Genomic DNA, 57,671 nt, shown 5'->3' with positions numbered 1-57,671 from the left:
ACAAACTATATGTAGGTTAATTGTAATGATTTTGTGAACGGCCTATACTGCCGCCAGGTCTCCGGAATACCCTGCAATCCCGAGCCACCCAGCGTTGTAATGTGTCGTTTTAAACTTCTGAAAAGTTGGTTATCCATGACGCGCAGTTATAGAAAAAGGACGCTGTCTGACCCGCACGCAGACCGGAGGAAGGAAACAATAAGAACAGCATGTGGGCGTTATTCATGATAAAAAATGTGAAGAAACAAAGACCTGTCAATCTGGATCTGACAACGATCCGATTCCCTGTAACGGCGATAGCGTCCATTCTCCATCGCGTATCCGGTGTGATTACCTTCGTGGCGGTCGGTATTCTGCTGTGGCTGTTGGGAACCAGTCTCTCTTCGCCTGAAGGCTTCCTGGTGGCGACGTCCATCATGAGTAGCTTCTTTGTGAAATTCATCGTTTGGGGCATCTTGACCGCGCTGGCCTACCACGCCGTTGTCGGTATCCGCCATCTGCTGATGGATTTTGGCTATCTGGAAGAAACCCTCGAAGCAGGGACACGTTCCGCCAAAATTTCTTTTGTTATTACTGTCGTGCTTTCACTTCTCGCAGGAGTCCTCGTATGGTAAGCAACGCCTCGGCATTAGGACGCAACGGCGTACATGACTTCATTCTGGTTCGTGCCACTGCGATCGTTCTGACCCTGTACATCATCTACATGGTTGGCTTTTTCGCGACGACCGGCACCGTGACCTGGGAAGTCTGGACGGGCTTTTTCTCTTCCTCTTTCACCAAAGTTTTCACCCTGCTGGCGCTCTTTTCCATCTTGATTCACGCCTGGATCGGCATGTGGCAGGTGTTGACCGACTACGTTAAACCGCTGGCCGTGCGCCTTGTGCTGCAGCTGGCTATCGTTGTTGCGCTGGTGGTTTACGTCATTTATGGATTTGTTGTGGTGTGGGGTGTGTAATGAAACTGCCAGTCAGAGAATTTGATGCTGTTGTGATCGGCGCAGGCGGCGCAGGTATGCGCGCCGCGCTGCAAATCTCCCAGAGCGGCCAGACCTGTGCGCTGCTCTCCAAAGTCTTCCCGACCCGTTCCCATACCGTTTCCGCGCAGGGTGGCATCACCGTGGCGCTCGGTAATACCCATGAAGATAACTGGGAATGGCATATGTACGACACCGTAAAAGGGTCGGACTATATCGGCGATCAGGACGCTATCGAATATATGTGTAAGACCGGCCCGGAGGCGATTCTGGAGCTGGACCATATGGGACTGCCGTTCTCCCGTCTGGAAAATGGCACCATTTATCAACGTCCGTTCGGCGGCCAGTCGAAAAACTTCGGCGGCGAGCAGGCGGCACGTACCGCAGCGGCGGCTGACCGTACCGGTCACGCGCTGCTGCATACGCTGTATCAGCAGAACCTGAAGAACCACACCACCATTTTCTCCGAGTGGTACGCGCTGGATCTGGTGAAAAACGCCGACGGCGCGATTGTCGGCTGTACCGCGCTGTGTATCGAAACCGGTGAAGTGGTGTACTTCAAAGCCCGCGCCACCGTGCTGGCGACCGGCGGCGCAGGCCGTATTTATCAGTCCACCACTAACGCCCACATCAACACCGGCGACGGCGTCGGTATGGCTATCCGTGCCGGTGTTCCGGTACAGGATATGGAAATGTGGCAGTTCCACCCGACCGGTATCGCCGGAGCGGGCGTGCTGGTGACGGAAGGCTGCCGCGGCGAAGGCGGTTACCTGCTGAACAAACACGGCGAACGCTTTATGGAGCGTTATGCCCCGAATGCGAAGGACCTTGCGGGTCGTGACGTGGTGGCGCGCTCCATCATGATCGAAATCCGTGAAGGCCGCGGCTGCGACGGCCCGTGGGGCCCGCACGCTAAACTGAAGCTCGATCATCTGGGTAAAGAAGTGCTGGAATCCCGTCTGCCGGGCATTCTCGAACTGTCGCGCACCTTTGCCCACGTCGACCCGGTGAAAGAGCCGATTCCGGTTATCCCGACCTGCCACTACATGATGGGCGGTATTCCGACCAAAGTCACCGGCCAGGCGCTGACCGTGAACGAGCAGGGCGAAGACGTAGTGATTCCTGGGCTGTTTGCGGTGGGCGAGATCGCCTGCGTATCGGTCCACGGCGCCAACCGTCTGGGCGGCAACTCGCTGCTGGACCTGGTGGTGTTCGGTCGTGCGGTCGGCCTGCATCTGCAGGAGTCTATCGCCGAGCAGGGCGATTTGCTGGAGGCGACCGAAGATGAAATCAATGCTTCTCTGGCGCGTCTGAACCGCTGGAACGGTAACCGTGACGGCGAAGATCCGGTGGCTATCCGCAAAGCGCTGCAGGAATGTATGCAGCATAACTTCTCGGTATTCCGTGAAGGCGATGCGATGGCGAAAGGTCTTGAAGAGCTGAAAGCGATTCGCGAGCGCCTGAAAAATGCCCGTCTGGACGACACCTCCAGCGAATTCAACACCCAGCGCGTCGAGTGCCTGGAGCTGGATAACCTGATGGAAACGGCTTATGCCACCGCGCAGTCTGCGAACTTCCGTACCGAAAGCCGTGGCGCCCATAGCCGCTTCGACTTCCCGGAAAGGGATGACGAAAACTGGCTGTGCCATTCCCTGTATCTGCCGCAATCGGAAACCATGACGCGTCGTAGCGTCAATATGGAACCGAAGCTGCGTCCGGCGTTCCCGCCGAAGATTCGTACTTACTAATGCGGAGACAGGATAATGAAACTCGAATTCTCAGTTTATCGTTATAACCCGGATGTTGATGATGCTCCGCACATGCAGGATTACACCCTCGAAGCGGAAGAAGGTCGCGACATGATGCTGCTGGATGCCTTAATCCAGCTGAAAGAAAAAGATCCGACGCTGTCGTTTCGTCGTTCCTGCCGTGAAGGGGTGTGTGGCTCTGACGGTCTGAACATGAACGGCAAAAACGGCCTGGCCTGTATCACGCCGATTTCAGCGTTGCAGCGTCCGGGGCAGAAAATTGTTATCCGTCCGCTGCCGGGATTACCGGTGGTTCGCGATTTAGTGGTGGACATGGGGCAATTCTATGCACAGTATGAGAAGATCAAGCCTTACTTGTTGAATAATGGACAAAATCCACCTGCCCGTGAGCATTTACAGTCACCGGAGCAGCGTGAGAAACTCGATGGACTGTACGAGTGTATTCTCTGTGCATGCTGCTCGACGTCTTGCCCATCATTCTGGTGGAACCCGGATAAGTTCATCGGCCCGGCCGGTCTGCTCGCAGCCTACCGCTTCCTGATCGACAGCCGTGATACTGAAACCGATAACCGCCTTGACGGCTTGAGCGATGCTTTTAGCGTATTCCGCTGCCATAGCATCATGAACTGCGTCAGCGTCTGTCCGAAAGGGCTTAACCCGACGCGCGCCATCGGCCATATTAAGTCGATGCTGCTGCAGCGTAGCGCGTAAGTAACAACGCCGGATGGCGCTGCGCTTATCCGGCCTACGAGACAGTAGGCCCGGTAGGCGTAGCGTCACCGGGCAAAAAACAGGAAATCTCTAAAAACTGCCCTGAAGTGTAGACGGTTTTTAAAGGTTCCTTCGCGGGCCAATACCAAAAGAGCTCGCAGGTGAACCCCGGCACGCACACCGGGTGTGCGTGGTAGTTTCCACGGCGAAGTAAGCATTAAAAATGCTTAAGGGATCACGATGCAGAACGGCGCAATGAAAGCCTGGCTGGACTCTTCTTACCTCTCTGGCGCAAACCAGAGCTGGATAGAACAGCTCTATGAAGACTTCTTAACCGATCCTGACTCAGTTGACGCTAACTGGCGTTCAATGTTCCAGCAGTTACCTGGCACCGGAGTCAAACCGGATCAATTTCATTCTAAAACGCGTGATTATTTCCGTCGTCTGGCGAAGGATGCCTCACGTTACTCTTCTTCGATTTCCGACCCTGACACCAATGCGAAGCAGGTTAAAGTCCTGCAGCTCATTAACGCGTATCGTTTCCGTGGTCACCAGCAGGCGAATCTCGATCCGCTGGGACTGTGGCAGCAGGATAAGGTGGCCGATCTTGAGCCAGCTTACCACGATCTGACCGAGGCCGATTTCCAGGAAAGCTATAACGTAGGTTCTTTTGCCATCGGCAAAGACACCATGAAGTTAGGCGACCTGCTGACGGCGCTTAAGCAAACCTACTGCGGCTCTATCGGCGCGGAATACATGCACATCACCTCCACGGAAGAGAAACGCTGGATCCAACAGCGCATTGAGTCCGTGGTGGGTAAAGCCAGCTTCAGCGCAGATGAGAAAAAACGTTTCCTGAGCGAACTGACCGCGGCCGAAGGGCTGGAGCGTTACCTGGGGGCGAAATTCCCGGGCGCGAAGCGCTTCTCGCTGGAGGGCGGCGATGCCCTGGTGCCGATGCTCAAAGAGCTTATCCGCCATGCGGGCAACAGCGGCACCCGCGAAGTGGTGCTGGGTATGGCGCACCGCGGCCGTCTGAACGTGCTGATCAACGTGCTCGGTAAAAAACCGCAGGACCTGTTCGACGAGTTCGCCGGTAAGCATAAAGAGCACCTCGGCACCGGCGACGTGAAGTACCACATGGGCTTCTCATCGGATATCGAAACCGAAGGCGGTCTGGTTCACCTGGCGCTGGCGTTTAACCCGTCGCACCTGGAAATCGTCAGCCCGGTGGTTATCGGCTCCGTACGCGCCCGTCTGGACCGTCTGGATAACCCAAGCAGCAACATGGTGCTGCCGATCACCATCCACGGCGATGCCGCGGTGACCGGGCAGGGCGTGGTTCAGGAAACCCTGAACATGTCGAAAGCGCGTGGTTACGAAGTGGGCGGTACCGTTCGCATCGTTATCAACAACCAGGTGGGCTTCACCACCTCCAACCCGCTGGATGCGCGTTCTACCCCTTATTGCACCGACATCGGCAAAATGGTGCAGGCACCGATTTTCCACGTTAACGCGGATGACCCGGAAGCTGTGGCGTTTGTGACCCGCCTGGCGCTGGATTTCCGTAACACCTTTAAACGCGATGTGTTCATCGACCTGGTGTGCTACCGCCGTCACGGCCATAACGAAGCCGACGAGCCGAGCGCAACCCAGCCGCTGATGTACCAGAAAATCAAAAAGCATCCGACGCCGCGCAAAATCTACGCTGACAAGCTGGAAAGCGACAAAGTGACGACGCTGGAAGACGCCACCGAGATGGTTAACCTTTACCGCGATGCGCTGGATGCTGGCGAGTGCGTGGTGAAAGAGTGGCGTCCGATGAATATGCACTCCTTTACCTGGTCGCCGTACCTCAACCACGAGTGGGATGAGAGCTACCCGAACAAGGTCGAGATGAAGCGTCTGCAGGAGCTGGCGCACCGCATCAGCACCGTGCCGGAAACCGTTGAGATGCAGTCCCGCGTGCAGAAAATCTATGCCGACCGCCAGTCGATGGCGAACGGTGAGAAGCTGTTCGACTGGGGCGGCGCTGAGACGCTGGCCTATGCGACGCTGGTTGATGAAGGCGTTTCCGTCCGTCTGTCCGGCGAAGACTCCGGCCGTGGCACCTTCTTCCACCGCCACGCCGTGATCCACAACCAGACCAATGGCTCCACCTGGACCCCGCTGCAGCACGTGCACAACGGCCAGGGCGAGTTCAAGGTCTGGGACTCCGTGCTGTCTGAAGAAGCGGTGCTGGCGTTCGAATACGGCTACGCCACGGCGGAACCGCGCACGCTGACCATCTGGGAAGCGCAGTTCGGCGACTTCGCCAACGGCGCGCAGGTGGTTATCGACCAGTTCATCAGCTCCGGCGAGCAGAAATGGGGCCGTATGTGCGGTCTGGTGATGCTGCTGCCGCACGGCTACGAAGGCCAGGGGCCGGAGCACTCCTCCGCGCGTCTGGAGCGTTACCTGCAGCTGTGCGCTGAACAAAATATGCAGGTGTGCATCCCGTCCACGCCGGCGCAGGTATACCACATGCTGCGTCGTCAGGCGCTGCGCGGTATGCGCCGTCCGCTGGTGGTGATGTCGCCGAAATCGCTGCTGCGCCATCCGCTGGCGGTCTCCGACCTCGACGAACTGGCCAACGGTACCTTCATGCCGGCTATCGGCGAGGTAGACGAGCTCGACCCGCAGGCGGTAAAACGCGTTGTGATGTGTTCCGGTAAGGTGTATTACGACCTGTTAGAACAGCGTCGTAAGAACGACCAGAAAGATGTGGCGATTGTTCGTATTGAACAGCTTTACCCGTTCCCGCATCAGGCGATGCAGGACGCGCTGAAAGCTTATGCTCACGTACATGATTTTGTCTGGTGTCAGGAAGAGCCGCTCAACCAGGGCGCCTGGTACTGCAGCCAGCATCACCTGCGTGAAGTTATTCCGTTTGGGGCCGCACTGCGCTATGCAGGCCGCCCGGCCTCCGCCTCTCCGGCGGTAGGTTATATGTCCGTTCACCAGAAGCAGCAGCAAGATCTGGTTAATGACGCGCTGAACGTCAATTAATTAAAGGATGCAAAATGAGTAGCGTAGATATTCTTGTTCCCGACCTGCCTGAGTCTGTTGCCGATGCGACGGTGGCAACCTGGCACAAAAAACCGGGTGATAGTGTCCAGCGTGATGAAGTGCTGGTAGAAATCGAAACTGACAAAGTGGTACTGGAAGTACCGGCGTCTGCTGACGGCATTCTGGATGCAGTGCTGGAAGATGAAGGGACTACCGTGACCTCTCGTCAGATTCTGGGCCGCCTGCGTGAAGGCAACAGCGCCGGTAAAGAAACCAGCGCGAAAGCCGATGCGAAAGAGTCTACCCCGGCTCAGCGTCAGCAGGCTTCTCTTGAAGAGCAGAGCAACGATGCGCTCAGCCCGGCGATTCGTCGCCTGCTGGCCGAACACAGCCTCGACGCCAGCGCTATCAAAGGCACCGGCGTGGGCGGTCGTATCACCCGTGAAGATGTTGAGAAGCATCTGGCGAAAGCGCCTGCAAAAGCGGCAGCCGCACCGGCTCCGGTAGCGCCGCTGGCGGGCCGCAGCGAAAAACGCGTGCCGATGACCCGTCTGCGTAAGCGCGTCGCTGAGCGTCTGCTGGAAGCGAAAAACTCCACCGCCATGCTGACGACCTTCAACGAAGTCAACATGAAGCCCATCATGGATCTGCGCAAGCAGTACGGCGACGCGTTTGAAAAACGTCACGGTATCCGCCTGGGCTTTATGTCTTTCTACGTGAAAGCCGTAGTTGAAGCGCTGAAACGCTATCCGGAAGTCAACGCCTCTATCGATGGCGACGACGTGGTGTACCACAACTACTTCGACGTCAGCATGGCGGTCTCTACGCCGCGCGGCTTGGTAACCCCGGTACTGCGTGACGTTGACGCGCTCGGCATGGCCGACATCGAGAAAAACATTAAGGAACTGGCGGTGAAAGGCCGTGACGGTAAGCTGACCGTTGACGATCTGACCGGTGGTAACTTCACCATCACCAACGGTGGTGTTTTTGGTTCCCTGATGTCTACGCCGATCATCAACCCGCCGCAGAGCGCGATCCTCGGCATGCACGCCATCAAAGATCGCCCGATGGCGGTCGACGGCAAAGTCGAAATCCTGCCGATGATGTACCTGGCGCTGTCTTACGACCACCGTCTGATCGACGGCCGCGAGTCCGTGGGCTTCCTGGTAGCGATTAAAGAGCTGCTGGAAGATCCGACTCGTCTGCTGCTGGACGTGTAGTAGTTTAGGCATCACCTGCCCGTAGGCCGGATAAGGTGTTTACACCGCCATCCGGCGTTGATGAGATGCCTGATGGCGACGCTACTGCGTCTTATCAGGCCTACGGTTTAAAGATAACGATTACCTGAAAAGTGGATAGAACGCATGAACTTACATGAATACCAGGCAAAACAGCTGTTTGCCCGCTACGGTTTACCTGCGCCAGTCGGCTATGCCTGCTCCACCCCGCGTGAAGCAGAAGAAGCCGCCTCTAAAATTGGTTCAGGCCCATGGGTAGTTAAGTGCCAGGTGCACGCAGGCGGCCGCGGTAAAGCGGGCGGCGTTAAGGTCGTTAAGAGCAAAGAAGAGATCCGCGCATTCGCTGAGCACTGGCTGGGCAAACGCCTGGTAACCTATCAAACAGATGCTAATGGCCAGCCGGTTAATCAGATCCTGGTAGAAGCGGCGACCGATATCGCCAAAGAGCTGTACCTTGGCGCCGTCGTTGACCGTAGCTCCCGTCGCGTGGTGTTCATGGCCTCGACCGAAGGCGGCGTTGAGATTGAGAAAGTGGCGGAAGAAACGCCGCACCTGATCCATAAAGTCGCTATCGATCCGCTGGCGGGCCCAATGCCTTACCAGGGTCGCGAGCTGGCGTTTAAACTGGGTCTGGAAGGTAAACTGGTTCAGCAGTTCACCAAGATTTTCATGGGCCTGGCGACCATCTTCCTTGAGCGCGACCTGGCGCTGATTGAAATCAACCCGCTGGTTATCACCAAACAGGGCGACCTTATCTGCCTCGACGGCAAACTGGGCGCTGACGGCAACGCGCTGTTCCGCCAGCCGGATCTGCGTGAAATGCGCGATCAGTCTCAGGAAGACCCGCGCGAAGCGCAGGCTGCGCAGTGGGAACTGAACTACGTCGCGCTGGATGGCAACATCGGCTGTATGGTGAACGGCGCGGGCCTGGCGATGGGCACCATGGACATCGTTAAGCTGCACGGCGGCGAACCGGCTAACTTCCTCGACGTGGGCGGCGGCGCGACCAAAGAGCGCGTGACCGAAGCGTTCAAAATCATCCTCTCCGATGACAACGTGAAAGCCGTTCTGGTCAACATCTTCGGCGGTATCGTGCGCTGCGACCTGATTGCAGACGGTATCATCGGCGCGGTTGCTGAAGTCGGCGTTAACGTACCGGTTGTGGTTCGTCTGGAAGGCAACAACGCCGAACTGGGCGCGAAAAAACTGGCTGACAGCGGCCTGAATATTATTGCAGCGAAAAGTCTGACGGATGCAGCTCAGCAGGTTGTTGCCGCAGTGGAGGGGAAATAATGTCCGTTTTAATTAATAAAAATACCAAGGTTATCTGCCAGGGCTTCACCGGTAGCCAGGGGACGTTCCACTCTGAACAGGCGATTGCCTACGGTACGCAAATGGTTGGCGGCGTAACGCCAGGCAAAGGCGGCACCACGCATCTGGGCCTGCCGGTGTTCAACACCGTGCGTGAAGCGGTAGAAGCGACCGGCGCCACCGCCACCGTTATCTACGTTCCGGCGCCGTTCTGCAAAGATTCCATTCTGGAAGCTATCGATGCAGGCATCAAACTGATTATCACCATCACCGAAGGCATCCCGACGCTGGATATGCTGACCGTGAAGGTGAAGCTGGACGAAGCCGGCGTGCGCATGATCGGCCCGAACTGCCCAGGCGTTATCACCCCGGGCGAGTGCAAAATCGGCATCATGCCGGGCCACATTCACAAACCGGGCAAAGTGGGTATTGTTTCCCGCTCCGGTACGCTGACCTATGAAGCGGTTAAGCAGACCACCGATTACGGCTTCGGCCAGTCCACCTGCGTGGGCATCGGCGGCGACCCGATTCCGGGCTCTAACTTCATCGATATCCTGAAGCTGTTCCAGGAAGATCCGCAGACCGAAGCGATCGTGATGATCGGCGAGATCGGCGGTAGCGCGGAAGAAGAAGCGGCGGCGTATATCAAAGCAAACGTGACCAAGCCGGTTGTCGGCTATATCGCGGGCGTTACTGCGCCGAAAGGCAAACGTATGGGCCACGCGGGCGCGATTATCGCAGGCGGTAAAGGAACGGCAGACGAGAAGTTTGCGGCTCTGGAAGCGGCGGGTGTGAAAACCGTTCGCAGCCTGGCGGATATCGGCGAAGCACTGAAATCCATCATTAAGTAAATCCTCTCTGCTCTCCCTGCGGAGAGCTTTAAATGTCCGTTTTCGACATGGTTGGCCGCTGTAAAGCGGCCTTTTTTCATGGCTTATTGCAGGAAATCCTCACGTATCGGCGTGAAGGTATCCAGCAGGGTTCCCGCCTTGAGACACACGCAGCCGTGCATGACATTGGGCTGTTTGTACAGCGTATCTCCCGCTCTGACGATATGCGTTTCGTCGGCAATGGTGAATTCAAACTCACCGGATAATACGTACGTCAACTGCTCGTGGGGATGGCTGTGCATAGGGCCGATAGCGCCCTGGGCAAAATGCACTTCAACCGCCATCATATTGCCGGCATGGGCGAGAATCCGGCGGGTTACGCCATTGCCTGCCTCTTCCAGCTGCGTCAGATTGTGAAAAACAAACATCGTATCACCTTAGTTGCATGTTGAATCAGTGACTTCCGGCCTCGTCATCAGAGGCGGTATTCGTGGTTTAACGTCATGTCAATGACGGTTATCGTGTCGTCGCTCTTCACGATATCGACTTTCCCGGTACCCGTGAAATCCGTGACAAACACGAAGGAAATACGCTTATCACGGCTGCGTAATAGCAGGTAATCGATCATCGATGTCGAGGGGTTATTCGGTCCCTGGGCTTTGATTAACGCCGTATTGTTGGTTGAAAAGCAGGTGACAGAAACCGGGGCGTCAGCCTGGTAGCGAACCTCAACTTTGCCCTTCAGCGGCTGCTCGGTTGCCTGTTTAACGTAGGGGTAGCAGATCCTGACGTCATTCTGTGGCGCCGCCTGCGTTGCTGCGGCGTTGATATGGTAAACCGCATCAACGCACTGGTAGTGAGGATTATCGACGTCCCATTTATCAATTAGCAGGTTCTCCGTCACCACGATGGTGCGGCGAAAAACGATATCCCGGTAGGACTCATCATCCCATTCCACGCGAGTTTTGCTGTCGGGTAGCGCAGCGGCGCTGTGCCAGTCCACTTCGGCAATGAGCCGCGACTCTCCCTCCTGTTGCTGGTAATCGAGAACCCGGGGCAGCGCAGGGGGCTGGTTGAGTCCGTTGACGCACAGCGTGTTGTGCGAAAACGTATTTTTGTAGTAGCCATAGTGCAGCGGAGCGCCATAGCCGGTGGTGCCCAGATCGGGGAACAGCGCGCTGTAGTTATTGAAGACGATGAGGTTGAGCCTGTCGTAGTGATCGTGCTCGCCGCCATAGGGGCCGTGTTTAATGCATACGGCGCGTCCCGGCGCATTGCGGATTATCGTAAATCCGGCGTCAGGATTATGCTTATTGCCCTCCGGGGCGCTTAACGCCTGCGTCGGCAGCGGTTGCCCATAGAAAAGGGCGTCAATATTGTCGCGCGGTCCGGCGGTGTATAACCAGGCTAACAGCTCACCATATTGCGGGGCGCCATAATAGTTGAACGCAAATTCATAGATATCGGCGTGGCCGAGCTTTTCCTGGCCGTTCACGCAGTCGTTTACCTTCGGCAGCGTCATATTCGGCATCAGCAGCGTCAATGGCAGTGACAGCATGTTCGTATACCAGGGCTTATCCAGCAGGCTGAACGGACCATGATGGGCGAATTTCTCAAAGCCCATGAACGCCTCAAGCGCGTAATAGTGGTAATGCAGCGAACCTTCGAACCATAATCCGCCGGGCAGCAGGGCGTGCTCCAGCTGATACAGCAGGCCGTAAGGGCTGTTAACGGCAAACGTCAGATAATGCTCATCGTCGAGAACAGCGCCGATAATGCCGATGGTTGCACCTATCTTCACCTCGTGGTTGTGGATTTGATTGCTCCGGTGCTGCATCAGAAAATCGGCTCCGCTGCGCAGCAGGCGTCGGGAGATATAGTCATACTGTTCCGCCGTCAGCGCGGCGCTGACGATATCGAACCCACGGGCAAAATCGGCATGGCAGTTGGCTTCGCACAGCGTCTGCGCGTTGGCTTTACCGGGACCGTTGTAAGGAATACCGCCGTGCTCTTCGTAGTCAGGATAGTATTTTGCGTACTGCATCAGGATATCGATAATTTTATCGAGATATGTCTTATCGTCCGTTAGCAGCCAGAGAATGCCAAGCTCATAGCACGCTTTGGCATTGAGCCCATTGAGCCAGCGCCACCAGGCGCCGTAGTAGGGTTCACCGGTAAATACGGCTCCATCAACGGGGCAGCGGTGCTTATTGGGCGATTTTCGGTCCCAGAGCAGCCGCACGCTGTGTTCCGGGCAGTAAAAATAGTGGTTCCAGGTGGCGCAGCCCGTTTGTGGAACCAGCGTGTCGTGGTTGAGTACGTCGCGGTTGTTTTCCACCAGGCGGCGAAGGATCTCCGGCGTTACCCGGGCTTTTGCGGCCGCAATCTGGGCTTGTGTAAACTGTTTCATTATCTACCTGTATGCGTTGTCGTGGTGCTTACTTCACCAGCACAGAGCCCGGGGTCAGGATGTTGATATCGGTGTCATTTGCCTTCATCAATACCGCGGCATTTTTGCTGAAATCATCCTCTATCCAGACTCTCGCCGCGGCGAGTAACGGGCCGATAGCCTCTTCAGGGATGTATTTTATTTCCTGATATGGCCAGTCGCTGGCGGGTTTGCCGGTTTGCTGGCTGACGAAGGAGAAGGCCTTTTTCATGGTTCGCCCATCCAGTTCGTAATTCCAGACATCGTCACCGGTTATTTCACCGTAGCGACCCATTCTGGCGTAGGCTGCCAGGGCGAAATTGGTGTAGTGGAATGAGCGAGTTCGTTCAAGCTCGGCCGGTAGTTCACCTTTGACGTTCACCTGCGCGGCAAGGTGGCGATTCTTGAAAATATCGATTTGCCGACGAGCCTGTTTGACGTCACCGGAGAACAAGGAAAAAGCGGTAACCTGCGCGTCATACCAGGCGCCGTGATTGTTATACCAGTTTCCCTCTTCCTGGCCGTTAGCGCTAGTCAACAACCATGCGGCATAGGCTGAATACCAGTTTTTGTAACCCTGGACCTCTTTATCAGACAGGAAGCCCGCATGCTGCAGCAGGACGATGCTGTCGGCGACGTCTATCAGCACGCGCGTATCGATAATGCCAATCCCCCGGCCATTCACTACGCCCGGGATCGCCTGGGCGTAACTGAGGTCAGGATTCATTCTGGTCTGTTTGTTCAAAAACCAGGTGTCCAGCATGATTTCTGCTTTTTGCGCATAGCGGGCGTCTGCGCTATAAAACGCGGCCAGCGAGAGCGCGCGAACGTCGTCAGAGAACTGCACCAGGCGCTTGCTGTCCGTATCGTCTGTCTTTGATGACGGGTTTATCTGGCCGTCTTTCCGAATGTAAGGAAGATGGTCTTTGGTGTCCGGGTTTGGCCACCAGTAGGGGCCAAAGCTGTAATAGTCATGCTTATTCCCGGATGCCGGTAATAATTTTTTATCCGTTACGCTCCAGGGTTTATGTTCCAGCGCCTGGTTTGCTTTCTGCAGCAGATTTTTCCAGGCGGGAGCGTAGGTTTGATCTCCGCGCTGAATGCTTTCTTTGATCTCAAGCATCTGCCTGCAATCGTAGGTCAGGCAGTTGTCATTCGGGCCCTGAGGGGGAATATTCCCGCTCGCCGCTAACGCGGAGGTTGAGAACAGCGCGCTGATGAGCGCAATGTTGCAATAATTCATAGGTGCATTCCTTACGTTCATACCAATCAGTCAGGCGACCGCCGGTGCGACTTTTGCAGAAGGAGCCTTAATCAGCATCCACAGGAACAGTGCGCCAATCAAATCGAAGACGCCCAGACCGATAAAGAAGATGTCGTAACCCACAACAGCGACCATGGCGCCAAGGAAAATACTGAACAGGAAGTTCCCCATGCTGCCGGTGAAGGCGGCGAAACCGGTCGCGGTGGCGACTTTTTGTCTCGGGAACAGGTCGGACGACATGCTGATCACGGTAACGGACAGACACTGATGGGCGAACCCGGCAATACAAAACAGCGCAATGGCCACATAGACATTGCTGACAAAACCGACGCCCGCCATTGACAGCATCAGCAGGGCGGCAAACGTAAAGGTAATGCGTTTGGCGTTAACAATATGCACACCGCGGTTGTTCAGAAACTTCGAAATGTAGCCCGCAGCCAGGCAGCCCAGATCGGCGGTCAGGAAGGGTAGCCAGGCGAACATGGCGATTTCTTTCATGTTCATATGGCGCACCGTCACCAGGTAGAGCGGCATCCAGTAGTGCAGTGTTCCCCATGCCGGATCGGCCATAAAACGCGGTAAGGAGATTGCCCACAGGCTTTTATCCTTGATCATAGATATCAGGGAGGCTTTCTCTTTAACCACCTCTATCTGATCGGCCATGACCTCTTCGTGTTCTTCTTTCAGCAGCGCAGGGTGTGATTCCGGGGAGCGATAGAGCACCGCCCACAGAATGGCCCAAACAACGCCGATCGCACCGGTGACAACAAAAGACATTTCCCAGTTGTAGTTAACAATAGCCCAGACGACCAGCGGCGGGGCCAGCATGGCGCCGACGGAGGTGCCGAGGCTGTAAACGCCGCAGGCTAAGCCTCGCTCCTTTGCCGGGAACCACTCGGCGGTCACCTTCATACCCGCAGGGTTGAAGGCAGCTTCGGTCAGGCCCAGGCCACCGCGCAATGCGGCAATAGGGAACCATGTGCTGAATAATGCCGTCAGCATGTTGCACAAAGACCACAGCGCGGCCAGTACGGCGAAACTGATGCGCAAACCGAATTTATCGATCACAAAACCACAGGCGATCCCGCCGATGGCATAGGTGAAGGGAAAGACCGACACAATCCATGAGTATTGCTCGCTGGAGAGGTTCAGCGTTTTCATCATTTCCGGCGCCGCGACGCCGAGCGTGCTTCTGGCTAAGTAGTTAATAATCGTCCCTAACATGACTAGCGAGATAATGTACCAGCGTAGTTTTTTGATCTTCACGACATTCACCTTGTCCATCAATAATTAATTTAATAAAAAATAAAACCTGGTTTCATTTTATTGTACGGGCTGAAGTTCATAGCGATCATGATCTTGATCTCAGTTTTAAAACAACATTTCATTTTTATTTTTGTTTTGTTTCTGTGCGTGTATTGAAGGGCGTGTTGTTTCTTTTTTGTTATCGCTGGTTGTTTTGAAAAAACTAAAAATTAAATTTATCTAATGAATGCATGCAGCATTTATTGGTGGTTTTTTAACTGTATTCTAATTTTAATGAAATGATGTTCTGATAAATTTTATGATCATGATCTAATTTATGAAACAATGTTCGTGATCTTTGTTTATAGATAAATATGATTCTCGAAAATTGTTGGTCGATGGGTGTTGATTTTATTTGTTTATGGCGAATTGGTTTTCTTTTCTTTAAAGGATGAAGGTCTATCATGCACAAAAATCCATTACGTTTTCTGATTCTCGTCGCCGCTGGACTACCGCTGGCGAGCCATGCGCTTACGTTTGATGTCCGTGGCGGTTATAAAACCGGAAGCCACTCCTATGAGTCGCGCTATAAGATCAGCGAGAGCTGGGTTAACGGCTGGTGGGCCAGCGCAGAGATGGATAATAAAAACAATAAAAATAACGGCGAGGGGCCAAAGGGGGCGGATAAATCTGATAGCGCACACTCTTTTGGCGACAGCACAACGGACTATAACGAGATAGAAACCAATTATACCTGGCGATTTGCCGATAAGTGGAACCTACAGCCGGGGGGGATTTATCACTGGAGCAGTAAAGGTACTCAGCTTCGTCCCTATATCCGGGTAAACTATCTGCCCACCGCAGACTGGAGCCTCGGTTTGCGTTACCGCTACGACTATAATACCTATGAGACGCTTAATGATGACGGGGAATCGCATCGCGACAGCGTCAACCGTCTCGATATTTTTGTTGGCTATAAATTTAATAGCGAATGGAGTTTCCTGTACCAGGGCACGGCATATAAACATGCCAATGAAGATTACACCTACAAAAATAATAAAACCTGGGCCACGGAGAATGCGTTTACCCTTCGCTACAAATGGAACAAATGGTTTAGCCCCTATGTTGAATACGACTATCTGGATCAGCAGGGCTACTATGAAGGTGAAGACAATATCTCCGAGTCACGCTATCGCATCGGTATGACGTTTACGCTTTAAGCGGACGCACCCTCCTGAAAACCCGGTTTTGTACCGGGTTTTTGTACTTCATGTCCGTTTAGTGCCTGCGTTTCGCCACGAGCGTGAATTTGTAGTCATCGCTCTTGAAGGTATTGCAGCTGTATTCAAATACCCGTCCGTCGCTCAGGTAGCCGCGGGATATTTTTTCGAGGACCGGTTTTGTCGCGTCAATCCCCAGAGCATTCACGACGTCGACAGAGGGCATCACGGGAACGAGCTCCTGCTCGCTGCGATCGATAACCATCTTCTTTACCTGCTCGATAAAATGGTACTTCGAGTTTTCCATGACTTCCCATGTGAGGTCGGGAAAGAGCGCGAGCGGCATCCAGGTTTCCTCCAGCGTCACCGGCTTTTGCTTGATGAAGCGCACGCGTTTAACGTGCCAGCTTTTGTCGCCCGGGGGGATCTGCAGCTTTTCGGCAAGCGCCGCATCGGCGGCAATCACTTCGAACACCTGTACGTCGCTGTGTGTTTCAACATGACGGTCCGCCAGCTTTTCATAGAAACTGGTTAACTGGTAGATATCATAATTTACCCGCTCTTCTTTTACATACGAGCCGCTGCCCTGGATGCTCTCAATAATGGACTGTTCCGTCAGCTGCTTCAGCGCCTGGCGCACCGTCACCCGGCTAACGCCAAACTGTTCCTGAAGCGCTGACTCCGTGGGCAGCGCATCACCGGCTTTTAGCGCGCCGCACTGGATTTGCTCGCGTAGCGCATCTGCAATTTGCCGGTACATGGGTTTACTGCTCATCGTCCTTACACTCCTTACACGATACCAATACGACAGTTCATAGCGAGATTATGCGCGCTTTTGTTTTGCTGTAAATAATACAAATTAAATACAAATGTAGCTTTAAAGAGAAAATGATCACATAAATGTATTGTTTTGTCTGGCATGCTGTGCGTCATTCAGCAACCTGAAGCGGTTGTTTTTCTCTGAGCACAGTGAGGATCGTGATGAATGTAATGGCATTAACGCATCCGGATGCCCTCTGCCTGCAGGCGCGGTTTGCCAGCCGTGAAGAGGTTATCCAGGAGCTGGCGCGCCGCCTGGCGGCGCTTGGCAAAATCAGCGATAGCGAACAATTCCTTGCCGACGTTTTTGCCCGTGAGAATGACGGTCCTACGGCGTTAGGAGAGGGACTGGCGGTTCCCCACGGTAAAAGCGATGCCGTGCTGGAGGCGGCCTTCGCCGTTGCAACGCTCAGCGTCCCGCTTAGCTGGCAGGGCGTTGATGGCCCGGAGCGGGTTGATACGGTTGTTCTGCTGGCGATCCCGCCCGCCGAAGCCGGATCGACGCATATGCAGCTGCTGACGGCGCTAACCTCTCGCCTTGCGGATGATGATGTTCGTGAGGCGGTGCGCCGTGCGCTTACCGCAGAACAGCTGCTGGCCGCGCTGACGCCGCCGGAACAGACCCGGACCTTCAATGCGCCAGCGAATGCTCCCGTGGTGGTTTGCGTCACCGCGTGCCCGGCGGGGATTGCCCATACCTATATGGCGGCGGAATACCTGGAGAAAGCGGGCCAGCAGCTGGGCGTGAGCGTGTATGTCGAACGGCAGGGCGCGAACGGGATTGAATCGCGCCTGACGCCGGAGCAGCTGCAGGCGGCGCAGGCCTGCATTTTTGCCGCAGAGGTCGCCATTAAAGAAAGCGAGCGCTTTGCCGGCATCCCGTCGCTGAGCGTTCCGGTCGCCGAACCCATTCGTCATGCGCAGGCGCTTATCCGGCAGGCGTTGGCCCTGAAACCTTCCGCTGAAGCCCGTCAGTCGCCGGGCGCCATACCGCAGAGAGTGAGCGTAAAAACAGAGCTCAAGCAGGCGCTGCTGAGCGGGATATCGTTCGCCGTACCGCTGATTGTGGCGGGCGGCACTGTGCTGGCGGTGGCCGTGCTGCTGGCGCAGATGCTGGGGTTGCAGCATTTGTTCGACCTCGAAAACTCCTGGCTGTGGATGTATCGCAAGCTGGGCGGCGGCATGCTCGGCACGCTGATGGTGCCGGTACTGGCCGCCTACACCGCATATTCCCTCGCGGATAAACCCGCGCTGGCGCCAGGGTTTGCCGCGGGCCTCGCCGCCAATATGATCGGCTCGGGCTTTCTCGGCGCGGTTGCCGGAGGGCTTATCGCCGGTTATCTGATGCGTTGGGTGAAAACGCGCCTTCGCCTGAGCAACCGGTTTAATGGTTTTCTGACCTATTACCTCTACCCGGTGCTGGGGACGCTGGGAGCGGGCAGCCTGATGCTGTTTGTCGTCGGCGAGCCGGTCGCGTGGATCAACAACGGGCTGACGGCGTGGCTCAACGGGCTGTCGGGCGCCAACGCGCTGCTGCTTGGCGCTATCCTCGGCTTTATGTGTTCCTTTGACCTCGGCGGGCCGGTCAACAAAGCCGCCTACGCGTTTTGCCTCGGCGCGATGGCTAACGGCGTTTATGGCCCGTACGCCATCTTTGCCTCGGTCAAAATGGTTTCCGCGTTTACGGTCACGGCATCGACGATGCTGGCACCGCATCTGTTTAAAACCTTTGAAATTGAGACCGGAAAATCGACCTGGCTGCTCGGGCTGGCGGGTATTACCGAAGGCGCGATCCCGATGGCGATTGAAGATCCGCTGCGGGTTATCGGCTCTTTCGTGCTGGGCTCGATGGTCACCGGCGGCATTGTCGGCGCCATGAATATTGGCCTTTCAACCCCGGGCGCGGGCATTTTTTCGCTGTTTCTGCTGCACGACGGCGGGTTTGGCAAGGCGATGGCCGCCGCCGGATGGTTCGCGGCGGCGCTGACCGGCACGCTCATCTCGACGTGCATTTTAATCCTCTGGCGGCGCTACGCCGTCAAAACCGGCAAGTATGTCATCGACAGCGCTATCTCCTGACGCTGCAATAAAAGAAACAGGAAACGAAGATGAAAGCTGTATCTCGTGTTCACATCACGCCGCATATGCACTGGGATCGGGAGTGGTACTTCACCACCGAAGAGTCCCGCATTCTGCTGGTCAATAATATGGAAGAGATCCTGACCCGGCTGGAGCAGGACGCTGAATATAAGTACTACGTGCTCGACGGACAGACCGCCATCCTTGAGGATTACTTTGCCGTTAAGCCGGAAAACCGGCCGCGCGTGAAGGCGCTGGCGGCGGCGGGAAAATTGATTATCGGCCCATGGTATACGCAAACCGATACCACCATCGTCGCCGGAGAGTCGATAGTCCGTAATCTGATGTACGGCATGCGCGACTGCCTGGCGTTCGGCGAACCGATGAGAATCGGCTACCTGCCGGATTCTTTTGGCATGTCCGGGCAGCTGCCGCACATCTATAACGGCTTTGGCATTACCCGCGCCATGTTCTGGCGCGGGTGCTCTGAGCGTCACGGCAGCGATAAAACCGAGTTTCTCTGGCGCAGCGTCGATGGAAGCGAAGTTGTCGCCCAGGTGCTGCCGCTGGGCTACGCGATTGGTAAGTACTTACCGGAGGACGAGGCCGGGCTGCGCAAACGGCTCGACGGCTATTTTGCGGTGCTGGAGAACGCCTCGGTGACGAAAGAAATTCTGTTGCCCAACGGGCACGACCAGATGCCGCTGCAGCAGAATATCTTCGCAGTGATGGAGAAACTGCGGGAAATTTACCCGCAGCGCGAGTTTGTGATGAGCCGCTTTGAAGCGGTTTTTAACCATATTGAGCGCCATCGTGACGCGCTGGCGACGCTGACGGGCGAGTTCAATGACGGTAAGTATATGCGCGTCCACCGTACGATTGGCTCCACGCGTATGGATATCAAACTTGCCCACGCCAGGATTGAGAACAAGATAGTCAATTTGCTGGAACCGCTGGCGACGCTGGCCTGGACGCTGGGTTTTGAGTACCAGCACGGCCTGCTGGAAAAAATGTGGAAGGAGATCCTTAAAAATCACGCCCACGACAGTATCGGCTGTTGCTGCAGCGATAAGGTACATCGCGAAATAATGAGCCGCTTCTGGCTGGCAGAAGATATGGCCGACAACCTGATTCGCTTTTACCTGCGCAAGATTGTCGACAATATGGCGCACTGCGAGGGCGACAAGCTGGTGCTGTTCAACCTGCTGCCCTGGACGCGTGATGAGGTTATCAATACCACGATCCGCCTGCGTGGAAGCCAGTTTCAGCTGCGTGACGCCGGGGGAAACGACGTCGCCTATTACATCCGCGCACGGCGGGAAATCGACCCGGGGCTGGTGGATCGGCAGATTGTCCACTACGGCAACTATGCGCCATTTATGGAGTATGACATTCAGCTGCGCCAGACGCTGGCGCCGATGGGGTACACCACGCTGTACATTCTGGTGGGGGAAAAGGGTGTCCAGCAACCGGCCGGGAAGCCGGAAGACGCGCTGCTGGAAAACGACGACTGGCGCATTACGCTTAACGACGACGGCACGCTGCGTATGGCGGATAAAACGAGCGGGCTGGTCTATGACCGGGTGCTGGAATTTGAAGAGGGTTCTGACGACGGCGACGAGTACGACTATTCGCCTTCTCGCGAAGAGTGGCTGCTCACCTCGGCCTGCGGCGAGCACCGTAGCGACGTCGTGCATGAGGGGTGGCAGAGCAGGGCGGTGATTCAGAGTACGTTTGCCGTCCCGGCCAACCTTGGCGAACGGGCGGCGCGGCAGCGTAGCGGTTCGCTGACTGTGGAAACGACCGTAGTGCTGCATCATGGCAGCCGTCGGGTTGATTTCTCGCTGCGTATGGATAACGAGGCCGACGACCACCGCGTGCGGGTGCGGATCCCGGTACCTTATAAAGCGCAGTCGGTACTTACCGACACCCAGTTCGGGTCGCTGTCTCGTCCGGTCAGCGACCCGGCGATGGAAAACTGGCAGGCGCAGGGGTGGAAAGAAGCGCCGGTTCCGGTGTGGAATTTCCTCAACTATGCCGTTTTGCAGCAGGGGCGGCACGGTCTGGCGTTGTTTACCCAGGGGCTCAGGGAGGTCGAGATTATCGGCGAGGAGCGCAGCGCGTTTGCGCTCACGCTGCTGCGCGGAGTCGGCCTTCTGGGAAAAGAGAACCTGCTGCTGCGCCCGGGGAGGCCATCCGGTATCAAAATGCCGGTACCTGACTCCCAGCTCAGGGGCGAACTGCGCTGCGACTTTAGCCTGTGGTCGTTTAGCGGTTCAGCGCTTGAGGCGGGCGTCGCCCAGCAGGCGCGTGCCTGGCTGACGCCGGTGCAGTGTTATAACAAAATCCCGTGGGACGCGATGAAGATGAACCGCGAGACAATCGTTACGCCCGCAAGCTATTCGCTGTTCAGCATGCCCGCAACGGGCTGTCAGCTCAGCGCCCTGAAAAAAGCGGAGGACGAAGATGCGCTGATTGTCCGCTTATTTAACCCTTCCGACGGTGAGCCTGCACGGACCCGGCTGCGGTTTTCCTTACCGGCGTCCAGCCAGGAAACGGGAATGGACGAGCGGCCGGCGGGGGAGGGGAGCGCAATTACTGACCAGACGGTGAGCTTCCGGCCCGGGCAGTCTCGCACCTGGCGCGTCAAAATCGGTTAATTTACAGACAAATGACACAATGCCACGCCTCGCGTGGCATTGTTGTTTTCAGCCGCTGCTGGGGGTGAATGTTGATTTTTAAATGCAATAAAGTAAACGAAATGTAATAAAAATAAAGGGCGCATCAGCGAATGGCAAAATACTGTGAAGCGACTAACATTATCTAAGATCGCCGGGAAGGTTTTTTCTTTGGCGAATCCCGCGCCCGCCTAATTCCCAGTTTGTTTAATTTTATCTTATTTGATAACCATCACGGCCATGCGAAGAACATGTTATTAACATTGCATTCACTATAAATCATCAACCACATACACAATTAACAGAGTTAAGTAAAATTGATTTAAATCAATATCTAATACTTGGAAAAAAGAGCCAAAAGAGGCTAAATTGTTCGCGATCAAACTGGCCTAAAAGTAGCATCTTAGCTATATATTGATCACCGTCGAAAAACGTAAATCTGGTTCAATAAAAACCTGTTTATTGTAAGGGTTTTACGGCGTAATATATTTAAGGGATCAATTTGGGTTTTTTATTAACGTATTTGTAACCTTTACCCATTGCTGTTTCCGGTTATCGCGGTGCAGCAACGAAGCGGGAAGCAAATAAATTTGTATTGGGGCATGTGTGTGAGCCCTTTCTAACGGGGTTCACTCTCGGAGTCTTCATGCGATGAGCAAGGAGTCATGATGTTAGATATAGTCGAACTGTCGCGCTTACAGTTTGCCTTGACCGCGATGTACCACTTCCTGTTTGTGCCGCTGACGCTCGGTATGGCGTTCCTGCTGGCCATCATGGAAACGGTCTACGTCCTTTCCGGCAAACAGATTTATAAAGATATGACCAAGTTCTGGGGCAAGTTGTTTGGTATCAACTTCGCTCTGGGTGTGGCAACCGGTCTGACCATGGAGTTCCAGTTCGGGACTAACTGGTCTTACTATTCTCACTATGTGGGCGATATTTTCGGTGCGCCGCTGGCCATTGAAGGTCTGATGGCCTTCTTCCTCGAATCCACCTTTGTAGGTCTGTTCTTCTTCGGTTGGGACCGTCTGGGCAAAGTCCAGCATATGGCGGTAACCTGGCTCGTTGCATTAGGCTCTAACCTTTCTGCGCTGTGGATCCTTGTCGCCAACGGCTGGATGCAGAACCCGGTTGCCTCGGACTTCAACTTCGAAACCATGCGTATGGAGATGGTGAGCTTCTCCGAGCTGGTGTTGAACCCGGTTGCACAGGTGAAATTCGTTCACACCGTAGCGTCCGGTTACGTTTGCGGCGCGATGTTCATTCTTGGCATCAGCTCCTACTACATGCTGCGTGGCCGCGATTTCGCTTTTGCGAAACGCTCCTTTGCTATCGCGGCAAGCTTCGGTATGGCGGCGATTCTCTCTGTTATCGTACTGGGTGACGAATCCGGCTACGAAATGGGCGACGTACAGAAAACCAAACTCGCCGCGATTGAAGCCGAGTGGGAAACGCAGCCTGCCCCGGCCGCATTTACGCTGTTCGGCATTCCCGATCAGGATGCGCAGGAAAACCACTTTGCTATCCAGATCCCTTACGCGTTGGGTATTATCGCCACGCGCTCCGTGGACACGCCGGTGATTGGTCTGAAGGACCTGATGGCGCAGCACGAAGAGCGTATCCGCAACGGGATGAAGGCCTACGCGCTGTTGGAGCAGCTGCGCGCCGGTTCAACCGATCAGGCGGTCCGCGACCAGTTCAACAATGTGAAGAAAGACCTGGGCTACGGTCTGCTGCTGAAACGCTATACCCCGAACGTCTCTGACGCGACCGAAGCGCAAATCCAGCAGGCGACCAAGGATTCTATTCCGCGCGTTGCGCCGCTGTACTTCGCTTTCCGTATCATGGTTGGCTGCGGCATCCTGATGCTGCTGATCATTGCCGCCTCCTTCTGGTCGGTGATCCGTAACCGTATCGGCGAGAGGAAATGGCTGCTGCGCACTGCGCTGTATGCGATTCCGCTGCCGTGGATTGCTATCGAATCCGGCTGGTTTGTGGCTGAGTACGGCCGTCAGCCGTGGGCGATTGGTGAAGTGCTGCCAACCGCCGTCGCCAACTCGTCGTTGACGGCAGGCGATCTGATCTTCTCGATGGTGCTGATCTGCGGCCTGTACACGCTGTTCCTGGTTGCTGAACTGTTCCTGATGTTTAAGTTCGCACGCCGTGGCCCAAGCAGCCTGAAAACCGGTCGTTACCACTATGAGCAGTCCACCACGACTACTCAGCCGGCACGCTAAGACAGGAGTCGTCAAATGATCGATTATGAAGTATTGCGTTTTATCTGGTGGCTGCTGGTTGGCATTCTGCTGATCGGTTTTGCGGTCACCGACGGCTTCGACATGGGGGTGGGCATGCTCACCCGTTTCCTCGGTCGTAATGATACCGAGCGTCGAATTATGATTAACTCCATCGCCCCACACTGGGACGGCAACCAGGTGTGGCTCATCACCGCAGGCGGCGCGCTGTTCGCGGCCTGGCCGATGGTCTACGCGGCGGCCTTCTCCGGCTTCTACGTGGCGATGATTCTGGTGCTGGCGTCCTTGTTCTTCCGTCCGGTCGGTTTCGACTACCGTTCGAAGATTGAGGATACCCGCTGGCGTAACATGTGGGACTGGGGCATCTTCATCGGTAGCTTCGTGCCGCCGCTGGTGATCGGCGTGGCGTTCGGCAACCTGCTGCAGGGCGTGCCGTTCCACATCGATGAATATATGCGCCTGTACTACACCGGCAACTTCTTCCAGCTGCTGAATCCGTTTGGCCTGCTGGCGGGCGTGGTGAGCGTGGCGATGATCATCACCCAGGGCGCAACCTATCTGCAGATGCGCACCGTGGGCGAGCTGCACCTGCGCTCCCGTGTGACCTCTCAGGTTGCCGCGCTGGTGACGCTGGTGTGCTTCGCGCTGGCGGGCGTTTGGGTGGTGTACGGTATTGATGGCTACGTGATTACGTCGGCTATCAACCATGCCGCGCCGTCTAACCCGCTGACCAAAGAAGTGACGCGTCAGGCAGGCGCCTGGATGGTGAACTTCAACAATGCGCCGATCCTGTGGGCAATCCCTGCGCTGGGTGTCGTGCTGCCGCTGTTGACCATGCTGACCTCTCGTCTGGAAAAAGGCGCGTTGGCGTTCCTGTTCTCCTCACTGACGCTCGCTTGCATCATCCTGACCGCGGGTATCGCGATGTTCCCGTTCGTGATGCCGTCCAGCACCATGATGAACGCCAGCCTGACGATGTGGGATGCCACATCCAGCCAGATGACGCTGAACCTGATGACCTATGTGGCCTGCGTGTTCGTACCGATTGTTCTGCTGTACACCATCTGGTGTTACTGGAAAATGTTCGGTCGCATCACCAAAGAACACATTGAAAGCAATACCCACTCTATGTACTAAGTAAGGAGCAATATATGTGGTATTTCGCATGGATTTTGGGAACGCTTCTTGCCTGTGCCTTTGGGGTCATCACCGCGCTGGCGCTGGAACATATTGAAGCGTCCAAAGCCGGACAAGAAGAGCACTGATGAATAAGATTATCGCAACGTTGTATGCGGTAATGGATAAGGGCCCGTTAAGGGCCCTTTCCTTACTGATGGCCTTAGTGCTGGCAGGCTGCATTTTCTGGGACCCATCACGTTTTGCGGCCAAAACCAGCGCGCTGGAAATCTGGCACGGCTTCCTTATCATGTGGGCGGTTTGCGCGGGGGTTATCCACGGCGTGGGCTTTCGTCCTCAGGCGATCCACTGGCAGGGGATTTTCTGCCCGCTGCTGGCCGACCTGATTTTGCTGGCCGGGCTGATTTTCTTCTACGCCTGAATAAGAAACATCCGTTAACCGTTATGGGCTTGTATGAGCCCATAAAAATTTACGCTCCGTTTACCTTCCCCCATTCCAAACCACCTTTCCCGCGCGTATAGTAACGAAGTTTAAAAGCTCTAACTTTTTTTGCATTACCGGGATGTAAAGTGAATACAACGCTGTTTCGATGGCCGGTTCGTGTCTATTACGAAGACACCGATGCCGGTGGTGTGGTTTACCACGCCAGCTACGTCGCTTTCTATGAAAGAGCACGCACTGAGATGCTGCGCCACCATCACTTTAGCCAGCAAGTTCTGCTGGCTGAGCGGGTTGCCTTCGTGGTACGCAAAATGACGCTGGAGTATTTTGCACCCGCCAGACTCGACGACATGCTCGAAGTCCAAACGGAAATTACAGCGATGCGTGGCACCTCTCTGGTCTTCACGCAGCGGATCGTCAACGCGGAAAACACGGTACTGAATGAAGCTGAAGTGCTGATTGTCTGTGTTGATCCACTCTTAATGAAGCCTCGTGCGCTTCCCAAGTCTATTGTCGCGGAGTTTAAGCAGTGACTGACATGAATATCCTTGATTTGTTCCTGAAGGCAAGCCTTCTGGTTAAACTTATCATGTTGATTTTGATTGGTTTTTCAATCGCTTCCTGGGCTATCATTATCCAGAGAACGCGCATCCTCAATGCGGCGGCGCGTGAAGCAGAAGCCTTTGAAGATAAGTTCTGGTCCGGTATTGAGCTGTCGCGCCTGTATCAGGAAAGCCAGGGTCGTCGCGAGAGCCTGAACGGCTCTGAGCAAATTTTCTATAGTGGTTTCAAAGAGTTTGCTCGTCTGCATCGTGCGAACAGCCATGCGCCGGAAGCGATTGTCGAGGGGGCGTCCCGTGCGATGCGCATTTCGATGAACCGCGAACTGGAAACGCTTGAAACCCATATTCCGTTCCTTGGCACGGTTGGCTCTATCAGCCCGTATATCGGTCTGTTCGGCACCGTCTGGGGGATTATGCACGCCTTTATCGCGCTGGGCGCGGTGAAACAGGCGACGCTGCAAATGGTGGCGCCGGGTATCGCAGAAGCGCTGATCGCGACCGCTATCGGTCTGTTCGCCGCGATTCCGGCGGTAATGGCGTACAACCGTCTGAACCAGCGCGTGAATAAACTGGAACTGAATTACGACAACTTTATGGAAGAGTTCACCGCGATTCTGCACCGTCAGGCGTTTACCAGCAGCGACAGCAACAAGGGGTAAGCCATGGCCAGAGCACGTGGACGCGGACGTCGCGAACTGAAGTCCGAAATCAACATCGTTCCGCTGCTGGATGTGTTGCTGGTGCTGCTGCTGATTTTTATGGCGACGGCACCGATCATTACGCAGAGCGTGGAAGTCAATCTTCCTGATGCAACCGAATCGCAAGCCGTGAGCACCAACGACGATCCGCCGGTGATCGTAGAAGTTTCTGGCGTAGGGCAGTACAGCGTCAACGTTGGTCAGGATAAGATGCCGCAGCTGCCGCCAGAACAGGTGGTTGCTGAAGCGCAGCGTCGTCTGCAGGCGAATCCGAAAACGGTCTTCTTAATCGGCGGCGCTAAAGATGTGCCTTACGATGAAATTATTAAAGCGCTGAACCTGTTGCACAGCGCAGGTGTTAAATCGGTTGGTTTAATGACCCAGCCAATCTGACCCGGCTAACAGGCTAACAGTTTTTGGGAACCGAGAGTGTCAAAGGCAACCGAACAAAACGACAAGCTAAAACGCGCGATCATCATTTCAGTCGTTCTGCATATCATCTTGATTGCACTGCTGATTTGGAGTTCGTTCGATGAGCATATAGATGCGTCGGCAGGCGGCGGAGGTGGTTCGTCCATTGATGCGGTGATGGTCGACCCAGGCGCGGTAGTGCAGAACTACAACCGCCAGCAGCAGCAGGCGGCCAGCGCGAAGCGCGCGCAGGAACAGCGTGAAAAGCAGGCGCAACAGCAGGCGGAGGAAATGCGTGAGAAGCAGGCCGCCGAGCAGGAGCGTCTGAAGCAGCTGGAGCAGGAAAAACTGCAGGCGCAGGAAGCGGCTAAGCAGGCGCAGGAGCAGCAGAAGCAGGCGCAGGAACAGCAGAAACAGGCTGAACAAGCGGCAGCAAAAGCGGCGGCGGACGCAAAAGCCAAGGCTGAAGCTGACGCGAAGCTCGCCGCCGAGGCGGCGAAGAAAGCCGCTGCGGATGCGCAGAAAAAAGCAGAAGCGGAAGCGGTAAAAGCGGCAGCGGCGGCGCAGAAGAAAGCCGAAGCTGACGCGGCGAAGGCTGCTGCGGACGCTCAGAAGAAAGCCGAGGCGGAAGCCGCGAAGAAAGCGCAGCAGGAAGCAGAGAAGAAAGCTGCCGCCGATGCTGCGAAGAAAGCCGCTGCCGCCGAAAAGGCCGCTGCCGAGAAAGCTGCAGCTGAACAGGCTGCGGCGGAAAAAGCGGCTGCTGATAAAGCGGAAAAAGCAGCGAAAGCCGCTGCTGAGAAGAAGGCCGCGGCTGCAGAAAAAGCGGCGGCGGAGAAGGCCGCTAAGGCAGCTGCTGCGAAGAAAGCGGCGGAGGCGAAAGAGGCTTCCGGCGTTGACGATCTGCTGGGCGATCTTAGCTCCGGTAAGAATGCGCCGAAAACGGGCGGTGGAGCGAAAGGCAAAGGACAGCCAGCGAAGGATAGTGGTACTAGTGGTGCTAACGGCGGAGCTACAGGCGCTGATATAAGTGCGTACGCAGCTCAGATTCGTAGTGCGATCCAGAGTCGTCTCTATGATTCGAGCCTTTATGCCGGCCAGCAATGTGATTTACACATTAGTCTTGCACCAGATGGTACTTTGAAGAGTATTACGTCTGCAGGAGGAGACCCTGCCCTTTGTCAGGCTGCGCTAACAGCGGCTAAAACCGCTACCATTCCTAAACCGCCGAGTCAGGCTGTTTATGAAAAAATTAAGAATGCCACACTAGGTTTTAAACTGTGATTGCTCGCAGCAGATGCCTGGCAGTGAGCTAGGATATGTCACAGGGTTTTGGTAGTTTTGTGTATTTGAGTTTGTTAACATTCTGCTAAATTATCGTGGGCTTTCCGCCTGGATAAGGGAGATATGATGAAGCAGGCATTACGAGTAGCATTTGGTTTTCTGATGCTGTGGGCGGCGGTGCTGCACGCAGAAGTACGTATCGAGATTACCCAAGGGGTGGACTCGGCGCGTCCGATTGGCGTTGTGCCTTTCCAGTGGGCGGGCCCTGGCGCTGCGCCTGAAGATATCGGCGGCATTGTGGCGGCTGACCTGCGCAACAGCGGTAAATTCAACCCGCTGGATCGTTCTCGTCTGCCGCAGCAGCCGGGCACCGCTCAGGAAGTTCAGCCTGCAGCCTGGTCCGCGCTCGGCATTGATGCCGTGGTCGTTGGTCAGGTAACGCCGAACCCGGATGGCTCCTATACCGTTGCCTACCAGCTGGTAGATACCGGTGGCGCGCCGGGCACCGTGCTGGCGCAGAACTCCTACAAAGTGAACAAGCAGTGGCTGCGCTACGCGGGCCACACGGCGAGTGATGAAGTCTTTGAGAAGCTGACCGGTATTAAAGGCGCGTTCCGCACCCGTATCGCGTACGTTGTTCAGACTAACGGCGGCCAGTTCCCGTATGAGCTGCGCGTGTCTGACTACGACGGCTACAACCAGTTCGTGGTTCACCGTTCCTCCCAGCCGCTGATGTCTCCGGCATGGTCTCCGGACGGCGCTAAGCTGGCTTACGTGACCTTTGAAAGCGGCCGCTCCGCGCTGGTTATCCAGACGCTGGCTAACGGCGCGGTACGTCAGGTTGCTTCCTTCCCGCAGCACAACGGCGCGCCGGCGTTCTCGCCGGATGGCTCTAAGCTTGCCTTTGCGCTGTCCAAAACGGGTAGCCTGAATCTGTACGTGATGAACCTGGCCTCCGGTCAGATCACGCAGGTGACCAATGGTCGCAGCAACAACACGGAGCCAAACTGGTTCCCGGACAGCCAGAACCTGGCCTTTACTTCTGACCAGGCCGGTCGTCCGCAGGTGTATAAAGTGAATGTGAACGGCGGCGCGCCGCAGCGTATTACCTGGGAAGGTTCTCAGAACCAGGATGCGGATGTCAGCGCCGACGGTAAGTTTTTAGTGATGGTGAGCTCGGCCAACGGCCAGCAGCACATTGCTAAGCAAGATCTGGCAGCGGGTGGCGTACAGGTTCTGTCGTCAACGTTTCTGGATGAAACGCCAAGTCTGGCACCAAACGGCACTATGGTTATCTACAGCTCTTCTCAGGGGATGGGATCCGTGCTGAATCTGGTTTCTACAGATGGGCGTTTCAAAGCGCGTCTTCCGGCAACTGATGGACAGGTGAAATTCCCTGCCTGGTCGCCGTATCTGTAATAATAATTAATTGAATATTATAGGAATCAAAGAAATGCAACTGAACAAAGTGCTGAAAGGACTGATGATCGCTCTGCCAGTTATGGCAATCGCGGCATGTTCTTCTAACAAGAACGCCAGCAACGACCAGAGCGGCGAAGGCATGATGGGTGCCGGCACTGGTATGGATGCTAACGGTAACGGCAACATGTCTTCCGAAGAGCAGGCTCGTCTGCAGATGCAGCAGCTGCAGCAGAACAACATCGTTTACTTCGATCTGGACAAGTACGATATCCGTTCTGACTTCGCTGCGATGCTGGATGCGCACGCTAACTTCCTGCGTAGCAACCCGTCCTACAAAGTCACCGTAGAAGGTCACGCTGACGAACGTGGTACTCCTGAGTACAACATCGCCCTGGGCGAGCGTCGTGCTAACGCCGTTAAAATGTACCTGCAGGGTAAAGGCGTTTCTGCTGACCAGATCTCCATCGTTTCTTACGGTAAAGAAAAACCTGCAGTACTGGGTCACGACGAAGCGGCTTACTCCAAAAACCGTCGTGCCGTACTGGTTTACTAAGAGAATTGCATGAGCAGTAACTTCAGACATCATCTGTTGAGTCTGTCGTTACTGGTTGGCATAGCGGCCCCCTGGGCCGCTTTTGCGCAGGCGCCAATCAGTAGTGTCGGCTCAGGCTCGGTCGAAGACCGCGTCACCCAACTTGAGCGTATTTCTAACGCTCACAGCCAGCTTTTGACCCAACTCCAGCAGCAAATCCAGGACAACCAGGCCGATATTGACGCCCTGCGTGGTCAGATTCAGGAAAGCCAGTATCAGCTTAACCAGGCCGTTGAGCGTCAAAAGCAGATTCAATCGCAGCTCGATGGTATGAGCAGCGGCGGTAACGCTGCGCAGCCAGCCGCAGGCGCTCAGAGCGGCGCTGCGGCCGCGACGTCGGCTCCTGACGCAGGCGCAGCGGCTTCCACCGGCGCGCCGGCGCAAAGCGGCGATGCGAACACGGATTACAATGCGGCAATCGCGCTGGTGAAGGATGCGTCCCGCCAGGATGATGCGATCGCGGCATTTCAGAGTTTCATCAAGAAGTACCCGGATTCTACGTATCAGCCAAACGCCAACTACTGGCTGGGACAGCTGAACTACAATAAGGGGAAAAAGGATGATGCGGCGTTTTATTTCGCCTCTGTGGTGAAAAATTACCCGAAATCGCCGAAGGCCGCCGATGCGATGTATAAGGTCGGCGTGATCATGCAGGACAAAGGCGATACCGCGAAAGCCAAAGCTGTCTACCAGCAGGTGGTTAGCAAGTATCCCGGCACCGAAGGCGCTAAACAGGCGCAAAAACGCCTTAGTGGTCTCTGATGCCTGAAGCATGACCAGAAATTGCGTTATTTCTGGTCTTGCCGCCTGAATCATAAGCAGTTAAATCACCGTTATCGAAATAGTTGTTGCGCTGAAATCTGAAATCAGTAATATATGCCGCCGTTGCCACGGGATATCACACAAACCGGAAGCGACGCAAAAGTGGGTCGTTAGCTCAGTTGGTAGAGCAGTTGACTTTTAATCAATTGGTCGCAGGTTCGAATCCTGCACGACCCACCAATCGTTCTGGTGGACGCGATAGTAAAACGTGAAGGATAACGTTGCGATAGCAACGGCCCGTAGGGCGAGGCGAAGCCGAGTCATCCTGCACGACCCACCACTAACTTCAGTTAGTAAGTAGTATCCAGCGTAGTATCGGGTGATTAGCTCAGCTGGGAGAGCACCTCCCTTACAAGGAGGGGGTCGGCGGTTCGATCCCGTCATCACCCACCACTCGGGTCGTTAGCTCAGTTGGTAGAGCAGTTGACTTTTAATCAATTGGTCGCAGGTTCGAATCCTGCACGACCCACCAATTTTAACGTCAGACTCAGATGTTAAACGTGAAGGATAACGTTGCGTTAGCAACGGCCCGTAGGGCGAGGCGAAGCCGAGTCATCCTGCACGACCTACCAATTTTATATTGGTTACGAGTAAATCTTTCAGGCGACACCCAAATGGGTCGTTAGCTCAGTTGGTAGAGCAGTTGACTTTTAATCAATTGGTCGCAGGTTCGAATCCTGCACGACCCACCAGCCTGAATGAAAAGCAGTAAATCCCGCAAGGGGTCGTTAGCTCAGTTGGTAGAGCAGTTGACTTTTAATCAATTGGTCGCAGGTTCGAATCCTGCACGACCCACCAATTTTAACATCGAAATCAGGTGTTAAACGTGAAGGATATCGTTGCGTTAGCAACGGCCCGAAGGGCGAGGCGAAGCCGAATCATCCTGCACGACCCACCAATGTAAAAAGGCGCCCTAAAGGCGCCTTTTTGCTTTTTCATTTCCGGTGACTTTTAACCTCACATCCGCTATCTTGTTTAGTATACAAAACACAATTGCCATACGTTTTGCTATGTCATGCAAAAGAAGGGCAATATTGTTAAGCCAGCGAAACGAGAAGCCATAATGAGCGTGATGTTTGATCCAGAAGCAGCAATCTATCCCTTCCCGCCAAAGCCTGTCCCGCTAAGTCCGGATGAAAAGCAGTTCTACCGCGAGAAGATAAAGCGTCTCCTCAAAGAGCGAGATGCGGTGATGGTGGCGCATTACTACACCGATCCTGAAATCCAGCAGCTGGCGGAAGAGACCGGCGGCTGTATTTCCGATTCTCTGGAGATGGCGAGATTTGGCGCAAAACACCCGGCCTCTACGCTGCTGGTGGCCGGCGTGCGTTTTATGGGCGAAACGGCAAAAATCCTCAGCCCGGAAAAAAACATCCTGATGCCGACGCTGGAAGCGGAGTGCTCGCTCGACTTAGGCTGCCCGATTGACGAGTTCAATACGTTCTGCGACGCCCATCCTGACCGGACCGTGGTGGTCTACGCCAATACATCGGCGGCGGTAAAAGCGCGCGCGGACTGGGTCGTTACCTCCAGCATCGCCGTTGAACTGATTGAACATCTCGACAGCCTCGGCGAAAAAATTATCTGGGCGCCGGACAAGCACCTCGGGCGCTACGTGCAGAAACAGACCGGTGCAGACGTGCTGTGCTGGCAGGGCGCCTGCATCGTCCACGATGAATTTAAGACCCAGGCGCTGGCGCGTATGAAGGCGCTCTATCCGCAGGCCGCCGTTCTGGTACACCCGGAGTCGCCGCAGGCGATTGTCGATATGGCGGACGCCGTGGGTTCTACAAGCCAGCTTATCGCCGCAGCGAAGTCGCTGCCGCATCCGCAGCTTATCGTGGCGACCGATCGCGGGATTTTCTACAAGATGCAGCAGGCAGTGCCGGAAAAAGAGCTGCTTGAGGCGCCAACCGCCGGGGAAGGGGCGACCTGCCGCAGCTGCGCCCACTGCCCGTGGATGGCGATGAACGGCCTGCAGGCCATCGCTCAGGCGCTGGAGTCGGGCGGTAGCGCGCATGAGATTCACGTCGACGCCGCGCTGCGTGAGGGCGCGCTGCTGCCGCTAAACCGGATGCTGGAGTTTGCCGCCACCCTGCGTGGCTAAACCGCGCGCGGGAGCCGCAGGGCTCTCACGCGCTTGTTCCTTAGTGGTGATGGTGATGGGCGTGTTCGGCGGCCGTCTCGTTGATGTGGCACTCCGGCACGCTGCAGGGCTGATACTCCATCTGGATGGTGGCGTGCGCAATCTGGTAGTGATGTTCCAGGAAATGCTGAATTCGCGCCAGCAGGCCGTCATGATCGTGCGGGGGGATCACCTGTACGTGCAGCGTCATAATCGGCTTCTCGCCGACCAGCCACACGTGGACGTGATGCACGTCGCGCACCTCCGGGATCTCGCGGCGCAGTCCGCGTTTTAGCGCCGGGATATCGAGCGAACCCGGCGCGCCTTCCAGCAGCTCATTCAGGCTCTCCTTAAGCAAACGCCAGGCGCTGCGCAGCACCAGACAGGAGACCAGAACCGACAGAATCGGGTCGATCGGCGTCCAGTTGGTCAACAGTATCACCAGCGCCGCGGCGATAGCGCCCACCGAACCGAGCAGATCGCCCAGCACATGCAGCGCGGCGGCGCGGACGTTGAGGTTTTTCTCCTCACTGCCGCGGTGCAGGATCCAGAACGCCGCAATATTGGCGAGCAGGCCAGCAACGGCAACCACCATCATCGTCATACCGGCAACAGGCTGCGGATGACGGAAACGCTGGAAAGCCTCCCAGACGATCAGGATGGTAATCACCACCAGCGCGATGGCGTTAACAAAGGCGGCGAGGGTTGTTAAGCGCAACCAGCCGAAGGTGTGCCGGGCGTTCGGCGGACGGCGCGAAAACTGCACCGCCAGCAGGGCGAACAGCAGCGCTGCCGCATCCGTCAGCATATGCCCCGCGTCGGCCAGCAGCGCCAGTGAACCGGATACCAGTCCCCCAATCACCTCAATGACCATAAACCCGGCGGTAATCACGAAGGCCAGCCGCAGGCGACGGGCGTTGCTATCATGTGGCCGCTGGGGCTGCGGTGAGGAATGAGAGTGAGAATGCGCCATAAAATCGTCCTGCATCACGTTTTGAGGTAATTGCATTATATCATTACAGATCTTTTCGCCCGCCGCAGAAAAATGACGGTCGGAGTGTAAAAGTCCGTTTACACTTCCCGATTGTCGAGATAGATTGAAAGGATTGCACTCAATCATATAAGTATGGCAGGACTGGAAAGACCGATGAATTATCAGAATGACGATTTACGCATTAAAGAGATCAACGAGTTATTACCGCCCGTAGCGCTCCTTGAGAAATTCCCCGCCACCGAGAATGCCGCAAACACGGTTTCTCATGCCCGCAAAGCGATCCACAAGATCCTTAACGGGCAGGACGATCGTCTGCTGGTCGTGATTGGCCCATGCTCCATTCATGACCCCGCGGCGGCGAAAGAGTATGCCAAACGCCTGCTTACGCTGCGAGAGTCGCTGAAGGGCGAGCTGGAAATCGTCATGCGCGTCTATTTTGAAAAACCGCGCACTACCGTCGGCTGGAAAGGGCTGATTAACGATCCGCACATGGACAACAGCTTCCGCATCAACGACGGCCTGCGCATCGCGCGTAAGCTGCTGCTGGAAATTAACGACAGCGGCCTGCCGGCGGCGGGCGAGTTTCTGGATATGATCACCCCGCAGTATATGGCGGACCTGATGAGCTGGGGCGCCATCGGCGCGCGTACCACGGAATCTCAGGTGCATCGCGAGCTGGCCTCCGGCCTTTCCTGCCCGGTCGGCTTTAAAAACGGTACCGACGGCACGATTAAAGTGGCTATCGACGCCATTAACGCCGCCGGTGCGCCGCACTGCTTCCTGTCCGTCACCAAGTGGGGCCACTCCGCTATCGTGAATACCAGCGGCAACGGCGACTGCCATATCATCCTGCGCGGCGGCCAGGAGCCGAACTACAGCGCGTACCACGTAGCGGCGGTAAAAGAGGGGCTGGAAAAAGCCGGTCTGCCGGCGCAGGTGATGATCGACTTCAGCCATGCCAACTCGAGCAAGCAGTTCAAAAAGCAGATGGATGTGGCGAAAGACGTGTGCGGGCAGATTGTCGGCGGCGAGAAAGCCATTATCGGCGTGATGATCGAAAGCCATCTGGTGGAAGGCAACCAGAACCCTGAAAGCGGCGAGCCTCTGGTATACGGCAAGAGCATCACCGATGCCTGCATCGGCTGGGAAGATACCGACGCAGTGCTGCATCAGCTGGCGAATGCGGTTAAAGCGCGTCGCGGCTGAACATCCCGTTTCACCCAATAAAAAAGCGTGGATTGCTCCACGCTTTTTTTATGCCGGGCGAAAATTACTTCGCTTTACCCTGGTTCGCGACGGCGGCGGCTTTTGCGGCGATTTCGTCGGCGTTGCCCAGGTAATAGCGTTTAAGCGGTTTGAAGTTCTCGTCGAACTCATAAACCAGCGGCACGCCGGTCGGAATATTCAGTTCGAGGATCTCGTCTTCACCCATGTTGTCCAGGTATTTCACCAGCGCGCGCAGGGAGTTGCCGTGCGCGGCGATGATCACGCGCTCGCCGCTTTTCAGGCGCGGCAGAATGGTTTCGTTCCAGTACGGCACAACGCGATCGATGGTCAGCGCCAGGCTTTCGGTGGTTGGCAGCTCTGCGTCGGTCAGTTTCGCATAGCGCGGGTCGTGTCCCGGGTAGCGTTCGTCGTCTTTCGTCAGCTCCGGCGGGGTTATCGCGAAGCCGCGACGCCACTGTTTCACCTGCTCATCGCCATATTTTTCTGCGGTTTCTGCTTTGTTCAGACCCTGCAGCGCGCCGTAGTGGCGCTCGTTCAGTTTCCAGGATTTCTCCACCGGTAGCCAGGCCTGGTCCAGTTCATCCAGTACGTTCCACAGCGTGTGGATGGCACGTTTCAGCACAGAGGTATAAGCAAAATCGAAGCTGAAGCCTTCGTCTTTCAGCAGTTTGCCCGCCGCTTTCGCTTCGCTAACGCCTTTCTCTGACAGATCAACGTCGTACCAACCGGTGAAACGGTTTTCGTTGTTCCACTGGCTTTCGCCGTGGCGCACCAGAACCAGCTTAGTTACAGCCATGTTTTACTCCTCATAAGCTTTATTGAATGATAACAATTCTCATTATATTGCCGTGACGGGGCCAGCGGCAACGCTTAACCATAACCATAGCGAAAATAGAGACGCAGTGTAAGGTGCTTGTGAATCGGCAGTTATTTTTTTGTCTGAGTCTGGCGTTAATTTCAGCAACATGGACAAAAAAAGCCCTCCATCAAGGAGGGCCGGGGATCACAGTGCGATAAACTGGTATTCGGTGAGGCTGACGTACTCCGCGCCAGGCCGCAAAATGCAGTCAGGCTGGGGCCATTCGGGGTGATTCGGGCTGTCGGGGAGAAACTCGCTTTCCAGCGCCAGCCCCTGCCAGTCGGCATAGGTGCCGCCGCTGCGGGAAGGCGTGCCGCCCAGATAGTTGCCGGAGTAGAACTGCAGCGCGGGGGCGGAGGTCATCACCTTAAGCTGCAGCCTGCCGTCCGCCGAGCAGACGATCGCGGCGGGCTGCTGCACATCGCCTGCGGCGCTGAGCAGAAACGCGTGATCGTAGCCTTTGGTTTTACGCTGATCGGCGTCGCTGAGGAACTCCCGGGCGATGGCTTTGGCATCGCGAAAATCAAAGCTGGTGCCCGCGACATTCTTCAGGCCCGCGCGCGGGATCCCCGTTTCATCGACCGGCAGATACTGCTGCGCAAAAATCTGCAGGCGGTGATTACGTACGTCGGTCTGCTCGCCGTCCAGGTTGAAATAGACGTGGTTGGTCATGTTCACCGGGCAGGGCTTATCGACGGTCGCGCGGTATTCGATGCTGATGCGGTTATCGTCGGTCAGCTGATAGCGGGCCGTAGCGCGCAGATTGCCGGGAAAACCCTGGTCGCCGTCGGAAGACTCCAGCGCGAACAGCACGCTGTTGTCGCTGTGGCTGACGATTTGCCAGCGGCGTTTGTCAAACCCCTCCGGCCCGCCGTGCAGCTGGTTGACGCCCTGGCTAGGCGACAGCGTGACGACCTCGCCCGAAAGCGTGTAGCGGCTGTCGGCGATACGGTTGGCATAGCGGCCGACCGACGCGCCGAGAAACGCCGCCTGCTGCGGATACTGTTCAGGACCGGCGCAGCCAAGCAGCGCCTCGCGAAGACTGCCGTCGTTAAGCGGCACCTGCGCGGACAGCAGGGTCGCGCCCCAGTCCATCAGCGTGACGACCATTCCGGCGCCGTTGCGCAGGGTGAGCAGTCGCCAGGGCTGGCCGTCAGGGGCCAGCGTGGAGTTATCAGTCAGCACTGGCCCGCTCCCTGTGACGGTTTGCACACGTAGAAGGTCTCTTTGATGCCGGTTTTCGCTTCATACTGCGCGGCAACGGCTTCTTTTACGACGGGAACCAGCGCTTCCGGCACCAGAGCCACGATGCAGCCGCCGAAGCCGCCGCCGGTCATGCGCACGCCGCCTTTGTCGCCGATGGTCGCTTTGACAATCTCCACCAGGGTGTCTATCTGCGGCACGGTGATTTCAAAATCATCGCGCATCGAGACGTGAGATTCCGCCATCAGCTCGCCCATCCGCTTCAGGTCGCCTTTTTCCAGCGCCGAGGCGGCTTCAACCGTACGGGCGTTCTCGGTCAGCACGTGGCGAACGCGTTTTGCCACCACCGGGTCGAGCTCGTGGGCAACCTTATTAAATTCGTTCAGGGTCACGTCGCGCAGCGCAGGCTGCTGGAAGAAGCGGGCGCCGGTTTCGCACTGCTGGCGGCGGGTGTTGTATTCGCTGCCGACCAGGGTACGTTTGAAGTTGCTGTTGATAATGATGACCGCTGCGCCCTTCGGCATCGAAACGGCCCTGGTGCCCAGCGTCCGGCAGTCGATCAGCAGCGCGTGGTCTTTTTTCCCCAGCGCGGAAATCAGCTGATCCATAATGCCGCAGTTGCAGCCGACAAACTGGTTTTCCGCTTCCTGGCCGTTGAGCGCAATCTGCGCGCCGTCAAGCGGCAGATGATACAGCTGCTGGAAGACGGTGCCGACCGCCACTTCCAGCGAGGCTGATGAGCTGAGCCCTGCGCCCTGCGGCACATCGCCGCTGATGACCATATCCACGCCGTTGAAGCTGCGGTTGCGCTTTTGCAGGTGTTTAACCACCCCGCGCACGTAGTTTGACCACTGCTGGCTGTCGTGGGTCACGATAGGGGCGTCCAGCGAAAACTCGTCCGTCTGGTTGTCGTAGTCGGCGGCGATAACCCGGACAGTACGATCCTGACGCGGCGCGCAGGCGATCACCGTCTGGTAGTCGATGGCGCAGGGCAGGACAAAACCGTCGTTGTAGTCGGTATGCTCGCCGATCAGGTTGACGCGGCCAGGCGCCTGAATCACGTGGTTGGCAGGGTAGCCGAATTTTTCAGCAAACAGAGATTGTGTTTTTTCTTTCAGACTCATTATTAAACTCCAGATTCGCGAAAATGAACGTCGCTGACCGCGCGCAGGCGCTCAGCGGCTTGTTCTGCCGTCAGGTCACGCTGGGTTTCCGCCAGCATTTCATAGCCCACCATGAACTTACGCACGGTAGCGGAGCGCAGCAGAGGCGGATAGAAATGCGCGTGGAGCTGCCAGTGCTGATTGTCTTCATCGTTAAACGGCGCGCCGTGCCAGCCCATCGAGTAGGGGAAAGAGCACTGAAACAGGTTGTCGTAACGGCTGGTCAGCTTTTTCAGCGCCAGTGCCAGGTCACGGCGCTGGGCGTCGGTCAGATCGGTAATACGCAGCACGTGCGCCTTTGGCAGCAGCAGCGTTTCAAACGGCCAGGCTGCCCAATAGGGCACTACCGCCAGCCAGTGCTCTGTTTCCACCACGGTGCGGCTGCCGTCAGCCAGTTCGCGCTGGACGTAGTCCACCAGCATGGGGGAGCGCTGTCTGCTGAAGTACGCTTTTTGCAGGCGATCCTCACGTTCGACTTCATTCGGCAGGAAGCTGTTCGCCCATACCTGGCCGTGCGGATGCGGGTTCGAGCACCCCATCGCCGCCCCTTTGTTTTCAAAAACCTGCACCCACGGATAGCGTTCGCCGAGCTCGGCGGTCTGCTGTTGCCAGGTGGCGATCACCCCGGCGAGCGCGTCGAGCGTCAGCTCCGGCAGCGTTTTGCTGTGATCCGGCGAGAAGCAGATAACCCGGCTGGTGCCGCGCGCGCTCTGGCAGCGCATCAGCGGGTCGTCGCTTTCCGGCGCGGCAGGGGTATCGGTCATCAGCGCGGCAAAATCGTTGGTGAAAACGTAGGTCCCGGTGTAGGGCGGGTTTTTATCGCCGGTCACGCGGGTGTTGCCCGGACAGAGAAAACAGTCCGGGTCATGGGCGGGCAGCGTCTGCTTAGCCGGCGTTTCTTGCGCCCCCTGCCAGGGGCGCTTTGCGCGGTGCGGAGAGACCAGAATCCACTGGTCTGTCAGCGGGTTATAGCGACGATGCGGATGGTCGACGGGGTTAAATTGCGTCATTACTGTTCCTTAGTCAGGATACCCCTGCGGGTGGCGCGACTGCCAGTGCCAGGTGTCCTGCGCCATCTCATCAAGGTTACGTGTCACGCGCCAGTTCAGCTCGCGGTCAGCTTTGCTCGCATCGGCCCAGTAGGCCGGGAGATCGCCGTCGCGACGAGGCGCAAAATGGTAATTGATCGGTTTGCCGGAGGCTTTGCTGAAGGCGTTAACCACATCCAGTACGCTGCTGCCGATGCCGGCGCCGAGGTTGTAGATATGCACGCCCGGCTTGTCGGCCAGTTTTTCCATCGCGGCGACGTGGCCATCGGCAAGGTCCATGACGTGGATGTAATCCCGCACGCCGGTGCCGTCTTCGGTCGGGTAGTCGTTGCCAAAAATCGCCAGCGAGTCGCGGCGACCAACCGCTACCTGCGCAATGTACGGCATCAGGTTGTTGGGAATGCCCTGAGGGTCTTCGCCCATGTCGCCCGACGGATGTGCGCCGACCGGATTGAAGTAGCGCAGCAGCGCGATGCTCCAGTCCGGCTGCGCTTTTTGCAGGTCGGTGAGGATCTGTTCCACCATCAGTTTGCTTTTGCCGTAGGGGCTTTGCGGCGTGCCGGTCGGGAAGCTTTCGACATACGGGATCTTCGGCTGATCGCCATAGACCGTTGCGGAGGAGCTGAAAATGAAGTTTTTCACGTTGGCGGCGCGCATGGCGGCAATGAGGCGCAGCGTGCCGTTGACGTTGTTGTCATAATACTCAAGCGGTTTGGCGACCGATTCGCCAACGGCCTTCAGTCCGGCGAAGTGGATCACCGCGTCAATCGCGTGATCGTGGAGAAGTTCGGCCATCAGCGCTTCGTTGCGGATATCGCCCTCAACGAAGGTGGCGTGCTTGCCGCCCAGGCGTTCAATAACCGGTAAAACGCTGCGCTTACTGTTACACAGATTATCCAGGATGACGACGTCATGACCCTGTTGCAGCAATTGCACGCAGGTATGACTACCTATGTAACCGCTACCACCTGTAACCAGTACTCTCATTTTTCGCTCCATTAGGCTTATGGTATGTGATAACCATAGCATAACAGAGATGTGAAAAGTGTGACATGCGCTGCGTTAGTGGAATCGTTTACACTTGCGTGTTTTAGAACAACGCCACAAAGATTTTTTATTATAAATCAATGTGAAAGTGAATAAATCCTGCCTTAATCTGAAAAAGCGGGAGGCGATCCTCCCGCGAGGACATTCAGCGTGGACCGACGGCGTATGCGTAGCCGTCGCCTTCGGGAATAAAGGCCAGACGATGGGTAATGCAGGCCGGCGCATCCTCCGCATGGTGGGAAACAAACAGCAACTGGGTATTTCCTTCGCTTATCAGCACGTCGATAAAGCGGCGCACCAGCTGGCGGTTGAGCGGATCAAGCCCCTGTAATGGCTCGTCAAGGATAAGCAGCGTCGGGTGCTTCACCAGCGCGCGGACGATCAGCGCCAGCCGCTGCTGGCCCCATGACAGGCTATGGAACGGGGCGTCGGCGGTACGGCTGTCCATCCCGAGGATATCCAGCCAGCCCTGCGCCAGCTTGCGCTGCTTATCCGACACCGCCTGATAGATGCCGATGGAGTCAAAAAAGCCGGAGAGGATCACGTTACGCACGTTGGTGCTGACGCGGTAGTCGAGATGCAGGCTGCTGCTGACGTAGCCGATGTGTTTTTTGATATCCCAGATGGTTTCCCCGCTGCCGCGGCGGCGGCCGAAGAGGGTCAAATCGTTGCTGTAGCCCTGGGGATGATCGCCGGTGACCAGGCTCAGCAGCGTGGATTTTCCAGCGCCGTTCGGGCCGACGATTTGCCAGTGTTCGCCGGGATTCACCGTCCAGGAGAGGTGGTTGATGATGGGCCGGTCGTTGTAGGAGACCACGCCGTCGCGCAGCACGATCCGCGGCAGCGAATCGGCCAGGGTCAGACGCGCGGGAGGGGCGTCGGGTTCCGGAAGCGTTATGCCGCAGAGCTTTTCGCTGTGCGCCAGCTGGGCGATGAGCGCGTGCTCCAGCAGCGCGTTTTTCTCACCGGTTTCCAGCAGCGTACAGTCAGCCAGCGCGCCCGCGTACTGCACAAAATCCGGAATTTCATCAAAGCGGTTCAGCACCAGCGCCAGGGTATAGCCGTCGTGGTGCAGCGTCGCCAGCAGCTCAGCCAGCGTCTGACGCGACGCGACGTCCAGACCGTCGAAGGGCTCATCGAGGATCAGCAGATCCGGTTCGTTCATTAACGCCTGGCAGAGCAGGGTTTTACGGGTTTCCCCCGTCGAGAGATACTTAAAGCGGCGATCGAGGAGCTTGCTGATGCCGAAACGTTCGGCGAGCGCCGCGCAGCGTGCCGGGTTTTTAACCTCGTCCTGAATGATTTCCGCCGTCGTCCGTCCGGTATCCTCTTCGCCGGGGCTCAGCAGATCGGTGTTATTACGCTGCCACTCTTCGCTGACGAGCCTTTGCAGCTGCTCGAAGGAGAGGCGGGTGATGCGCGAAAAGTCGCCGCGACGGGCGCCTGCCAGCAGGGGAAGCTCGCCGGACAGCGCCCGCGCGAGGGCCGATTTGCCGCTGCCGTTGCTGCCGACAAAAGCCCAGCTTTCGCCAGCGCGCAGGGTCAAATCTTCGATAGAGAGCGTTTTTGTATCGCTAAGACGAAACGTGCCTTGCGAAATTTGCAATGATGACATTGTGTATCCCGTTTTATGCAGCGATTTAAAACAGGGATACGTGTTCCGCCGGTGAAAGTCAAGGCCCTCAGCAGAGGGTGGCGAGGATGACGCGATCGGCGTTGAACCACGCGATGGCCTGCTGACCTTCGCTGAGAGTGCGGGCCTGATCCGCCGGAACGGTGGCGCACAGCGGCTGACCGTCAGGCAGGGTCATTAGCACTTCGCACTGTGCGTCGCCGCGTTCAATATGGCTTATCGTACCGCTAAGCTGGTTATCCGCGCCGGCGGCGACGGCCGGGTCGCCGGTGATCCCGACCCACGGCGCTTTCAGCAGCACCAGCACCTCTTTACCTTCCTCCAGCCCCAGGCGTTCGCCGCTTTGCGCCGTAACGGCGACCTTCAGCCGCGTTTCGCCGTCGGCGAGCGTCACGTCAACGTGTTCCTGCACCTGCTGATGGTCGCGGCGGGTAATGGTGCCAAACCACTGGTTGCGGGCGCTGGTTTGCAGCGAAAAGCGGGAAATCGCCGCCAGCAGACTGTTCAGCGGCAGGGCGTCATCGTCGCTTAATACGTCAAAGGCCTTCTGCTGAATTTGCGCCAGCAGATCGTAAAGCTGAACCAGACGTTCGCCGTAGCGGGTAAGCACCGCGCCGCCGCCGCCTTTGCCGCCGGTGGCGCGATCTACCAGCGGTTGTTCGCTCAGCGTATTCATCTCATTAATGGCATCCCAGGCGCTTTTGTAGCTGATTCCGGCGTCCCTGGCCCCCTGGCTGATGGACCCGGTCAGCGCAATGTGCTTCAGGAGGGCGATACGGCGCGGGTCGGCGAACAGCCGCTGCTGAAGCTTGAGGGTAAGAAGAATTTCGGCCTGCATATCAATGTCCTGCTTATCGGGATAAACCTGTGTAAGAGGGGATTATGGCATAACCCATCGCACAAAAGGGGCGTGTTTTTCCTGATTATCGGGTTACAATGAAGGAATCACAATGTCTGGAGCTAACCATGTTAGAGTTGTTGAAAAGTCTGGTCTTTGCCGTAATCATGGTTCCCGTGGTGATGGCGGTGATCCTGGGGTTGATTTACGGTCTCGGCGAAGTGTTTAACGTCCTTTCCGGTATCGGTCATAAAGACGGCCCGCAAAAAAATCACTGATGCTTTAGCACTGAGCGGAGATTGTCCTGAGACAATCTCCGCTTTTTTTTTGCAAAACGCGTTAGAACGTTTCCCAGTTGGCGTCGCTGCCGCCGGTGGACGCCATCGGACGAGGGGCGGCCGGGGGATTTGGCGCATCGGCCCGTGAGGCCTGCGCCGGTCTGGCATTCAGGCGAAAAGCGGCCACCGCCTGGCGCAGGTGTTCCGCCTGGTCCTCCAGCGCCGTCGCGGCCGCCGCGGATTCCTGCACCAGCGCGGCGTTCTGCTGGGTAACGCTGTCCATCTGCGATACCGCCTGGCTTACCTGCTCAATGCCGCGGCTCTGCTCGTCGGAGGCCGAGGCGATTTCCCCCATAATGTCGGTGACGCGGGTGATGGCGCTGACGATCTCCTTCATCGTATCGCCTGCCTCCGATACCTGTTCAGAACCGGTATTGACGCGGCTAACCGAGTTTTCAATCAGCCCTTTAATCTCTTTCGCCGCCTGCGCGCTGCGGCTGGCGAGCGTGCGAACCTCACCGGCCACGACCGCAAATCCGCGGCCCTGCTCCCCGGCGCGGGCGGCTTCCACGGCGGCGTTAAGCGCCAGGATGTTGGTCTGAAAAGCGATACCGTCGATAACGCCGGTGATATGGGCAATTTGCTGCGAGCTGCTGGCGATATCGTGCATCGTCCGCACGACGTTGTCGACCACGCGGCCGCCGCGCGCCGCCGTTTCGGAGGCGGTTTTCGCCAGCTGCGTCGCCTGACGGGCGTTGTCGGTGTTCTGTCTCACCGTCGCGGTCAGCTCCTCCATGCTGGCGGCGGTTTCCTCCAGCGAAGCGGCCTGCTGCTCGGTGCGTGACGAGAGGTCGTTGCTGCCGGTGGCTATTTCCCCGGCGCCGGTATAGATAGCGTCGGTGCTGTGGCGTACGGCGCCGACGGTGGCGATCAGCGACTGCTGCATGTCGTGCAGACCGGCGGCCAGCTGGCTCATCTCGTTACGCCCCTGAATCGCGATGCGGTGCGTGAGGTCGCCGCGGGCGATAATCCGGATATGCTCCATGACCGACGCCAGCGGTTTCATTAGCAGATGCCGCAGGCCGAGCCAGATAGTCACTATGACGGCGACAACCGCCAGCAGAATAGCGCCCAGCGTCCACAGCATCCGGATAAAGCTGTTCTGGTTTTGCTCTGCGGCCGCCTTCAGCAGAATGTTGTTCTTTTCCCGCCAGTGGCTATAGGCGGCTTCCATATCGTCCTGCGCCTGCTGGGCGTCGAGATTACCGTAAGCCTGATAGTTATCGGCGCGCAGGTAAGCAATGGACTGTTGCAGCACGTCGTGCATCTGGCGCCAGTTTTTTTCCATTTCATCGGCCAGCGCAGGGCTTTGACCTTCGACGGGCGGCAGCTCGCGATAGCTTGCGTAGAGCGTCTGCGCATTATTCAGCGAATCGTCGGCGCTGCTCAGCAGCTTATTGATAGCGTCAAGCGACGCCGGATCGCGCTGATTTTTCAAAAAACGAATGGCGACGCGGGTAACGGTGACGCGCGTTTTGATGAGCGTATGCACGCTATCGCTCAGGTTTTGCTGCTGGGCGTTAAGCACGCCGGAGCTCTGGAAGTTCTGCCGGTCGCTATCGACCGCCGAATAAAACAGCCCACCGGTGACCATTTGCAGAAGGCAAAAAATGGTCAGTGCGATAATAATCCCGGTGATCACGCGAATGTTTTTCAGCATAACGGGTCGTCCATTGGGTTAAAGGGGGGCGCTAATGAATATCGGCGTAAAAACATGAAACTTAAATGCGCCGCATTAACCTTCGCAGGGCGCTAAAGCAATCCGGCATTCGTGCCGATACCTGTTGTGACAGGTCTTTGATTACTCAATAAAGGGTAATAATTAGCGCTGGGAAAACCCTACGGTTGTCGTTATATTTGGGTCTATATAACGACACTCACAGGAGCTACAGATGGAACGTTCGTGGTTACGCCTTTTCGCCGGGGCTGCTTTATCGTTTTCCGTTGCCGGTCACGCATTTGCTGATGAAGGCAAGATAACCGTCTTCGCCGCCGCGTCGCTGACCAACGCGCTGCAGGACATCGCCAAAGAGTATAAAAAAGAGAAAAACGTCGACGTGGTTTCGTCGTTTGCCTCATCGTCGACCCTCGCGCGCCAGATTGAGGCGGGTGCGCCTGCCGATCTCTTTATTTCCGCCGACCAGAAGTGGATGGACTACGCGGTAGAGAAAAAGGCCATTGATACGGCAAGCCGCGAGACGCTGCTTGGCAACAGCCTGGTGGTGGTCGCGCCAACGGCCAGCAAACAGGGCGAAGTCGCCATTAGCGCCAAAACCGACTGGGTTACGCTGCTGAACGGCGGCCGTCTGGCGGTGGGCGACCCGGACCACGTACCGGCGGGCATTTATGCGAAAGAGGCGCTGCAGAAGCTGGGTGCATGGGAAACGCTGTCGCCGAAGCTGGCGCCGGCTGAAGACGTCCGCGGCGCCCTGGCGCTGGTGGAGCGCAGCGAAGCGCCGCTGGGCATCGTCTATGGTTCTGATGCGGTCGCCAGCAAAGGCGTGAAGGTCGTCGGTACCTTCCCTGAAGACTCTCACAAAAAAGTGGAGTATCCGGTAGCTATCGTCGATGGTCATAAAAATGCTACCGTTACGGCGTTTTACGATTACCTGAAAGGGCCGCAGGCGTCGGCTATCTTTAAACGTTACGGATTTACTACGCACTAATGATATTGACGGATCCCGAATGGCAGGCGGTAATGCTGAGCCTGAAAGTCTCATCCCTGGCGGTTATCTGCAGTTTGCCTTTTGGGATCTTCTTTGCCTGGCTGCTGGTACGGCGTCATTTTCCAGGCAAAGCCCTGCTGGATAGTCTGATTCATCTCCCTCTCGTGCTGCCGCCGGTGGTGGTCGGCTATTTATTGCTGATAGCGATGGGGCGGCGCGGGTTTATCGGGGCGTGGCTGTACGACTGGTTCGGCATCAGCTTCTCCTTTAGCTGGCGCGGCGCGGTGCTTGCCGCTGCGGTGATGTCGTTTCCGCTGATGGTGCGGGCCATACGCCTGGCGCTGGAGGGGGTGGACGTCAGGCTTGAACAGGCGGCCCGTACGCTGGGCGCCGGGCGCTGGCGCGTATTCATAACCATCACGCTGCCGCTGATGCTGCCCGGGATCATCGTCGGCACGGTGCTGGCCTTCGCCCGCTCCCTGGGCGAATTCGGCGCGACGATCACCTTTGTCTCCAACATTCCCGGCGAAACGCGCACCATTCCTTCCGCAATGTACACGTTGATTCAAACCCCTGGCGGCGAAGGCGCAGCGGCGCGGCTGTGCGCGATCTCCATCGTGCTGGCGCTGATATCGCTGCTGGTCTCCGAATGGCTGGCGCGTCTTAGCCGTGAACGGACGGGGAAGTAACGGATGCTTGAGCTCAATTTTCGCCAGACCCTGGGCAACCACTGCCTGACCATCAACGAAGCGCTGCCCGCGACCGGAATTACCGCCGTTTTCGGCGTCTCCGGCGCCGGTAAAACCTCGCTTATCAACGCCATCAGCGGCCTGACCAGGCCCCAGCAGGGGCGAATCGCGCTCAATGGCCGTACGCTGAGCGACACCGACAGCGGGCTGTTTTTATCGCCGGATAAGCGTCGTGTCGGCTATGTGTTTCAGGATGCGCGCCTGTTTCCGCACTACAGGGTGCGCGGCAACCTGCGCTACGGGATGGCCAAAAGCATGGCGGGCCAGTTTGATAAGCTGGTAGCGCTGCTCGGCATTGAGCCGCTGCTCGACAGGTTGCCGGGCAGCCTGTCGGGGGGCGAAAAACAGCGGGTGGCGATCGGCCGCGCGCTGCTGACCGCACCGGAGCTGCTGCTGCTGGATGAGCCGCTGGCGTCGCTGGATATTCCGCGTAAGCGCGAACTGCTGCCCTACCTGCAGCGGCTGGCCCGCGAGATTAATATTCCAATGCTGTACGTCAGCCACGCGCTGGATGAAATTTTGCACCTGGCCGATAACGTGCTGGTGCTTGAGGCGGGGAACGTGAAGGCGTTTGGCCCGCTGGAAGAGGTGTGGGGCAGCAGCGTGATGCACCCGTGGCTGCCGCAGGATCAGCAGAGCAGCATTCTGAAAGTCACCGTGCTTGAGCATCATCCGCACTACGCGATGACGGCGCTGGCGCTGGGCGATCAGCATCTCTGGGTAAACAAGCTGGATAAACCGGCGCAGTCGCCGGTGCGGGTGCGTATTCAGGCCTCTGATGTCTCGCTGGTGCTGCAGCCGCCGGTGCAGACCAGCATCCGCAACGTGCTGCGGGTGAAGGTCGCCCAGTGCTATGACGATAACGGCCAGGTGGAAGTGCAGCTGGAGGTCGGCGGCCGTACGCTGTGGGCGCGCATCAGCCCGTGGGCGCGCGACGACCTGGCTATCAAACCAGGCCTGTGGCTGTACGCGCAGGTAAAAAGCGTGTCGATTACCGCCTGATCACAGCAGGCGGGTGGTAATAAAATCGGCGATGCTGGTGGTGGTGTTGTCGCCGATAACGATATCCGCCCGGGCTTTTACCGCCTCATCGGCGTTGCCCATCGCCACGCCGGTGCCGACGGCTTCCAGCATGCTGATGTCATTGAAGTTGTCGCCGAAGGCAATCACGTCCTGCATTGATATGCCCTGCGCCTCGACCCATTTCGCCAGGCGCTTGCCTTTGCTGTTGCCTTTGCGGGCAATATCTACCTGATCGTGCCACGACCATTCGCACTCCAGATCCAGCGTCTGCGCGGCCTGGTCGGCAAAGGTGCGCAATTTGCGCGTATCTTCGTCGGTCAGCGCGAATTTCCAGACGGCTTGCACCTGCCGGGCGGCCTGCGCCAGCGAGGCGACCTGGGTAAACGACGGGCGCTGCTCCTGCGGCAGGCTTTGCGCCCAGCTGCTGGTGCGTATCACGTGGCCGGTCGGGCGCTCGTACATCATCGTATCGTCAACGTACATCAGGCCGTGAATGTCGTGCGCGTTCAGCATGCCGACCAGACTCTCGGCTTTGTCGACCGGCATAGGATCCGCTTCCAGCACTTTTTTTGCATGATAATCATACAAGTAAGTGCCATTACAGCAAATTGCAGGTGTATCCAGCGCCAGTGCCTGATAAAAAGGATGGATGGCAACGTGATGCCGACCGGTCACGATGAGGAGCTGATAGCCCGCCGCCTTTGCACGTTTAAGTGCCTCCAGCGATTCGGGAAGGATAGTCTTCGTGGGCGTCAGCAGCGTACCGTCTAAATCAAGGGCAATCACGCGAGATGTCATAGTGTAATCCAGGTTAATGTTGAACGTTTTGCTGCTGAAGATGGTACACCGCTATGGTCGCAGGGCAAATTTTTCAGCACTAACCTCTAAAACCGTCTACCTTGGTATTTTGTCTCCACGCGCCGTCGTAAGGAAAGGAGTTTTCATGAAACAAACCGTTTATACCGCCAGCCCGGAAAGCCAGCAGATCCACGTCTGGAGCCTGAAAAATGACGGCAGCCTGACGCTGGTGCAGGTGGTTGATGTCGCCGGACAGGTGCAGCCGATGGTTATCAGCCCTGACAAGCGCTACCTTTACGTGGGCGTGCGCCCTGAGTTTCGCGTTATCGCTTACCGTATCGCTCCGGATAACGGCGCGCTGACCTTCGCCGGCGAATCGGCGCTGCCGGGCAGCCCGACCCATATTTCGACCGACCATAAAGGCGACTTCCTGTTCAGCGGCTCCTACAACTCAGGCTGCGTCAGCGTCACGCGCCTTGAAGACGGCCTGCCGGTAGGGCTGGCGGACGTCGTGGAAGGGCTGGAAGGCTGCCACTCGGCGAATATCACCCCGGATAACCGCACCCTGTGGGTACCGGCGCTGAAGCAGGATCGTATCTGCCTGTTTACCCTGAGCGACGACGGCAAGCTGGTGGCGCAGACCCCGGCGGAAGTCACTACCGTTGACGGCGCCGGTCCGCGTCATATGGTCTTCCATCCGAATCAGCAGTACGCCTACTGCGTCAATGAGCTGAACAGCTCGGTAGACGTCTGGGAGCTGCGCGATCCGCACGGCGAAATCGACTGCGTGCAGACGCTGGATATGATGCCGGAAGACTTCACCGGCGTACGCTGGGCGGCGGACATTCATATCACCCCGGACGGGCGTCATCTGTATGCCTGCGACCGTACCTCCAGCCTGATTACCGTTTTCAGCGTCTCCGAAGATGGCAGCGTGCTGGACGTCGAAGGCTTCCAGCCGACCGAGACGCAGCCGCGCGGGTTCAACGTCGATCACAGCGGGAAGTACCTGATTGCCGCCGGTCAGAAATCGCATCACATTGCGGTCTATGAAATTCACGGCGAGCAGGGGCTGTTAAAAGAGAAGGGGCGTTATGCCGTGGGCCAGGGCCCAATGTGGGTGGTGGTTAACGCCCATTAATCCCAACACCGCCGCAGCCGGGCTGCGGCGGCGTTGTTTGTGGCGACCGTCATCAGATGGCCTGCGTTAAGCCGCCATTCGGGACCCCCTGACATTTTTGGTACTTACCGGACTCAACATCACTCTCATCAATGTTATTAGTCGTGGCGTAGTGGCTAACGGCAGCGCTGGTAAAGGCGCCGCTCTCTGCGTGGCTGGGATGCTCATTTTGCTGCTTGCGGTAATAGGTAATGGCCGCATGGAGACCGGAACTCATTTTTTGGGTCATATATAAAGCCATAGTGTTCTCCATTATTGGATAACAGATGATTATTTAGTGAAGATAAAAGGGCTGCTGTGTATAGCCTTAATCAGGCGTCGGGAGTGATTTTATATTTTTGGTTGAGCGTGGTGCCGTAAATTTCAAAGGTGCGGCTACGTACCAGCGGGATGTTTTTCTTATCAAATACCGTGCGCCACCATTCCCAGGCAAGCCCGGTACACTCTTTGGCGAACACGCAAACATTTTCAGCGTTGCCTTGTAGTGATATATTCGTAGAGAAGGGGGCGGTTCTGTCTTTTGAATTACCATCCCATCCGCAGCGCTGGACGGTTTTATTGCCATTGTCATCATAATTTACATCATCCCACTCCACCCGGAATTGCGCCACGTATCCGCCGGTATGTTTTAGCGTAATATCGGCGTTTTGATATTCCGTATAGGTGGTCTGAATATAGTCGGTGCTGCTGTTAACGACCGCAACTTTGTTGTCTTTTAAAAATACCGTGGAATACGATACCGGATAGCCAGGGTTTGACGTATTGCACATCGAGTATTTGGCAATAACCTGGTTGATTTTAGAAATATCCTTTGATGAGATAATTTCGTTTTGCCCATTAACGCCGCCGCCTAATACCACGGCCGTAAACGTGGTGTTATCAAGAATATCCTTATATTTGGCGTTAGCGCTGGCGTTAACATCTTTCATGACGGCTTTAAATGCCGATTCCACCTCGTTGCTGCTGTGGTTAGTTTCAAGTTTCACAAAAATATTGCGGCCATAGGCGACTTTGTAAACCAGCGCGGGCGGCGCGCTGTTGCCCGCTCCCTGGCGTTCAAGGGCATCCCAGTTGACGTCGTCGGCGAAAAGCTCAGAAGGTTTTGCTGGCAGGCCAGACATTGACACGGTGTAGAAAATTTGCCGGAACGAGGCGATAAATACCGAGCTCTTGCGCTCGCGGACCGCGCTAAAATCAATGCTCAGCTCTTTTTCCGCCTGCTTAATGCCAAAGCCGAACTTAACCAGCATCTGCATTTCGCTGGCAATCATACTCTCATTATAAAATGAGCGCGCCACAATGGAGTGCGTGTCTGCGTAAGTTCGGGCCCACATATTGAACTTTTCATCAATAGCAGAGCGAATGTTTCCATATTTGGGATCGGCAATATTGAAAATGGCATCCTGCTCCATTCCGGGGAGATCAATAACAAAATCAACCGCGCTTCGTTTTGCAGAGATAAGCGATGGTCGATTTTCAACCAAATCGGTATCTGCTAACACCACCGCCCCTGGATAGGTAAGGTCGGTCATTGCATCGACAATGCCAATGTCAACATTTTGACTGGAAATATTGATTTTTTCTCGGGTGATAACAATGTATTTTCCATCATTGTTTTTACCTTCTGCTTTTTTAAAGCTTTCAATTTTTTCACCTTTGAAGGCCAGAACTTCAGCCGGGTTATATTTTAATTCGGCAATTTTCTGATCTATATCACTCATTTTCAGGTTTCCTTTTACTGATTGATTTCAGGTTATCTGCAATGGCACAGAATATTCATCAACAGACAGGTGCGCTGACTAGTAATAAAGTATTACCGCAGTGATCAAGGAATACATGCTGTATAGAGAAACATCAAATATAATTGTTGATGGTAACGATCGATTAACCTGGTCCAGGTTTCTGAACCTGATGATTATATTGTCTTTGTGTTTTCGATAACCGGAAAGGAAATTTTTTATTATGTAGAAAATGTTCAGAGGATATATTAAATATCAGCGCCTGGCGCTGATATTTAGATGTACTGAGTATTTTGGCGCAGAAGCTAACCCGGCAGCAGGGCTGCCTGGGGGCATCTTACTGCTTCGGCTCAGCCGCCACGTAGCTTCCTGTACCGCGGTTGTTGTATTCCCACATGCGGTTGAAGTTCGTGTCGTTGAGGTTGCGCTGGATCTCGCCTTTGTCGTCTTTCGCGCCGGTGTTGCCGCTAAACGGACGCCCGGAGATTGCCGCGTTGGCCCACGGTTTTGCCATGTTGAAGCCCTCGTTAATCACGCTGTCGCGAATAACCACCTGGCCGTTGGTGCTGCTGTCCACATCCAGAGAACGGCCAAGCTGAGCGACGCCGTCGCCTGCGGCGTTAAAGCGGCTGTTAGTGGCCAGGAAACCGAAGGTCAGGTTGGACGGGGTGGCTGGCGCGAACACGTAGCCTTCTTTCTGGGTACGCGAATTCACCACGCGGAAGTCAGTGTTATCGAACACTACCGCGCCGCGGCCGGAAACGATATCCACATCCCCTTCAAGGTAGCTGTTGGTGACCAGCGTGCGGGTGATGCGATCGTTTTGCAGACGGTTCTGTACGCCGCTGTTGGTGACGAAGAAGGTGTTCTGACGACCGAGAATATTGACGTTGTTGATCTGCACCTGGTCGCCGTCGCTGCGCAGCGCTACCGCCTGGTGGTTACCGGCGTCAACGCTGTCGCCGAGGTTGTTCTCAATGGTCAGATTCTGCAGCTGCAGGCCGTTGTTCTGCGACCAGACGACGGCTGAGCACATGACGCCGACGGTGGCGCTGCGTTTGCTCTGGCAGCTGTCAAACATGTACCACGCCGGTTTGCCAGGCATATATTTACCGCCCGGGTTCACCAGACGACGCCAGCTGTTCGGATCGATTTCAGAATCGATAGCCAGGCCGATTTTTACATCAGCGGCCTTATCGCCGGTGCCGTAGAGCGTCAGGCTGCCAGGCGCGGCAGGGATATACACGGTGCCTGGGTAGTCGCCTGGCAGAATGGCGATATAAAGACGCTGGTCGCTGTGGCGGGCGATAGCGGCATCAATCGCCGCCTGAATCGTCGTATGCGTCACGCCCTGAGCGCCCGCCGGGCCGACCACAAAGTCGGGTTTCGCAGGCGTCGCGATAGCGGAAGGCGACCACGGCGCGGCATTGGCATCCATGGTGGTGAAATAGCGCGACTGAACGAAGTTTTTCGCTTCAGCAGCAGAAAGGATTGGGCGGGAAGCTGTTCCCGGCGCCGCCTGAGTCGACGGGCGTTGATCCGCGGGGGTAGAGCTGCAGGCGGTCAGTGTCACGCCAAAAGCGAGCGCCAGCGCCAGACGGGAAACCGATGATATGTTCATGATGCTCCAGGCTGATGATAATAAAAAAGATGAGTCCCTAAAACCTGCCTTTTTATACTAAGTTGAGCGAAACGGGAAGCGGTGGTGAGAAAAAGTTCGCTTACCGGGGGAACCGATAGTGGCGAAATGTCACAAATAAACAACATTTGCCTGCAATTTATTGACATCTTTTGGTGTATGCCAATAAATGTCTATACAACCCATGACAAGTGAACGCTTATGACTGAATTAACCGCTGATGATGTGGTCTGGCGCAACGGCCGGTTTGCCACCTTTGATCCTCGCAACCCCCGGCCCTACGGATTGCTTGAGGAGAGCGCGCTGGTGGTGCGCGACGGACGGATCGCGGGGCTGGTTGAGGAGCGCGCCGTCGCCGGGCACGTCGGGCGCACGGTGGATCTGGCCGGGCGGCTGGTGACGCCAGGGCTGATTGACTGCCATACCCATCTGGTGTTTGCCGGTAGCCGGGCGCAGGAGTGGGAGCAGCGGCTGAACGGCGTGTCGTATAAAACCATCAGCGATAACGGCGGCGGGATTAACGCCACGGTACGCGCGACCCGCGAAAGCAGCGAAGATGCGCTGCTGCAGCTGGCGGAAGGGCGGCTGCAGCGCCTGATGGCGGAAGGCGTGACGACGCTGGAGGTGAAGTCCGGCTACGGGCTGGACCTTGAGAACGAGCGTAAAATGCTCAACGTCGCCCGACGGCTTGCCGACAGGCATGCGGTGGAGATTAGCCCGACGCTGCTCGCCGCCCATGCCATTCCGCCGGAATATAAAGGCCGCGCGGATGAGTATATCGACCTGGTGTGCGACGTTATCCTACCGACGCTCTGGCAGACGCAGCGCTTTGACGCGGTCGACGCCTTTTGCGAAAACGTCGGCTTTACGCCAGCGCAGACGGAGCGCGTGTTCCGCAAGGCCCAGGCGCTGGGCGTGGCGGTCAAGGGGCATGTTGAACAGCTTTCCGATCAGGGCGGCGCGCAGCTGGTCAGCCGTTATCAGGGGCTGTCCGCCGATCATATCGAGTATCTTGACGAAGCGGGCGTGGCGGCGATGGCGGCCGCAGGCACCGTGGCGGTTCTGCTGCCCGGCGCATTCTATTTCCTTAATGAAACCCGCAAGCCGCCCGTCAGTCTTCTGCGCCAGTATCAGGTGCCGATGGCGGTGGCGACCGATTTTAATCCCGGCACCAGCCCCTTCGCCAGCCTGCATCTGGCGATGAATATGGCCTGCGTGAAGTTTGGCTTAACCCCCGAAGAGGCCTGGACCGGCGTCACGCGGCATGCCGCCCGCGCGCTGGGCCGTCAGCATACCCACGGCCAGCTGGCGGCGGGCTATGTCGCCGATTTTGCTATCTGGGATGCGCAGCATCCGGTTGAAATGGTCTATGAACCGAGTCGTAACCCGCTCTGGCAGCGGGTGTTTCGTGGAGAGGTACGCGCATGACACTGTGGCATCCAACGGCAAGCGATATCTGGCAGGGGCGTGACGACAGCGCGGAGTCGCCGACCGCCCGACGGCTTTTTCAGACCGTCACGGTCAGCGAAACCTTCGCCCCGGAGCCCGGCGCGGCGCGTATAGCGCTGCTCGGGTTTGCGTGCGATGAAGGCGTCAGACGCAATCAGGGACGGACCGGGTCGCAGCAGGCGCCGGACGTCTTGCGCAAGGCGCTGGCGAATATGGCCAGCCACGAGGGCCACGACCGGCTGGTGGACATGGGCTCTGTTCGCGTGGAGGGCGAGCGGCTGGAGGAGGCGCAGCAGGCGCTGCGGGCGGCGGTCATCGCCTGCCAGCAGGCGAACATGCGTACGCTGGTCTTTGGCGGCGGGCACGAAACGGCCTACGGGCACGGCGCGGGCGTGCTGGATGCGTTCCCCAACGAGCGGGTGGCGATCGTTAACCTCGACGCGCATCTCGATCTGCGCCAGGCGTCGGTTGCGACCTCCGGTACGCCGTTTCGCCAGTTGGCGCTGCACTGTGAGGCGCAGGGCAGGGCGTTTAGCTATACCTGCTACGGCGCGAGCCGGGCGGCGAACACCCAGGCGCTGTGGCAGGAGGCGGCGCGTCGTAACGTGACGGTGCTGGAGGATTTAACGCTGCTGGACTCCCGTGATACCGGGCTTGCGGCGGATCTGCGGCGGGTGATCGAGAGCCATGACCGTATCTACCTGACCATCGATCTGGACGTCATGCCCGCCTGGGAGATGCCCGCCGTATCCGCGCCTGCGGCGCTGGGCGTGCCTTTCGCGACGTTGATGGGTATCATTGCGCCGTTGTGTCGCAGCGGCAAACTTCAGGCGGTCGATCTGGTAGAGTTTAATCCACACTACGATCGCGATGGCCAGGGGGCGCGAACGGCGGCCCGTCTTGCCTGGCAAATCGTCCACGAATGGCGTCAGGATTAACACGAAAGGACCAAACACATGTTTTCATCCCGTTCCGGCGCACCGGCGCCGTTCTATGAGAAGGTCAAACAGGTCATCAGCGACAATATTGCCGCCGGCGTGTGGCGTCCTCACGATCGCATTCCTTCGGAAGCGGGGCTGGTGGCGCAGTTTGGCTTCAGCCGCATGACCGTTAACCGTGCGCTGCGTGAGCTGACGGATGAGGGATTGCTGGTGCGTTTGCAGGGCGTCGGCACCTTTGTCGCCGAGCCGAAGGGCCAGTCAGCGCTGTTTGAAATTCACAGCATTGCCGACGAAATCGCCAGCCGCCAGCATACGCACCGCTGCGAGGTGTTAATGCTGGAGGAGACTCGCGCCGACGCGAACCAGGCGACGGCGCTCGGCGTAGCGGAAGGAACCCGCATCTACCATTCGCTGATGGTGCATTATGAAAACGACATCCCGGTGCAGATAGAGGACCGCTGCGTCAATGCGGAAGTGGTTCCCGCCTATCTGCAGCAGGATTACACCGCCACCACGCCGCACGCCTATCTGTCGCTGATTGCGCCGCTGACGGAAGGGGAGCACATTGTGGAGGCGGTGAAAGCCACCGCCGAGGAGTGCCGGTTGTTGCACATCCATGAGCACGAGCCGTGCCTGCGCATTCTTCGCCGTACCTGGTCCACTTCGCATATTGTTTCCCACGCCCGCCTGCTGTTCCCCGGCGCGCGCTATCGCCTGCAGGGCCACTTCACGTCCTGAGCCCCCTGCGTCAGCAAAAGCGTGATTGCTGACGCAATATAACAAAATTGTATCATTTCTGTTAAATCCTGACTTGCGCATGGTTGTATAGACAAGTATATGTATCTACGTAAACACCGTTAATTGTCAGGAGAAACTCCGATGTCGCAAAGCAAATACCGCAAGCTTGATGTACGCGCGCCGCGTGGCACCACGCTGAACGCGAAAAGCTGGTTAACCGAAGCGCCGCTGCGTATGTTAATGAACAACCTCGATCCGGATGTGGCCGAAAATCCGCATGAGCTGGTGGTGTACGGCGGTATCGGACGCGCGGCGCGCAACTGGGAATGTTATGACGCCATTGTGAACGCGCTGAAAAAGCTGGAAAGCGATGAGACCCTGCTGGTGCAGTCCGGCAAACCGGTCGGCGTGTTCAAAACCCATGAAAACGCCCCGCGCGTGCTGATCGCCAACTCTAACCTGGTGCCGCACTGGGCGACCTGGGAACATTTTAACGAGCTCGACGCCAAAGGGCTGGCGATGTACGGCCAGATGACTGCGGGCAGCTGGATCTACATCGGCAGCCAGGGGATCGTGCAGGGCACCTACGAAACCTTCGTCGAAGCGGGCCGTCAGCACTATGAAGGCAGCCTGCAGGGGCGCTGGGTGCTGACCGCCGGTCTCGGCGGCATGGGCGGCGCGCAGCCGCTGGCGGCGACGCTGGCGGGCGCATGCTCACTGAACATCGAATGCCAGCAGAGCCGTATCGATTTCCGTCTGCGTACCCGCTATGTCGACGAGCAGGCCACGTCGCTGGACGATGCGCTGGCGCGCATTAAGAAATACACCGCCGAAGGCCGCGCGGTGTCTATCGCTCTGTGCGGCAACGCGGCTGACATTGTGCCGGAGCTGGTAAAACGCGGCGTGCGCCCGGATATGGTCACCGACCAGACCAGCGCCCACGATCCGCTGCACGGCTACCTGCCGAAAGGCTGGAGCTGGGAAGAGTATCAGGCGAAAGCCGAATCCGATCCGCAGGGGACGATTCTGGCGGCGAA

The 57,671-nt window shown here is 56.8% G+C and carries 51 protein-coding genes and 5 tRNA genes (1 of these 56 only partly in view); 38 read left to right on the top strand and 18 right to left on the bottom strand.

The window, feature by feature from the left end:
- Positions 1-209 precede the first annotated feature (209 nt).
- From sdhC to sucD, 8 genes are all read left to right on the top strand, one after another.
- A complete protein-coding gene (gene sdhC / locus ENTCL_RS15440; protein WP_013367081.1) occupies positions 210-614 on the top strand; it encodes a succinate dehydrogenase cytochrome b556 subunit in 405 nt (134 codons plus the stop codon).
- A complete protein-coding gene (sdhD, locus tag ENTCL_RS15435) occupies positions 608-955 on the top strand; it encodes a succinate dehydrogenase membrane anchor subunit (RefSeq protein ID WP_013367080.1) in 348 nt (115 codons plus the stop codon). Before sdhC ends, sdhD begins: the two co-directional genes overlap by 7 nt.
- Positions 955-2,721, top strand: coding sequence for a succinate dehydrogenase flavoprotein subunit (sdhA, locus tag ENTCL_RS15430; RefSeq protein ID WP_013367079.1), 1,767 nt, complete (start codon positions 955-957; stop codon positions 2,719-2,721). The genes sdhD and sdhA overlap by 1 nt, the downstream gene beginning before the upstream one ends.
- 15 nt (positions 2,722-2,736) lie before the next feature.
- On the top strand, positions 2,737-3,453 hold the full coding sequence (gene sdhB, locus ENTCL_RS15425; RefSeq protein WP_013367078.1) for a succinate dehydrogenase iron-sulfur subunit SdhB: 717 nt from the start codon (positions 2,737-2,739) through the stop codon (positions 3,451-3,453).
- A 240-nt stretch (positions 3,454-3,693) separates the two neighbouring features.
- Positions 3,694-6,501: a 2-oxoglutarate dehydrogenase E1 component gene (sucA, locus tag ENTCL_RS15420; protein ID WP_013367077.1), complete on the top strand. Its 2,808-nt coding sequence runs from the start codon at positions 3,694-3,696 to the stop codon at positions 6,499-6,501.
- Positions 6,502-6,515: 14 nt separating this feature from the next.
- Positions 6,516-7,721 carry a 2-oxoglutarate dehydrogenase complex dihydrolipoyllysine-residue succinyltransferase gene (gene odhB / locus ENTCL_RS15415; RefSeq protein WP_013367076.1) on the top strand — a complete coding sequence of 402 codons (1,206 nt, stop codon included), beginning with the start codon at positions 6,516-6,518 and terminating at the stop codon, positions 7,719-7,721.
- Between the two features lie 144 nt (positions 7,722-7,865).
- Positions 7,866-9,032 carry an ADP-forming succinate--CoA ligase subunit beta gene (sucC, locus tag ENTCL_RS15410; protein WP_013367075.1) on the top strand — a complete coding sequence of 389 codons (1,167 nt, stop codon included), beginning with the start codon at positions 7,866-7,868 and terminating at the stop codon, positions 9,030-9,032.
- Positions 9,032-9,901: a succinate--CoA ligase subunit alpha gene (sucD, locus tag ENTCL_RS15405; RefSeq protein ID WP_013367074.1), complete on the top strand. Its 870-nt coding sequence runs from the start codon at positions 9,032-9,034 to the stop codon at positions 9,899-9,901. Before sucC ends, sucD begins: the two co-directional genes overlap by 1 nt.
- 83 nt (positions 9,902-9,984) lie before the next feature.
- Here the strand turns inward: sucD and ENTCL_RS15400 are convergent, their stop codons facing one another.
- From ENTCL_RS15400 to ENTCL_RS15385, 4 genes are read right to left on the bottom strand one after another with little or no spacing between them, the layout of a single operon-like run.
- Entirely contained in the window at positions 9,985-10,308 is a 324-nt protein-coding gene (locus tag ENTCL_RS15400) for a cupin domain-containing protein (protein WP_013367073.1), read from the bottom strand.
- A 47-nt stretch (positions 10,309-10,355) separates the two neighbouring features.
- Positions 10,356-12,290 (bottom strand): heparinase II/III domain-containing protein, encoded by a 1,935-nt coding sequence (locus tag ENTCL_RS15395; protein WP_013367072.1) that lies wholly within the window; start codon positions 12,288-12,290, stop codon positions 10,356-10,358.
- A gap of 28 nt (positions 12,291-12,318) precedes the next feature.
- Positions 12,319-13,551, bottom strand: coding sequence for an alginate lyase family protein (locus ENTCL_RS15390; RefSeq protein ID WP_013367071.1), 1,233 nt, complete (start codon positions 13,549-13,551; stop codon positions 12,319-12,321).
- A 30-nt stretch (positions 13,552-13,581) separates the two neighbouring features.
- Entirely contained in the window at positions 13,582-14,838 is a 1,257-nt protein-coding gene (locus ENTCL_RS15385; protein WP_203415267.1) for an MFS transporter, read from the bottom strand.
- A gap of 443 nt (positions 14,839-15,281) precedes the next feature.
- Here ENTCL_RS15385 and ENTCL_RS15380 point away from each other — a divergent pair, with 443 nt between their 5' ends.
- Positions 15,282-16,037, top strand: a complete 756-nt coding sequence (locus ENTCL_RS15380; RefSeq protein WP_013367069.1) for an oligogalacturonate-specific porin KdgM family protein — start codon at positions 15,282-15,284, stop codon at positions 16,035-16,037.
- 58 nt (positions 16,038-16,095) lie between these two features.
- Here the strand turns inward: ENTCL_RS15380 and ENTCL_RS15375 are convergent, their stop codons facing one another.
- Positions 16,096-16,812, bottom strand: a complete 717-nt coding sequence (locus tag ENTCL_RS15375; protein WP_013367068.1) for a GntR family transcriptional regulator — start codon at positions 16,810-16,812, stop codon at positions 16,096-16,098.
- A 206-nt stretch (positions 16,813-17,018) separates the two neighbouring features.
- Between ENTCL_RS15375 and mngA the strand changes: the two genes are divergently transcribed.
- The 19 genes from mngA to nadA all read left to right on the top strand — a co-directional run bounded on the left by mngA (position 17,019) and on the right by nadA (position 33,343).
- Complete coding sequence (gene mngA, locus ENTCL_RS15370; RefSeq protein WP_013367067.1) at positions 17,019-18,935, top strand: PTS 2-O-a-mannosyl-D-glycerate transporter subunit IIABC; 1,917 nt, start codon at positions 17,019-17,021, stop codon at positions 18,933-18,935.
- Between the two features lie 29 nt (positions 18,936-18,964).
- The gene (gene mngB, locus ENTCL_RS15365) at positions 18,965-21,595 is read left to right on the top strand and encodes a mannosylglycerate hydrolase (protein WP_013367066.1); all 2,631 of its coding nucleotides are present in this window, start codon (positions 18,965-18,967) and stop codon (positions 21,593-21,595) included.
- Between the two features lie 686 nt (positions 21,596-22,281).
- Entirely contained in the window at positions 22,282-23,850 is a 1,569-nt protein-coding gene (gene cydA / locus ENTCL_RS15360) for a cytochrome ubiquinol oxidase subunit I (RefSeq protein WP_013367065.1), read from the top strand.
- Positions 23,851-23,865: 15 nt separating this feature from the next.
- Entirely contained in the window at positions 23,866-25,005 is a 1,140-nt protein-coding gene (cydB, locus tag ENTCL_RS15355) for a cytochrome d ubiquinol oxidase subunit II (RefSeq protein ID WP_013367064.1), read from the top strand.
- 14 nt (positions 25,006-25,019) lie between these two features.
- Positions 25,020-25,133 carry a cytochrome bd-I oxidase subunit CydX gene (cydX, locus tag ENTCL_RS23130; RefSeq protein WP_013367063.1) on the top strand — a complete coding sequence of 38 codons (114 nt, stop codon included), beginning with the start codon at positions 25,020-25,022 and terminating at the stop codon, positions 25,131-25,133.
- Positions 25,133-25,426, top strand: a complete 294-nt coding sequence (gene ybgE, locus ENTCL_RS15350) for a cyd operon protein YbgE (RefSeq protein WP_013367062.1) — start codon at positions 25,133-25,135, stop codon at positions 25,424-25,426. The genes cydX and ybgE overlap by 1 nt, the downstream gene beginning before the upstream one ends.
- Positions 25,427-25,575: 149 nt before the next feature.
- A complete protein-coding gene (ybgC, locus tag ENTCL_RS15345) occupies positions 25,576-25,980 on the top strand; it encodes a tol-pal system-associated acyl-CoA thioesterase (protein ID WP_013367061.1) in 405 nt (134 codons plus the stop codon).
- A complete protein-coding gene (gene tolQ, locus ENTCL_RS15340; RefSeq protein WP_013367060.1) occupies positions 25,977-26,669 on the top strand; it encodes a Tol-Pal system protein TolQ in 693 nt (230 codons plus the stop codon). The genes ybgC and tolQ overlap by 4 nt, the downstream gene beginning before the upstream one ends.
- A gap of 3 nt (positions 26,670-26,672) precedes the next feature.
- Complete coding sequence (gene tolR, locus ENTCL_RS15335) at positions 26,673-27,101, top strand: colicin uptake protein TolR (RefSeq protein ID WP_013367059.1); 429 nt, start codon at positions 26,673-26,675, stop codon at positions 27,099-27,101.
- Between the two features lie 36 nt (positions 27,102-27,137).
- Positions 27,138-28,400: a cell envelope integrity protein TolA gene (tolA, locus tag ENTCL_RS15330; protein WP_013367058.1), complete on the top strand. Its 1,263-nt coding sequence runs from the start codon at positions 27,138-27,140 to the stop codon at positions 28,398-28,400.
- Between the two features lie 126 nt (positions 28,401-28,526).
- Positions 28,527-29,819 (top strand): Tol-Pal system beta propeller repeat protein TolB, encoded by a 1,293-nt coding sequence (gene tolB / locus ENTCL_RS15325; protein ID WP_013367057.1) that lies wholly within the window; start codon positions 28,527-28,529, stop codon positions 29,817-29,819.
- A gap of 34 nt (positions 29,820-29,853) precedes the next feature.
- The gene (gene pal / locus ENTCL_RS15320; protein WP_013367056.1) at positions 29,854-30,375 is read left to right on the top strand and encodes a peptidoglycan-associated lipoprotein Pal; all 522 of its coding nucleotides are present in this window, start codon (positions 29,854-29,856) and stop codon (positions 30,373-30,375) included.
- 9 nt (positions 30,376-30,384) lie between these two features.
- Positions 30,385-31,176, top strand: a complete 792-nt coding sequence (gene cpoB / locus ENTCL_RS15315; protein ID WP_013367055.1) for a cell division protein CpoB — start codon at positions 30,385-30,387, stop codon at positions 31,174-31,176.
- Positions 31,177-31,340: 164 nt separating this feature from the next.
- A tRNA-Lys gene (locus ENTCL_RS15310) sits at positions 31,341-31,416 on the top strand.
- Between the two features lie 137 nt (positions 31,417-31,553).
- Positions 31,554-31,629, top strand: a tRNA-Val gene (locus tag ENTCL_RS15305).
- A 3-nt stretch (positions 31,630-31,632) separates the two neighbouring features.
- Positions 31,633-31,708, top strand: a tRNA-Lys gene (locus ENTCL_RS15300).
- A 144-nt stretch (positions 31,709-31,852) separates the two neighbouring features.
- Positions 31,853-31,928, top strand: a tRNA-Lys gene (locus tag ENTCL_RS15295).
- A 30-nt stretch (positions 31,929-31,958) separates the two neighbouring features.
- A tRNA-Lys gene (locus tag ENTCL_RS15290) sits at positions 31,959-32,034 on the top strand.
- Between the two features lie 265 nt (positions 32,035-32,299).
- Positions 32,300-33,343 carry a quinolinate synthase NadA gene (gene nadA, locus ENTCL_RS15285; RefSeq protein WP_013367054.1) on the top strand — a complete coding sequence of 348 codons (1,044 nt, stop codon included), beginning with the start codon at positions 32,300-32,302 and terminating at the stop codon, positions 33,341-33,343.
- 40 nt (positions 33,344-33,383) lie between these two features.
- Here the strand turns inward: nadA and zitB are convergent, their stop codons facing one another.
- Positions 33,384-34,334, bottom strand: coding sequence for a CDF family zinc transporter ZitB (gene zitB, locus ENTCL_RS15280; protein WP_013367053.1), 951 nt, complete (start codon positions 34,332-34,334; stop codon positions 33,384-33,386).
- 174 nt (positions 34,335-34,508) lie between these two features.
- Here zitB and aroG point away from each other — a divergent pair, with 174 nt between their 5' ends.
- Positions 34,509-35,561, top strand: coding sequence for a 3-deoxy-7-phosphoheptulonate synthase AroG (aroG, locus tag ENTCL_RS15275; protein ID WP_013367052.1), 1,053 nt, complete (start codon positions 34,509-34,511; stop codon positions 35,559-35,561).
- A gap of 64 nt (positions 35,562-35,625) precedes the next feature.
- On the opposite strand, the gene gpmA is transcribed toward aroG, so the two are convergent.
- The 7 genes from gpmA to modE form a co-directional block, all read right to left on the bottom strand.
- Positions 35,626-36,378, bottom strand: coding sequence for a 2,3-diphosphoglycerate-dependent phosphoglycerate mutase (gpmA, locus tag ENTCL_RS15270; RefSeq protein ID WP_013367051.1), 753 nt, complete (start codon positions 36,376-36,378; stop codon positions 35,626-35,628).
- Positions 36,379-36,585: 207 nt separating this feature from the next.
- Entirely contained in the window at positions 36,586-37,626 is a 1,041-nt protein-coding gene (gene galM, locus ENTCL_RS15265) for a galactose-1-epimerase (protein WP_013367050.1), read from the bottom strand.
- A complete protein-coding gene (galK, locus tag ENTCL_RS15260; RefSeq protein WP_013367049.1) occupies positions 37,620-38,768 on the bottom strand; it encodes a galactokinase in 1,149 nt (382 codons plus the stop codon). The genes galM and galK overlap by 7 nt, the downstream gene beginning before the upstream one ends.
- 2 nt (positions 38,769-38,770) lie before the next feature.
- A complete protein-coding gene (galT, locus tag ENTCL_RS15255; RefSeq protein WP_013367048.1) occupies positions 38,771-39,817 on the bottom strand; it encodes a galactose-1-phosphate uridylyltransferase in 1,047 nt (348 codons plus the stop codon).
- A 9-nt stretch (positions 39,818-39,826) separates the two neighbouring features.
- A complete protein-coding gene (galE, locus tag ENTCL_RS15250; RefSeq protein ID WP_013367047.1) occupies positions 39,827-40,843 on the bottom strand; it encodes a UDP-glucose 4-epimerase GalE in 1,017 nt (338 codons plus the stop codon).
- Between the two features lie 205 nt (positions 40,844-41,048).
- On the bottom strand, positions 41,049-42,518 hold the full coding sequence (modF, locus tag ENTCL_RS15245; protein ID WP_013367046.1) for a molybdate ABC transporter ATP-binding protein ModF: 1,470 nt from the start codon (positions 42,516-42,518) through the stop codon (positions 41,049-41,051).
- A gap of 67 nt (positions 42,519-42,585) precedes the next feature.
- Positions 42,586-43,374 (bottom strand): molybdenum-dependent transcriptional regulator, encoded by a 789-nt coding sequence (gene modE / locus ENTCL_RS15240; RefSeq protein ID WP_013367045.1) that lies wholly within the window; start codon positions 43,372-43,374, stop codon positions 42,586-42,588.
- Between the two features lie 128 nt (positions 43,375-43,502).
- Here modE and ENTCL_RS23120 point away from each other — a divergent pair, with 128 nt between their 5' ends.
- Entirely contained in the window at positions 43,503-43,652 is a 150-nt protein-coding gene (locus ENTCL_RS23120; RefSeq protein ID WP_013367044.1) for an AcrZ family multidrug efflux pump-associated protein, read from the top strand.
- A 61-nt stretch (positions 43,653-43,713) separates the two neighbouring features.
- Here ENTCL_RS23120 and tcp read toward each other — a convergent pair whose 3' ends face one another.
- Entirely contained in the window at positions 43,714-45,372 is a 1,659-nt protein-coding gene (tcp, locus tag ENTCL_RS15230; protein WP_013367043.1) for a methyl-accepting chemotaxis citrate transducer, read from the bottom strand.
- A 232-nt stretch (positions 45,373-45,604) separates the two neighbouring features.
- On the opposite strand from tcp, the gene modA reads away from it, so the two are divergent.
- From modA to modC, 3 genes are read left to right on the top strand one after another with little or no spacing between them, the layout of a single operon-like run.
- Positions 45,605-46,378 carry a molybdate ABC transporter substrate-binding protein gene (gene modA / locus ENTCL_RS15225; RefSeq protein WP_013367042.1) on the top strand — a complete coding sequence of 258 codons (774 nt, stop codon included), beginning with the start codon at positions 45,605-45,607 and terminating at the stop codon, positions 46,376-46,378.
- Positions 46,378-47,067, top strand: a complete 690-nt coding sequence (gene modB / locus ENTCL_RS15220) for a molybdate ABC transporter permease subunit (RefSeq protein ID WP_013367041.1) — start codon at positions 46,378-46,380, stop codon at positions 47,065-47,067. Before modA ends, modB begins: the two co-directional genes overlap by 1 nt.
- Positions 47,068-47,070: 3 nt before the next feature.
- On the top strand, positions 47,071-48,129 hold the full coding sequence (modC, locus tag ENTCL_RS15215; protein ID WP_013367040.1) for a molybdenum ABC transporter ATP-binding protein ModC: 1,059 nt from the start codon (positions 47,071-47,073) through the stop codon (positions 48,127-48,129).
- Here modC and ENTCL_RS15210 read toward each other — a convergent pair whose 3' ends face one another.
- On the bottom strand, positions 48,130-48,948 hold the full coding sequence (locus ENTCL_RS15210) for a pyridoxal phosphatase (RefSeq protein WP_013367039.1): 819 nt from the start codon (positions 48,946-48,948) through the stop codon (positions 48,130-48,132). It abuts the gene before it with no gap.
- A gap of 145 nt (positions 48,949-49,093) precedes the next feature.
- Between ENTCL_RS15210 and pgl the strand changes: the two genes are divergently transcribed.
- The gene (pgl, locus tag ENTCL_RS15205) at positions 49,094-50,089 is read left to right on the top strand and encodes a 6-phosphogluconolactonase (RefSeq protein WP_013367038.1); all 996 of its coding nucleotides are present in this window, start codon (positions 49,094-49,096) and stop codon (positions 50,087-50,089) included.
- A gap of 52 nt (positions 50,090-50,141) precedes the next feature.
- On the opposite strand, the gene ENTCL_RS15200 is transcribed toward pgl, so the two are convergent.
- The 3 genes from ENTCL_RS15200 to ENTCL_RS15190 all read right to left on the bottom strand — a co-directional run bounded on the left by ENTCL_RS15200 (position 50,142) and on the right by ENTCL_RS15190 (position 53,488).
- Positions 50,142-50,369, bottom strand: coding sequence for a hypothetical protein (locus ENTCL_RS15200; RefSeq protein WP_013367037.1), 228 nt, complete (start codon positions 50,367-50,369; stop codon positions 50,142-50,144).
- Positions 50,370-50,439: 70 nt separating this feature from the next.
- The gene (locus ENTCL_RS15195; RefSeq protein WP_013367036.1) at positions 50,440-51,849 is read right to left on the bottom strand and encodes a thiol-activated cytolysin family protein; all 1,410 of its coding nucleotides are present in this window, start codon (positions 51,847-51,849) and stop codon (positions 50,440-50,442) included.
- 355 nt (positions 51,850-52,204) lie between these two features.
- Complete coding sequence (locus ENTCL_RS15190) at positions 52,205-53,488, bottom strand: putative acyl-CoA thioester hydrolase (protein WP_013367035.1); 1,284 nt, start codon at positions 53,486-53,488, stop codon at positions 52,205-52,207.
- Positions 53,489-53,707: 219 nt separating this feature from the next.
- Here ENTCL_RS15190 and hutI point away from each other — a divergent pair, with 219 nt between their 5' ends.
- From hutI to hutU, 4 genes are all read left to right on the top strand, one after another.
- Positions 53,708-54,934, top strand: a complete 1,227-nt coding sequence (hutI, locus tag ENTCL_RS15185) for an imidazolonepropionase (RefSeq protein ID WP_013367034.1) — start codon at positions 53,708-53,710, stop codon at positions 54,932-54,934.
- A complete protein-coding gene (gene hutG / locus ENTCL_RS15180; protein WP_013367033.1) occupies positions 54,931-55,893 on the top strand; it encodes a formimidoylglutamase in 963 nt (320 codons plus the stop codon). The genes hutI and hutG overlap by 4 nt, the downstream gene beginning before the upstream one ends.
- Before the next feature lie 18 nt (positions 55,894-55,911).
- A complete protein-coding gene (locus tag ENTCL_RS15175) occupies positions 55,912-56,634 on the top strand; it encodes a histidine utilization repressor (protein ID WP_013367032.1) in 723 nt (240 codons plus the stop codon).
- Between the two features lie 141 nt (positions 56,635-56,775).
- On the top strand, positions 56,776-57,671 hold the 5' portion of the coding sequence (gene hutU / locus ENTCL_RS15170; protein ID WP_013367031.1) for a urocanate hydratase. The gene runs 793 nt beyond the window's last position; 896 of the gene's 1,689 nt are visible here — the first part of the coding sequence; the start codon lies at positions 56,776-56,778; the stop codon falls past the right edge of the window.

The sequence above is a fragment of the [Enterobacter] lignolyticus SCF1 genome (genome assembly GCF_000164865.1).
GTDB classification, from domain to species: domain Bacteria; phylum Pseudomonadota; class Gammaproteobacteria; order Enterobacterales; family Enterobacteriaceae; genus Enterobacter_B; species Enterobacter_B lignolyticus.
The sequence above is the reverse complement of the archived record's forward strand: the minus strand, read 5'-3'. Positions and strand labels throughout refer to the sequence as shown.

Excerpts from the sequence above, each read along its gene's own strand:
- sdhC (WP_013367081.1), top strand. The coding sequence starts at position 210 with ATGTGGGCGTTATTCATGATAAAAAATGTGAAGAAACAAAGACCTGTC.
- sdhD (WP_013367080.1), top strand. The coding sequence starts at position 608 with ATGGTAAGCAACGCCTCGGCATTAGGACGCAACGGCGTACATGACTTC.
- sdhA (WP_013367079.1), top strand. The coding sequence starts at position 955 with ATGAAACTGCCAGTCAGAGAATTTGATGCTGTTGTGATCGGCGCAGGC.
- sdhB (WP_013367078.1), top strand. The coding sequence starts at position 2,737 with ATGAAACTCGAATTCTCAGTTTATCGTTATAACCCGGATGTTGATGAT.
- sucA (WP_013367077.1), top strand. The coding sequence starts at position 3,694 with ATGCAGAACGGCGCAATGAAAGCCTGGCTGGACTCTTCTTACCTCTCT.
- odhB (WP_013367076.1), top strand. The coding sequence starts at position 6,516 with ATGAGTAGCGTAGATATTCTTGTTCCCGACCTGCCTGAGTCTGTTGCC.
- sucC (WP_013367075.1), top strand. The coding sequence starts at position 7,866 with ATGAACTTACATGAATACCAGGCAAAACAGCTGTTTGCCCGCTACGGT.
- sucD (WP_013367074.1), top strand. The coding sequence starts at position 9,032 with ATGTCCGTTTTAATTAATAAAAATACCAAGGTTATCTGCCAGGGCTTC.
- ENTCL_RS15400 (WP_013367073.1), bottom strand. The coding sequence starts at position 10,308 with ATGTTTGTTTTTCACAATCTGACGCAGCTGGAAGAGGCAGGCAATGGC.
- ENTCL_RS15395 (WP_013367072.1), bottom strand. The coding sequence starts at position 12,290 with ATGAAACAGTTTACACAAGCCCAGATTGCGGCCGCAAAAGCCCGGGTA.
- ENTCL_RS15390 (WP_013367071.1), bottom strand. The coding sequence starts at position 13,551 with ATGAATTATTGCAACATTGCGCTCATCAGCGCGCTGTTCTCAACCTCC.
- ENTCL_RS15380 (WP_013367069.1), top strand. The coding sequence starts at position 15,282 with ATGCACAAAAATCCATTACGTTTTCTGATTCTCGTCGCCGCTGGACTA.
- ENTCL_RS15375 (WP_013367068.1), bottom strand. The coding sequence starts at position 16,812 with ATGAGCAGTAAACCCATGTACCGGCAAATTGCAGATGCGCTACGCGAG.
- mngA (WP_013367067.1), top strand. The coding sequence starts at position 17,019 with ATGAATGTAATGGCATTAACGCATCCGGATGCCCTCTGCCTGCAGGCG.
- mngB (WP_013367066.1), top strand. The coding sequence starts at position 18,965 with ATGAAAGCTGTATCTCGTGTTCACATCACGCCGCATATGCACTGGGAT.
- cydA (WP_013367065.1), top strand. The coding sequence starts at position 22,282 with ATGTTAGATATAGTCGAACTGTCGCGCTTACAGTTTGCCTTGACCGCG.
- cydB (WP_013367064.1), top strand. The coding sequence starts at position 23,866 with ATGATCGATTATGAAGTATTGCGTTTTATCTGGTGGCTGCTGGTTGGC.
- cydX (WP_013367063.1), top strand. The coding sequence starts at position 25,020 with ATGTGGTATTTCGCATGGATTTTGGGAACGCTTCTTGCCTGTGCCTTT.
- ybgE (WP_013367062.1), top strand. The coding sequence starts at position 25,133 with ATGAATAAGATTATCGCAACGTTGTATGCGGTAATGGATAAGGGCCCG.
- tolR (WP_013367059.1), top strand. The coding sequence starts at position 26,673 with ATGGCCAGAGCACGTGGACGCGGACGTCGCGAACTGAAGTCCGAAATC.
- tolB (WP_013367057.1), top strand. The coding sequence starts at position 28,527 with ATGAAGCAGGCATTACGAGTAGCATTTGGTTTTCTGATGCTGTGGGCG.
- pal (WP_013367056.1), top strand. The coding sequence starts at position 29,854 with ATGCAACTGAACAAAGTGCTGAAAGGACTGATGATCGCTCTGCCAGTT.
- cpoB (WP_013367055.1), top strand. The coding sequence starts at position 30,385 with ATGAGCAGTAACTTCAGACATCATCTGTTGAGTCTGTCGTTACTGGTT.
- nadA (WP_013367054.1), top strand. The coding sequence starts at position 32,300 with ATGAGCGTGATGTTTGATCCAGAAGCAGCAATCTATCCCTTCCCGCCA.
- zitB (WP_013367053.1), bottom strand. The coding sequence starts at position 34,334 with ATGGCGCATTCTCACTCTCATTCCTCACCGCAGCCCCAGCGGCCACAT.
- aroG (WP_013367052.1), top strand. The coding sequence starts at position 34,509 with ATGAATTATCAGAATGACGATTTACGCATTAAAGAGATCAACGAGTTA.
- gpmA (WP_013367051.1), bottom strand. The coding sequence starts at position 36,378 with ATGGCTGTAACTAAGCTGGTTCTGGTGCGCCACGGCGAAAGCCAGTGG.
- galK (WP_013367049.1), bottom strand. The coding sequence starts at position 38,768 with ATGAGTCTGAAAGAAAAAACACAATCTCTGTTTGCTGAAAAATTCGGC.
- galT (WP_013367048.1), bottom strand. The coding sequence starts at position 39,817 with ATGACGCAATTTAACCCCGTCGACCATCCGCATCGTCGCTATAACCCG.
- galE (WP_013367047.1), bottom strand. The coding sequence starts at position 40,843 with ATGAGAGTACTGGTTACAGGTGGTAGCGGTTACATAGGTAGTCATACC.
- modF (WP_013367046.1), bottom strand. The coding sequence starts at position 42,518 with ATGTCATCATTGCAAATTTCGCAAGGCACGTTTCGTCTTAGCGATACA.
- modE (WP_013367045.1), bottom strand. The coding sequence starts at position 43,374 with ATGCAGGCCGAAATTCTTCTTACCCTCAAGCTTCAGCAGCGGCTGTTC.
- ENTCL_RS23120 (WP_013367044.1), top strand. The coding sequence starts at position 43,503 with ATGTTAGAGTTGTTGAAAAGTCTGGTCTTTGCCGTAATCATGGTTCCC.
- tcp (WP_013367043.1), bottom strand. The coding sequence starts at position 45,372 with ATGCTGAAAAACATTCGCGTGATCACCGGGATTATTATCGCACTGACC.
- modA (WP_013367042.1), top strand. The coding sequence starts at position 45,605 with ATGGAACGTTCGTGGTTACGCCTTTTCGCCGGGGCTGCTTTATCGTTT.
- modB (WP_013367041.1), top strand. The coding sequence starts at position 46,378 with ATGATATTGACGGATCCCGAATGGCAGGCGGTAATGCTGAGCCTGAAA.
- modC (WP_013367040.1), top strand. The coding sequence starts at position 47,071 with ATGCTTGAGCTCAATTTTCGCCAGACCCTGGGCAACCACTGCCTGACC.
- ENTCL_RS15210 (WP_013367039.1), bottom strand. The coding sequence starts at position 48,948 with ATGACATCTCGCGTGATTGCCCTTGATTTAGACGGTACGCTGCTGACG.
- pgl (WP_013367038.1), top strand. The coding sequence starts at position 49,094 with ATGAAACAAACCGTTTATACCGCCAGCCCGGAAAGCCAGCAGATCCAC.
- ENTCL_RS15200 (WP_013367037.1), bottom strand. The coding sequence starts at position 50,369 with ATGGCTTTATATATGACCCAAAAAATGAGTTCCGGTCTCCATGCGGCC.
- ENTCL_RS15195 (WP_013367036.1), bottom strand. The coding sequence starts at position 51,849 with ATGAGTGATATAGATCAGAAAATTGCCGAATTAAAATATAACCCGGCT.
- ENTCL_RS15190 (WP_013367035.1), bottom strand. The coding sequence starts at position 53,488 with ATGAACATATCATCGGTTTCCCGTCTGGCGCTGGCGCTCGCTTTTGGC.
- hutI (WP_013367034.1), top strand. The coding sequence starts at position 53,708 with ATGACTGAATTAACCGCTGATGATGTGGTCTGGCGCAACGGCCGGTTT.
- hutG (WP_013367033.1), top strand. The coding sequence starts at position 54,931 with ATGACACTGTGGCATCCAACGGCAAGCGATATCTGGCAGGGGCGTGAC.
- ENTCL_RS15175 (WP_013367032.1), top strand. The coding sequence starts at position 55,912 with ATGTTTTCATCCCGTTCCGGCGCACCGGCGCCGTTCTATGAGAAGGTC.